This is a genomic window from Haloleucobacter albus, from assembly GCF_052492075.1.
In genome coordinates this window covers 171,695-215,197 of sequence record NZ_JBQWAS010000025.1, presented here as the reverse complement: position 1 = coordinate 215,197, position 43,503 = coordinate 171,695, and the positions used below count along the sequence as shown (strand labels likewise).

Annotated in this window: 38 protein-coding genes and 1 tRNA gene (1 of these 39 running past the window's edge); 26 read left to right on the top strand and 13 right to left on the bottom strand. The window is 62.6% G+C overall.

Going from position 1 to position 43,503, the window contains the following annotated elements; all coding sequences use genetic code 11:
• Positions 1–296: 296 nt before the first annotated feature.
• Entirely contained in the window at positions 297–1,085 is a 789-nt protein-coding gene (locus ACT6QH_RS08315) for a creatininase family protein (RefSeq protein WP_444974341.1), read from the bottom strand.
• 265 nt (positions 1,086–1,350) lie between these two features.
• On the opposite strand from ACT6QH_RS08315, the gene ACT6QH_RS08310 reads away from it, so the two are divergent.
• The gene (locus tag ACT6QH_RS08310) at positions 1,351–1,839 is read left to right on the top strand and encodes an Hsp20 family protein (RefSeq protein WP_444974340.1); all 489 of its coding nucleotides are present in this window, start codon (positions 1,351–1,353) and stop codon (positions 1,837–1,839) included.
• 156 nt (positions 1,840–1,995) lie between these two features.
• On the top strand, positions 1,996–2,940 hold the full coding sequence (locus ACT6QH_RS08305; RefSeq protein ID WP_444974339.1) for an alpha/beta fold hydrolase: 945 nt from the start codon (positions 1,996–1,998) through the stop codon (positions 2,938–2,940).
• Positions 2,941–3,087: 147 nt separating this feature from the next.
• Here ACT6QH_RS08305 and ACT6QH_RS08300 read toward each other — a convergent pair whose 3' ends face one another.
• A complete protein-coding gene (locus ACT6QH_RS08300; protein ID WP_444974338.1) occupies positions 3,088–3,789 on the bottom strand; it encodes a DsbA family protein in 702 nt (233 codons plus the stop codon).
• Between the two features lie 180 nt (positions 3,790–3,969).
• Between ACT6QH_RS08300 and ACT6QH_RS08295 the strand changes: the two genes are divergently transcribed.
• On the top strand, positions 3,970–4,353 hold the full coding sequence (locus tag ACT6QH_RS08295) for a hypothetical protein (RefSeq protein WP_444974337.1): 384 nt from the start codon (positions 3,970–3,972) through the stop codon (positions 4,351–4,353).
• 58 nt (positions 4,354–4,411) lie between these two features.
• Here ACT6QH_RS08295 and dsbD read toward each other — a convergent pair whose 3' ends face one another.
• A complete protein-coding gene (gene dsbD / locus ACT6QH_RS08290) occupies positions 4,412–6,505 on the bottom strand; it encodes a protein-disulfide reductase DsbD (RefSeq protein ID WP_444974336.1) in 2,094 nt (697 codons plus the stop codon).
• Positions 6,506–6,700: 195 nt separating this feature from the next.
• Here dsbD and ACT6QH_RS08285 point away from each other — a divergent pair, with 195 nt between their 5' ends.
• The gene (locus ACT6QH_RS08285) at positions 6,701–7,366 is read left to right on the top strand and encodes a response regulator (protein ID WP_444974335.1); all 666 of its coding nucleotides are present in this window, start codon (positions 6,701–6,703) and stop codon (positions 7,364–7,366) included.
• A 28-nt stretch (positions 7,367–7,394) separates the two neighbouring features.
• Positions 7,395–8,810, top strand: coding sequence for an ATP-binding protein (locus ACT6QH_RS08280; protein ID WP_444974357.1), 1,416 nt, complete (start codon positions 7,395–7,397; stop codon positions 8,808–8,810).
• Positions 8,811–9,360: 550 nt separating this feature from the next.
• Here the strand turns inward: ACT6QH_RS08280 and hisN are convergent.
• Both hisN and ACT6QH_RS08270 read right to left on the bottom strand, forming a co-directional pair.
• Positions 9,361–10,152, bottom strand: a complete 792-nt coding sequence (hisN, locus tag ACT6QH_RS08275; protein ID WP_444974334.1) for a histidinol-phosphatase — start codon at positions 10,150–10,152, stop codon at positions 9,361–9,363.
• Positions 10,153–11,350: 1,198 nt separating this feature from the next.
• Entirely contained in the window at positions 11,351–12,238 is an 888-nt protein-coding gene (locus ACT6QH_RS08270; RefSeq protein WP_444974333.1) for an N-formylglutamate amidohydrolase, read from the bottom strand.
• 184 nt (positions 12,239–12,422) lie between these two features.
• Here ACT6QH_RS08270 and cpdR point away from each other — a divergent pair, with 184 nt between their 5' ends.
• The 3 genes from cpdR to hemH all read left to right on the top strand — a co-directional run bounded on the left by cpdR (position 12,423) and on the right by hemH (position 14,183).
• Positions 12,423–12,785, top strand: coding sequence for a cell cycle two-component system response regulator CpdR (gene cpdR, locus ACT6QH_RS08265; RefSeq protein WP_444974332.1), 363 nt, complete (start codon positions 12,423–12,425; stop codon positions 12,783–12,785).
• Between the two features lie 62 nt (positions 12,786–12,847).
• A tRNA-Val gene (locus ACT6QH_RS08260) sits at positions 12,848–12,922 on the top strand.
• Between the two features lie 175 nt (positions 12,923–13,097).
• Positions 13,098–14,183, top strand: coding sequence for a ferrochelatase (hemH, locus tag ACT6QH_RS08255; protein ID WP_444974331.1), 1,086 nt, complete (start codon positions 13,098–13,100; stop codon positions 14,181–14,183).
• Between the two features lie 31 nt (positions 14,184–14,214).
• On the opposite strand, the gene ACT6QH_RS08250 is transcribed toward hemH, so the two are convergent.
• Complete coding sequence (locus ACT6QH_RS08250; protein ID WP_444974330.1) at positions 14,215–15,156, bottom strand: alpha/beta fold hydrolase; 942 nt, start codon at positions 15,154–15,156, stop codon at positions 14,215–14,217.
• Positions 15,157–15,473: 317 nt separating this feature from the next.
• Here ACT6QH_RS08250 and ACT6QH_RS08245 point away from each other — a divergent pair, with 317 nt between their 5' ends.
• The 4 genes from ACT6QH_RS08245 to ACT6QH_RS08230 are packed head-to-tail and all read left to right on the top strand — an operon-like array spanning position 15,474 to position 19,632.
• Positions 15,474–16,133: an alginate O-acetyltransferase AlgF gene (locus ACT6QH_RS08245; protein ID WP_444974329.1), complete on the top strand. Its 660-nt coding sequence runs from the start codon at positions 15,474–15,476 to the stop codon at positions 16,131–16,133.
• A 10-nt stretch (positions 16,134–16,143) separates the two neighbouring features.
• Positions 16,144–17,535 (top strand): MBOAT family O-acyltransferase, encoded by a 1,392-nt coding sequence (locus ACT6QH_RS08240; protein ID WP_444974328.1) that lies wholly within the window; start codon positions 16,144–16,146, stop codon positions 17,533–17,535.
• A gap of 10 nt (positions 17,536–17,545) precedes the next feature.
• Positions 17,546–18,622 carry an alginate O-acetyltransferase AlgX-related protein gene (locus ACT6QH_RS08235; protein WP_444974327.1) on the top strand — a complete coding sequence of 359 codons (1,077 nt, stop codon included), beginning with the start codon at positions 17,546–17,548 and terminating at the stop codon, positions 18,620–18,622.
• Positions 18,619–19,632 (top strand): alginate O-acetyltransferase AlgX-related protein, encoded by a 1,014-nt coding sequence (locus ACT6QH_RS08230; RefSeq protein WP_444974326.1) that lies wholly within the window; start codon positions 18,619–18,621, stop codon positions 19,630–19,632. The genes ACT6QH_RS08235 and ACT6QH_RS08230 overlap by 4 nt, the downstream gene beginning before the upstream one ends.
• Before the next feature lie 97 nt (positions 19,633–19,729).
• Here ACT6QH_RS08230 and ACT6QH_RS08225 read toward each other — a convergent pair whose 3' ends face one another.
• Positions 19,730–20,470, bottom strand: coding sequence for a thioesterase domain-containing protein (locus ACT6QH_RS08225; protein WP_444974325.1), 741 nt, complete (start codon positions 20,468–20,470; stop codon positions 19,730–19,732).
• A gap of 228 nt (positions 20,471–20,698) precedes the next feature.
• Between ACT6QH_RS08225 and ACT6QH_RS08220 the strand changes: the two genes are divergently transcribed.
• The 3 genes from ACT6QH_RS08220 to ACT6QH_RS08210 all read left to right on the top strand — a co-directional run bounded on the left by ACT6QH_RS08220 (position 20,699) and on the right by ACT6QH_RS08210 (position 25,795).
• Positions 20,699–21,379 carry a TetR/AcrR family transcriptional regulator gene (locus ACT6QH_RS08220; RefSeq protein ID WP_444974324.1) on the top strand — a complete coding sequence of 227 codons (681 nt, stop codon included), beginning with the start codon at positions 20,699–20,701 and terminating at the stop codon, positions 21,377–21,379.
• Between the two features lie 64 nt (positions 21,380–21,443).
• Positions 21,444–22,679: an efflux RND transporter periplasmic adaptor subunit gene (locus ACT6QH_RS08215; RefSeq protein ID WP_444974323.1), complete on the top strand. Its 1,236-nt coding sequence runs from the start codon at positions 21,444–21,446 to the stop codon at positions 22,677–22,679.
• A 71-nt stretch (positions 22,680–22,750) separates the two neighbouring features.
• Entirely contained in the window at positions 22,751–25,795 is a 3,045-nt protein-coding gene (locus ACT6QH_RS08210) for an efflux RND transporter permease subunit (protein ID WP_444974356.1), read from the top strand.
• Positions 25,796–25,903: 108 nt separating this feature from the next.
• Here the strand turns inward: ACT6QH_RS08210 and ACT6QH_RS08205 are convergent, their stop codons facing one another.
• Together ACT6QH_RS08205 and ACT6QH_RS08200 are read right to left on the bottom strand one after the other, a co-directional pair.
• Positions 25,904–26,470: an HdeD family acid-resistance protein gene (locus tag ACT6QH_RS08205; protein ID WP_444974322.1), complete on the bottom strand. Its 567-nt coding sequence runs from the start codon at positions 26,468–26,470 to the stop codon at positions 25,904–25,906.
• Between the two features lie 335 nt (positions 26,471–26,805).
• Positions 26,806–27,867, bottom strand: coding sequence for a L,D-transpeptidase (locus ACT6QH_RS08200; protein ID WP_444974321.1), 1,062 nt, complete (start codon positions 27,865–27,867; stop codon positions 26,806–26,808).
• 213 nt (positions 27,868–28,080) lie between these two features.
• Here ACT6QH_RS08200 and ACT6QH_RS08195 point away from each other — a divergent pair, with 213 nt between their 5' ends.
• Positions 28,081–28,227: a hypothetical protein gene (locus tag ACT6QH_RS08195; protein ID WP_444974320.1), complete on the top strand. Its 147-nt coding sequence runs from the start codon at positions 28,081–28,083 to the stop codon at positions 28,225–28,227.
• A 78-nt stretch (positions 28,228–28,305) separates the two neighbouring features.
• Here ACT6QH_RS08195 and ACT6QH_RS08190 read toward each other — a convergent pair whose 3' ends face one another.
• Entirely contained in the window at positions 28,306–29,214 is a 909-nt protein-coding gene (locus ACT6QH_RS08190) for a hydrogen peroxide-inducible genes activator (protein WP_444974319.1), read from the bottom strand.
• Between the two features lie 126 nt (positions 29,215–29,340).
• On the opposite strand from ACT6QH_RS08190, the gene ACT6QH_RS08185 reads away from it, so the two are divergent.
• The 9 genes from ACT6QH_RS08185 to trmB all read left to right on the top strand — a co-directional run bounded on the left by ACT6QH_RS08185 (position 29,341) and on the right by trmB (position 39,909).
• Entirely contained in the window at positions 29,341–30,795 is a 1,455-nt protein-coding gene (locus ACT6QH_RS08185; protein ID WP_444974318.1) for a catalase, read from the top strand.
• A gap of 312 nt (positions 30,796–31,107) precedes the next feature.
• Entirely contained in the window at positions 31,108–32,583 is a 1,476-nt protein-coding gene (gene miaB, locus ACT6QH_RS08180) for a tRNA (N6-isopentenyl adenosine(37)-C2)-methylthiotransferase MiaB (RefSeq protein ID WP_444974355.1), read from the top strand.
• 132 nt (positions 32,584–32,715) lie between these two features.
• Positions 32,716–33,750, top strand: coding sequence for a PhoH family protein (locus tag ACT6QH_RS08175; RefSeq protein ID WP_444974354.1), 1,035 nt, complete (start codon positions 32,716–32,718; stop codon positions 33,748–33,750).
• Positions 33,751–33,752: 2 nt separating this feature from the next.
• Complete coding sequence (ybeY, locus tag ACT6QH_RS08170) at positions 33,753–34,298, top strand: rRNA maturation RNase YbeY (protein WP_444974317.1); 546 nt, start codon at positions 33,753–33,755, stop codon at positions 34,296–34,298.
• 23 nt (positions 34,299–34,321) lie between these two features.
• Complete coding sequence (locus ACT6QH_RS08165; protein WP_444974316.1) at positions 34,322–35,290, top strand: hemolysin family protein; 969 nt, start codon at positions 34,322–34,324, stop codon at positions 35,288–35,290.
• A 50-nt stretch (positions 35,291–35,340) separates the two neighbouring features.
• Entirely contained in the window at positions 35,341–37,038 is a 1,698-nt protein-coding gene (lnt, locus tag ACT6QH_RS08160; protein ID WP_444974315.1) for an apolipoprotein N-acyltransferase, read from the top strand.
• Positions 37,039–37,136: 98 nt separating this feature from the next.
• Positions 37,137–37,544: a helix-turn-helix domain-containing protein gene (locus tag ACT6QH_RS08155; RefSeq protein WP_444974314.1), complete on the top strand. Its 408-nt coding sequence runs from the start codon at positions 37,137–37,139 to the stop codon at positions 37,542–37,544.
• Between the two features lie 106 nt (positions 37,545–37,650).
• Positions 37,651–38,844 carry a methionine adenosyltransferase gene (metK, locus tag ACT6QH_RS08150; protein WP_444974313.1) on the top strand — a complete coding sequence of 398 codons (1,194 nt, stop codon included), beginning with the start codon at positions 37,651–37,653 and terminating at the stop codon, positions 38,842–38,844.
• Positions 38,845–39,081: 237 nt separating this feature from the next.
• Complete coding sequence (gene trmB, locus ACT6QH_RS08145; protein ID WP_444974312.1) at positions 39,082–39,909, top strand: tRNA (guanine(46)-N(7))-methyltransferase TrmB; 828 nt, start codon at positions 39,082–39,084, stop codon at positions 39,907–39,909.
• A gap of 82 nt (positions 39,910–39,991) precedes the next feature.
• On the opposite strand, the gene ACT6QH_RS08140 is transcribed toward trmB, so the two are convergent.
• The 3 genes from ACT6QH_RS08140 to ACT6QH_RS08130 are packed head-to-tail and all read right to left on the bottom strand — an operon-like array spanning position 39,992 to position 42,807.
• Positions 39,992–40,924, bottom strand: a complete 933-nt coding sequence (locus ACT6QH_RS08140; RefSeq protein ID WP_444974311.1) for an SDR family oxidoreductase — start codon at positions 40,922–40,924, stop codon at positions 39,992–39,994.
• Positions 40,925–40,951: 27 nt separating this feature from the next.
• Positions 40,952–42,121 carry a tRNA epoxyqueuosine(34) reductase QueG gene (gene queG, locus ACT6QH_RS08135; protein ID WP_444974353.1) on the bottom strand — a complete coding sequence of 390 codons (1,170 nt, stop codon included), beginning with the start codon at positions 42,119–42,121 and terminating at the stop codon, positions 40,952–40,954.
• Positions 42,118–42,807, bottom strand: coding sequence for a glutathione S-transferase family protein (locus ACT6QH_RS08130; RefSeq protein WP_444974352.1), 690 nt, complete (start codon positions 42,805–42,807; stop codon positions 42,118–42,120). Before ACT6QH_RS08130 ends, queG begins: the two co-directional genes overlap by 4 nt.
• Positions 42,808–43,248: 441 nt before the next feature.
• Here ACT6QH_RS08130 and ACT6QH_RS08125 point away from each other — a divergent pair, with 441 nt between their 5' ends.
• Positions 43,249–43,503: the 5' end (the start) of an undecaprenyl-diphosphate phosphatase gene (locus ACT6QH_RS08125; protein ID WP_444974310.1), read on the top strand. Its footprint extends 552 nt past the window's final position; 255 of the gene's 807 nt are visible here — the first part of the coding sequence; the start codon lies at positions 43,249–43,251; the stop codon falls past the right edge of the window.

Below are 43,503 nucleotides of genomic sequence, written 5' to 3'. Positions count from 1 at the left end.
CAGTCCGGCTAATTAGCCAGATAACTCATCGCCAGTCAAGACCGGAAAGTGAGAGACAGATCCATCCGCCGTTCAGTGCTGAGCGGCGGTGGCTCGTCGTTGGTGAGCGCTTTATACGGTCGCCAAACCCAAACCGTCAAGCATCAAATGACAGGCATATCTCAAAAAACGCCGCGCATTGTGGACAACTCGATATAAGTCCAAATATTACAATATCTTACAAGAGCCGGCAAAGCACCCATCAGTCGTTTCCAAGGCCACCCCGGCCATCACAGAGAACGAATCTCGCCCCTGAATCACCTGGAAAAACGCTTCAGATCGAACGCTGCGACATCCTCCAGCAATTCGATAAAGCCTTGCACGCCTTGTTCCGCAGCCTTTTCGCCCTTTTCCGCTGTTGCTGGACGCGCATCACCCATGGCCCCGGTTTCCTGGAGATCCTCACTCAACCAGCCGAAACCCACCGGATGGTTGGCCCGCAGCCGTTTGAACTCTGTCTCCATACCCACGCTATAGGGTTCGAAATTGTCAGCAAGGCCCATATCCACCAGCTCCGGGCGGAAAGCGAGCATGAGAGAAGTCTCCACATCGCCACCATGAATGCCATGGGCGCGCTCATGCTCTTCAAACAGACCCACCGGATAACCGAAGCGATGCATGGAACAGGTCACGGCCAGCATGTCATGCTCCAGCCGCAGGGTGCGCGCCACCAGATCAATCACCGGCACATTGCCGCCGTGGGTGTTCATGAGAACAAGACGGCGCACGCCCGCACGCGCCAGACACCGGCCCAGTTCCACCCATGCCGTCACAGCCGTGGCCGGTGTCAGGGTCAACGTCCCTGTGAAACGCTGGTGCTCATCAGATTTACCCACGGCCTGAACCGGCAGGGCCAGCACATCCAGCATGTCTGGCACACGCGGACGAATACGGGCCAGATAACCTTCCGCAATATAGAGATCCGTCCCCAGTGGCAGATGCGGCCCATGCTGTTCCACCGCAGCCACTGGCAACACGGCGACCAGCTTCTCCTTGTCCAGAGCCGCCAGAGCCGGTGAGGAAAGATCCGCCCAGTTGCGAAACATCTGCATCTCCTGTCTGCCCATATGGGGCTGCGCATATGTCTCTTTATATAGAGCAGCACCCGTATCTTGCATCCGGCAGACATCAAGCCGCTGCTTGATATGAGATTTCTGCATTCCCGCCTGGGGCGCGAATTTTAATACGTCCGTTCTTGACGCACCCCATCCTCATTCCCACATCGCAAATGGCGCTGGTCCAGGTGACAGCGCCGAACGTGAACCTGGCTCTCTGGCAGGTTCCGCATGTCGCTTCAAAGGAGGATATGCCATGCGTAGCTTTGATCTTTCCCCCCTCTATCGCAACACGGTCGGCTTTGATCGTCTGTTCTCCCTGCTTGATACGGTAGGCACTGTGGATTCCACCCCGACCTATCCGCCCTACAATATTGAGCGCACCGGCGAGAATGCCTATCGCATCACTCTGGCTGTCGCCGGCTTCACCAATGAGGATCTGTCCATCGAGGTGAAGGAGAACACCCTCACCCTGCATGGCGAGAAGAAAGCCACCGCCGAGAATGAAAGCACGCAGTTGCTATATCGTGGCATTGCGGCGCGCACCTTCGAGCGGCGCTTCCAGCTTGCCGATCATGTGGAAGTGAAGGGCGCCATTCTTGAGAATGGCCTGCTGCATGTGGATCTCGTGCGCAACATTCCCGAGGCCAAGAAGCCCCGCATCATCCCCATCAACACCGCTCCGGCCGAACAGCCGTCCGCCATTGAAGGCGCGAAGGTGGATGAGGCGCAGCAGGCGGCCTGATCGGCGATCAGCCTCTGATATGCTGCCATATCAGCACTATTGCGGGCGGCGCCTTCCGGCGCCGCCCTTTTTGTATCCGCATTGAGTGTCCGAGGGGGATATGCCACCTTCGCCCTTTGCCGCGCGGCGCTTCCGCGCCTCTTCCGCCGGATGCAGATGCCCCTATACGAAACCCCCGCAAACCCCATGCCGGAAGGCGCTGTCACCGGCGAGATCGTCACCGATGACGGCATTCGCCTGCGCTTTGCCCGCTGGATGCCACACAAGGGCTTGCGCGGTACGGTGGCGCTGTTTCAGGGCCGGGCCGATTTCATCGAGAAATATTATGAGACGATCCAGGATCTGCGCGCGCGTGGCTTTGCCGTCGCCACGCTGGACTGGCGCGGACAAGGCGGCTCGCAGCGCCTGCTGCGCAATCCACTGAAAGGCCATATCCGCAATTTCGATGCCTATCAGAAGGATCTTCAGGCCTTTACCCGGCACGTGCTGCTACCGGATTGTCCCGCTCCGCATTATGCGCTGTGCCATTCCATGGGCGGCCTCATTCTGCTGAAGTCCGTGGTGGAGGGCCAGCGCTGGTTTGATCGTATGGTGCTGGAAACCCCCATGCTGGGCCTGAAGGTGGTGCCCATGCAAGGGCTCGTTCGCCCGCTCGCCACCGCGCTGGTCTGGAGCGGCTTCGCACGCGCCCTGCCACCAGGGGCCCAGGCCCGGCCCTCGACGGAAATCCCCTTCGCGCAGAATTTCAACACGTCAGATCCGGTGCGTTATGCAAGACAGGCGGAAATGGTGCGTCTTCATCCGGCGCTGGCTCTGGGCCCACCAACCATCGGCTGGGTTCACGCCGCCTTTTCAGCCATGGAGGAAATGGCGGACCCGGATGTGATCGCCCGTATCCGCCAGCCCCTGCTCATCATTGCCGGCGGGGCGGACAGGCTGGTTTCCAACATGGCTATTGAGCATCTGTCGGCCCGGCTGGTGGCGGGCGGACATGTGGTGGTGCCGGCCGCCCGCCATGAACTGCTCTCGGAGCGGGATATGCTGCGCGCCCAGTTCTGGGCCGCCTTTGATGCGTTCATTCCCGGCACGCCCTGTTTCTGATCCTGAAGGCTGAAGGCCCGGCCGGCCCCGCGCCAGCATGGCAGGGGGGCAGCAGCACATGCGGCAGCCGAGCCGGCCGGTCCGTGTTGCGCCGGCCCTGTCGCCGCCGGCGCAATCCCTCGTCTTGATCCGGGGAGCTATCAGCTTTTATTTCCCATTCTGGGCGCGGGCGTCCGCCACGACTTCAGCATAGCCCTCATAATCCAGAGCCGCCGCCACCTTGTAGGGACCAATCAGATAGACTGGCGTGCTGTTCAGCCCCAGCGCGCGGGCCTGCCCCAGCGTGCGGCGCAGATAGGCCATTACCTCATCGCCATGGGTTTGCAGATCACGATCCAGCCGCGCCATATCCACACCCGAGGCGGCAACGGCCTTCTGCATGGCTTCCGGCGTCACCTTGCTGCCAGGCAGGGCCATCAACGCGTCTTTCGCCACATGATATTTGCCCTGATATTTCGCGCCCAGCACCAGTTGCGCCCCATAAACGGACGCCTCGGAGAGAATGGGCAGATCCTTATAGACAATGCGGATCTTGCCATCCTTCCTGGCCAGCTTCTCGATGATCGGATCGGATTTCTTGCAATAGGGGCAGTTGTAATCAAAGAAGGCAACGATGGTCACATCGCCCTTCGGGTTGCCGCTGGTGGGAGAGAGCGGATCATTGAGGATGATTTGCGGGTCCAGCGCCGGCTTGTCCTGCGCCTGTGCCGCACTGCCCGGCCAGCCGACCACTCCGCCAGCCAGCCCACCCACGCACAGCGCTGTCGCCAGCATCAACCGCGCTCCCTGCCGGCGCAGGACAGACAAGGCGGCGCGGCGTGAAGCACGAAAACGCGGAAGGCTCGACATCACTATTCTCCTCAGCTCTGGCCCCAGATCACGCATCCAGCTTAAGCCAGCCTTAAGCCGGAAAGATCTTGCCGCTGCGCATGCTGCTTGAGACCGGAGACCAGATCTGGTCCAAAAGGTCTCAATTGTCCGCGCCCCTTGCAAGTGACAATGGAACAGCTCAACTGAAGAGGCTCCCTGATGCTGCTGCGCCCGCTGGAAACCGTGGCCATTCTGCTTCTGCCGCTGGTGCCGGTATTTCTGGCACTGGACTATCGGTTCGGCGCGGCGGCGCTCTATATCCTGTCCTATGTGCTGGCAGCGGCGGCCGGGGGCATTGTGCGCATTCTCTTCCGGCGCGCCCGGCTGATCCAGACCGCCGGCCGGCGCAATCTCATCACCATGGCAATTTTGCTGCTGTTCTGCTGTGTGGCTGTGGGGGTGAGCTATCTCGCCACGCGCGGCGCAGGCACCATCGCCCTGGGTAATGGTCATGTATTGATCTGGCCCCTCGCCATGGGGGCCGGCTTTGTCGCCGGGCTGCTGGCCAGCGGGCGTCAAGCGCCCCACCCCACGGAAGACTGACCATTCTTCAAAACAAGGGCCGCAGGCTTTCGCCACACAGCCCTTGTGTTTTCGGCGTCTATAGCTGCGCGGCTTCAATATTGCGGGTGACATCCTGTGCATTGATGGCCCCGATCATCCGGGTGCCTGGCACTTCCCTGCCGGTCGCGTCCACCACAAACATGGTCGGCGGCCCGATAATGCCAAACCGTTCCATCAGCGCACGACTATCCACGCCGTAATCCGTCACATCCGCCGCGATAAAAGTCGTGCGGGCCAGCGCCGGGGCCAGATCCGGCCCCTTCAGCACCTTCTCATTGGATTTGCACACCGTGCACCAATCCGCCGTGAAGGATACCAATGCGGGCCGCCCCTCAGCGCGGGCCTGCTCCAGTGCCATATCCAACGCCGCCATGGAGGTGACCCGTTGGGCGGGAACCTCCTGCCGGACCAGTTGAGCGCCCTGCCCGCCTGAAGACAGGAAGGAGAGCGGGCGCAGCGGATCACCCGCCCCGCCTGCGGACCCCACAAGCAGCAGGGCGCCATACACCGCAAGCACCAGACCGGACGCCTTGCCCAGCCGGGCATGCCAGCCCATGCCGGCCTCCATGCGGTCAAACCCGCCCAGAAACACGGCAAGGCCGATGGCGAACACACCCCAGATGCCCAACGCCTGCGCCTCATCCATGAGCCGCGTGGCGAGATAGACCGCCACCGCCAGAAAGACGACACCAAACAGCATTTTCACCCGCGCCAGCCAGGGGCCAGACTTGGGCAGGACCCGCGCCCCGAAGGCCCCGAAGGCGATCAGTGGCAGGCCCATGCCCAGCCCCAGCATGAACAGGGCGGCGGCGCCTCGCCCGGCCGCCCCGGTCTGCGCCGCTGTCAGCATGGCGGCGGCCAGAGGCGGCGTCACGCACGGCCCCACAATCAGCGCCGAACCAAAACCCAGCATCGCCGCACTGGAGAAAGAGCCGCCCGCCCCCGGCAACCGCCCGGAGAGGCGGGAGGACAGGGCCGCCGGCATCTGCATATCAAACAGGCCGAACATGGACAGCGCCAGCACCACGAAAACCACCGCCATGGCCCCGAGCGCCCATGGGGTTTGCAAAGCGGCCTGAAGATTGGCCCCGGACCAGCCGGCCACCAGCCCCAGCAACCCATAGGCGCAGGCCATGGCAAGTACATAGACAGAAGACAAGGCAACGCCGCGCCCCATGCCACTGCTCCCGGCGCTCTGCGCGCCCTGGGCATCGGCTTGCGCGCCGGCGCGCGCCAGAACCCCACCCAGAATGGGAATCATCGGAAACACGCAGGGTGTGAGTGACAGCAGCAGCCCGAACCCCAGAAAAGCCGCCAGCATCCACAGCGGATCACCCGTCAGCAGAGCAGAAGGCGACCAGGCGCTCTCATCTGCGGAAGGCGTATCCGTGGCAGAGGCGACGCGCACCGGGCTGACAGCCGCGCCGGAAAGCGGCACAGCCGGTGTTTCCGCCGCAGCGCCGGGGACCTCAGCCGTGCCCGCACCGGGTATGGGCGTTGCAACCCTGTTGCCCAGTGATGGGCCCGCTGGCGTCAGCTTCACCGGCTCCGCACCCAGCGCGGCCAGAGACACTTCTCCCACCTGCGGCGGATAACAGATGCCGGCCTGCGAACAGCCCTGCCATGTCACATGCAACGGTGCCTGCAACGCACCATCAGCCGTCAGCTTCTCCAGCTCAGCAGCGGGAAGAATGGCCCGCAACGCATTCTGGAAAATGCGCACCCGGCCAAAATTCACATCATCCTTTTCCTCACCGGGCGGCAAGGTAAATGACAAGGGGTTGCCATTTTCTGAAATCGTGACGCTATCGCGATAAAGATAGCTGTCGGAGCGGATGGTCCAGTCCAGCACCAGCGCGCCATCTTCTGCGCGCCGCGCCGTGACGGAGAAAGGCGTCGCCGCCTGCGCCGTCTTCAGGGCGCCAAGGCTGGCCCAATTGCTGCGCACGGATGCCCCGCCACTGGCCGCGCCCGCATCAGAAACGGAACCTGCCGTCAGTTGCTGCGCAACAGCGCCCGAATATCCTGCTCCCGGCAGAGCCACCAGAAACAGCGCACACAGCGCTATCAGCGCGGGCCATCTCCTCCATATGCCGGCCATTGTGCGGGCCGGGCGGCGTGCTTGCACCATCAAACTGCTCCTGCGCATGCCCTTTGAATTTGCCACATCAGCCGCGCAAACCCCAGAATGCCGCGCATGATGCTGCAAACTGGCATGCTCCGCCTGATCGCCCCTGTGCCGGTTTCGGGGCCGCGCCTTAAGTGAGCCTTAAGGTGGCGCAAAAGAATGGCAGAACAATTGTGCAGCAGCAGGTGGGGAGCAGCCATGCATATCCTGGTGGTGGAGGATGACCCTGTTCTGGCGGATGGGTTGAAGGTCGGGCTGGGGCTGGCAGGGGCCACGGTGGATACAGTCTCCACCTGCGGCGATGCGCGGGCAGCGCTTTCCACCATGTCGTTCGACGCTATGGTGCTGGATGTGATGCTGCCGGATGGCTCCGGCCTTGATCTGCTGGCCACGCTGCGCCGGGCTGGCGAAACCACCCCCACCCTGCTGCTGACAGCTCTTGATGATACGCAGGACCGCATCCGCGGCCTTGATGCCGGAGCGGATGATTATCTCGGCAAACCGTTTGATCTGGATGAGTTGGCCGCACGGGTTCGGGCCATTGTGCGCCGGGCCAGTGGGCGGGCGACCGCACTGATGCGCTGCGGGGAGGTGGTGCTGGACCCGGCCGCCCTCACGGCCACGGTGCGCAATCAACCTGTCGCCCTCTCCCGTCGGGAGTTCGCCGTGCTCTCCGCCCTGATGGAGCGGCCCGGCATGATTCGCTCCCGCGCCGACATTGAAGAGCGGCTTTATGGCTGGCAGGAGGAGGTGGAGAGCAATGCCGTGGAGGTGCACATCCACAATCTGCGCGCCAAGATCGGCCGCGCGACCATAGAGACGGTGCGCGGGCTGGGCTACCGCATGAAGAACGATGCGGCATGAAGGCCGTCATGAAGGCAGTTTCAAGATGATACGATCCCTGCGCGGACGGCTGTTTCTCATTCTGCTGCTGGCCACTGGAGCCCTGTGGCTCTCGGCCACGGCCTGGATATATCTGGGCAGCCGGGCCGAGCTGGAGCATGTGCTGGATACGCGCCTGCGAGAAGCCGCACGCATGGTGCATTCTCTGGTGATGACCAACCCGCAGGCCATGGGTTCTGACGCCCCGGCTGACATGCCCGCCTTCCCTATCGAGCGCGGCGGCTATGAGCGCCAGCTCTCCTGCCAGGTCTGGTCGCTGGCTGGGGATCTCATGTCCCAGTCCAGTGGCGCGCCTTCGGGGCGGATGAGTACCGGGGAGCAGGGCTTTTCCAACCAGATGGTAGATGGCGAGCTGTGGCGCGTCTTCACACTGGAAGACCCGGAAAAGGGCCTGCGCGTGATGGTGGGAGACCGCGTGGGCCTGCGTGACCGGCTGGTGCGCGATCTCATTCTGGGCCTTGTCGCACCCGCCCTGTTCATCGTGCCTCTTCTGGCCCTGTTGATCTGGGTGAGCCTCGGCCGGGGCCTTCGCCCCCTCACCGCACTGACACGCAACATTGCCGCGCGCGGGCCGGATGACATGCGCCGCGTGAATGCCGCCGATGCGCCCTCGGAGGTGCGGCCACTGGCCGAGGCCCTGAACGGCCTGTTCGCCAAGGTCGAGACAGCCCGTCACCATGAGCGGGAGGTGACGGCCTTCGCCGCCCATGAACTGCGCACACCTCTGGCCGGGCTGAAAACACAGGCCCAGATCGCCCTCGCCTCCCCCGAAGCCGCCACGCGCGAGGCTGCTCTCCGGCAAATTCTGGTTTCGGTGGATCGTTCATCACGCCTTGTCCGCCAGCTTCTCACACTGGCCCGGCTGGATGCCGGCGAGGATCTTCGCCAACAGGGAGCCCCTGTGACCGTGGGCGCCGTACTGGAAGAGCTGGTGCGGGAAGAAGATGAACGCAAAGCCATGACGCGGGATGCGCCGGGCGATGCCCCGCCTCTCCCTCTTACCGCCCGCATCACCATGGACCCGGCCCTGTACAGGATGCAGGTGCTGGGAGACGGCGACGCCCTGCGCACCGCCCTGCGCAATCTGCTGGAAAATGCCCTGCAATATGGCCCGCCAGACGGGACAATCACTTGCCGCGCGCTCTCGCCCTCTACCCTGTGTCTGGAAGATGAGGGCCCCGGCATCGCCCCGGAAGAGCTGGAACTGGTGACACGCCGTTTCTACCGGGGGCGCAATCTTCAGGGGGCGGAATCAGCTGCGCCTGCGGGCCGTCATACCGGCACCGGGCTGGGGCTGGCCATTGCGGAAACCGCTCTCGCCCGGCTGAATGCGCGGATGGAACTGGCCAACCGACCAGACCGCAGCGGCCTTCAGATCACGATCCGTTTCGAGACGGACGCCTGATGCGCTCCACCATGGCGCAGGGCGGGGAGGCTGTAGAAGGTCCGCCCGGCCGGCCCTACGGCTCTGACAAGACAGGCCATGCAACGCAGGATCGTTGCCAGAGCCCCACATCTGTCGGCTCCATCCGTGAACCTTCCAGACGCGGATTGATTTCCAGCGCACAGGAATAACTTGTCCGCCCCTTCCGCGCCTCGGACAAACGGACGCGCGTTGTGCGGGTGTTGGCAGGAGCTGGCAAGGATTGGAAGGGGTTGGACGCATGATGCGGGCTTGTTCATCACGGGCCTGACATATGCCACCTGTGTCATGATGCGCCCGGCCCGGCACACCAAATGGGCGATATATTTCTGGCTGAAGCCATGAAATCCTACGCGAGAACAGCCCCCTTCCAGAGCGGTTGTTCCAGAAGTGCCATGACGGCAGCCGGGCTGTGGGCCAGCTCGGCCTCCTCACTGGCATTCAGGTCAAGCCGTTTGAAAACACAGGAAAAGCGCTCCGTGCGGCCGGGTTGTGGGCCCGTGGCAGATGGGCTTCAGCCAGAGCACCCTGTTTAACCCTGAAGCATTTTCAGGGTCTGCTCATGCACGGCGCGGCTTCCCGCAGCAACAATGCGCCCGCCCTTCGCCGGCGATTCACCTTCCCAGGTGGTGACCATGCCGCCCGCGCCTTCAATGATGGGGATGAGCGCGGCAATGTCATGCAATTTCAGCTCGGTTTCGATCACGAGATCAATCTGTCCGGCGGCCAACATGCAATATGCGTAACAATCCCCGCCATAACGGGAGAGGCGGACCTTTTCTTCCACGACGGAGAAAATGGCGCGGTCGGCATCATTCATCAGCCGCGGGCTGGTGGTGAACAACACCGCATCCTCCAGCCGGGCGCAGGCACGCGTCGTCAGCCGGCCCGCGCCTGCCGGGCCGCGATAACATGCCTGCGTGCTGTCACCATAAAAGCTTTCACCGATAAAGGGCTGGTGCATCATGCCATAGAGAGGCGCGCCCTCCTTCAGCAAACCAATCAGCGTGCCCCAGGCCGGCATGCCGGAAATGAAGGATTTGGTGCCATCAATCGGGTCCAGAACCCACACATAATCCGAGTGCCCGGCCTGAGCATCAAATTCCTCGCCAATAATGCCGTGGTCTGGAAAGGCTGCGCCAATCATCTCACGCAAAACCTGCTCGGCCGCGCGATCCGCCTCGGTCACCGGATCGAAACCATAGGCGCCGCCCTTGTCATCCATGCGCATCGCCGTGCGGAAATAGGGCAAAATGACCTGGCCAGACTGCGCCGCCAGCTTGTGCACGAACTCTTCCAGGGCCTTTACATCCACCGCGCTCATCGGGCTGCACTCCTTATTCCGGCTTGCACTGCTCATTGAAGCCATGCCTGTGGCCGTGATGCGCCAGCCAGACCGCACCTCACATGCCCCGGAAGCGACCCGCGATCAAGCGCAACAGACCACGAGGAACGGAGGAAATGGCCCCTCAGCCTGCTCCATCAGGGTGCGGCGGCATACGGATTGGCGCAGATATCGCCCAATTCTACGGCACCGCGCGGAAACATGTGGGCAAAAGACAGGCACATTTCGAAAGCCCCTGTCTTTTCAGGGTGCTGACGCCCCTTTCCATGCGCAAACTATCAGCGCGCAACAACCTTGTGAGCTTCTGGCGAAGAGCGCATATTGATGCAGCGCGGCATTGCTTGCTGCATTGCCGTCGCCCTCCTTGGGCGTTTCCTCCCTAGACTTGGGCCGTTCGCCAATGCGGACGGCCTCTTTCTTTTCAGGCCGACTTTCCGGCTGTTGCGCGCCGCGCAACATTCCGTTTGATGCCCCTGAAAGCTCCGCCTCACCAGACCAGCCGCTCTGAACGTGCCACGCAACATGGGCACGCGACGTGGAGGCACGACGTGGAGGCGCTATGGGCCGCACTCTTGAGGTGAGCGCCCCGCACCCGCAAAATCAAGTTGTGATGAACAAGCCGCGCTGCGCCATCGTTTCAAGGCGAAGATTCGCAGCTCTTCGCCTCCGCAACACGGAATGGAAAGGCCACGAGGGAAAAGAAGAGAATTTCGCACACGGAAAACCCCCTTGAAAAACAAGAGGTTGCAAAAATTATGCAGGGTGCGACAAACCGACACTTGATTTTCGGCAACGCCAAGGGCATTTTTGCATTGCGACATGGCGATTGGCGTCGCTTTGTCGCTGCCCTCCTTGGGCGTTTCCTCCCTAGACTTGGGCCGTTCGCCAACGCGGACGGCCCCTTTCTTTTTTGGGCCACCTTATTGCGGTGTTTGCCCCGGCTTCCAGCCCAACCTTTCGGCTTCCTGAAAACCTGTCTGCACTGCACCCGGCCCTTTCGCCGGAACCCCTCTGCACACCTGCGCTCCATGAGCACAAAAGCAACGCTGCGGGGCCATGCCCTGCTGACATGACAAAATTCGTATATCTGCCATTCAAAAAACGCAAGGCAGTTTTTCAAATTATTGACATTTTCCGCTCCGAACACCGCAATGCATTGCCATATGCGTGTTTTAGCTCATTCCGCAGCGGCGCGCGGAGCCGCAAGGCCGCTGCGCACAAGCGCCAGAACGCGAGACATGGCCTGCGCAATATCCGCCCTTACCCGTGTGAAACGAGAACTGTGCAGATAATGCGCCTCATCCATATAGATGCCCCGGTTCACCTCGATCTGCACAGCATGCAGGCCCGTGGCGGGGCGGCCATAATGTTCGGTGATGAAACCGCCCGCATAGGGCTTGTTGCGCAACACGCAATATCCGGCCGCCACCAGCTCCCGTTCCAGTGCATCACTCACCAAGGCGCTGCAACTCGTGCCGAAACGGTCTCCAATCACGAAATCCGCATTCACGGCTGAGCCACGCAAGGAGGTGGAGGGCATGGAGTGGCAATCCACCAGCACCGCCACGCCCCATTGCCCCTGCACTTGCGACAGCAAAGCCCTCAATGCCTTGTGATAAGGCTTATAATAGGTTTCGATCCGCGCCAGCCCCTCCTCCAGAGACAGCCGCCGGGTATAGATCTCCCGCGCATCGCCCACCACGCGGGCAATGGTGCCCAACCCGCTGACAACCCGAAGTGACCGTGTATTGGCATAAGAGGGCAGCCGCCCTTCAAACATGCGCGGGTCCAGCTCATAGGGCTCGCGGTTCAGGTCCAGAAAGGCGCGGGGAAACAGCGCCCGCATGAAGGGCACCCCCTCCTGCACCACATCGGCGAACAGCTCATCCACGAAACAATCTTCCGAGCGGCGCAGAGACGGGAAGTCCAGCCGGGCCTCTTCCACGAAGCGGCGCGGATAGATGCGGCCGGAATGCGGAGAATTGAAAACGAATGGCCCCATGCCCTCTCGCACGCCCTGAATTTCAAAGGCCGGATCAATTTTGTCAGCAAGAGAGGCTGTCATGGGATACCGCACACACCGGAAGAATTCAAAAAAGCCCTGTACTCTCCATATGATGGCCCCCTTTTGGCGGCCTTGTGAAGGCCCGAAGAGCTTTCACTTCGAATTTACCTGATTCATGCAGACAGATCAGAGGTGGCTCCGGCGTTGCGGCGGGGCACGTTGTGAAACAATCAGGGGAAATGGCGTGTCCAAAATCCTGCTCGCCGAAGATGACAATGACATGCGGCGCTTCCTGGTGCGCGCGTTGCAAAATGCCGGCTACTCGGTGGCATCGTTCGACAATGGCAAATCCGCTTATGAGCGGATGCGTGAAGAACCCTTCGAGTTGCTGCTGACCGATATCGTGATGCCGGAGATGGATGGTATCGAGCTGGCGCGCCGCGCGACCGAGCTTGATCCTGACCTGAAGGTGATGTTCATCACCGGCTTCGCCGCAGTGGCGCTGAACGCCGATAATGAAGCCCCCGCCGAAGCCAAGGTGCTGTCCAAGCCCTTCCATCTTCGGGATCTTGTCGCCGAAGTGGGAAAAATGCTCGCGGCGGCCTGAAATCTGCAAATACCCCTTGCCTCCGGCGAAGAGAGCCTCTATAGAGGCGCTTCCCGGGGTTGGGGCGCGTAGCTCAGCGGGAGAGCACTACGTTGACATCGTAGGGGTCACAGGTTCAATCCCTGTCGCGCCCACCATCCCCCTCTTCTCTGCTGAGAAGATGCAAGGCTGGACCAAGGCTAGCGAAGCTTAATTTCCATCATTCTGTCTCATATTACGGTTCTTGGCGCTCGCGCATCCGTGCGCTCTTTCGCCATAGTGGAGCCGTGCAGAAATCTGCCCCACCGGCAGCGAAAACAGTATGCTCGCACCATGAAAGCGACATCCACGCCGCCCGATTCGTCCGTTTCCTCCACATCGGCCCACGCCACCCCGCCATGGGGCAGCGCCGGTTCGCCTATTGGTGTGCTGCTGGTCAATCTCGGCACACCCGATGGCACCGATTACTGGTCGATGCGCCGCTATCTGAAGGAGTTTCTTTCAGACCGGCGGGTGATCGAGGTAAACCGCCTGCTGTGGTGGGTGGTGCTCAACGCCATCATCCTCACGGTGCGCCCCGGCCCCAAGGGGCGTGATTATGCCAGCATCTGGAACACGGAGCGGGATGAAGGCCCCCTGCTCACCATCACCCGTGCGCAGGCCGAAAAACTCGCTCCCCGCCTGAACGCGCTGGACCCGCGCATCCGCGTAGATTTCGCCATGCGCTATGGCAACCCCTCCATCGCCTCGCGCATCAAGGCGCTGGAGGCACAGGGCTGCGCGCGCATTCTGGTGGTGCCGCTCTATCCGCAATATGCCGCCGCCACCACCGCCACGGTGGGCGACGCCACATTTGATGTGCTGAAAACCATGCGCCGCCAGCCTGCTTTGCGCATTGCTCCGCCCTGGCCTGATGACCCGGCCTATATTGAGGCGCTGGCGCAAAATCTGGAAAGCCAGCTCGCGGCGCTGGATTTCGAGCCGGAGGTGATTCTCGCCTCCTTCCACGGCATCCCGAAATCCTATGTCGAGAAGGGCGAGCCCTATGCCGATCACTGCCGGGAAACCATGCGCCTGCTGCGCGCCCGCATGGGGCTGAATGAAAATCGCCTGCGTCTCACCTTCCAGTCCCGTTTCGGGCGCGAGGAATGGCTCACCCCCTATACGGATGAAACCGTGAAGGCGCTGGCCGCGCAGGGCGTGAAACGGCTGGCCGTGCTCACCCCCGGCTTTGTGGCAGATTGCCTGGAAACACTGGAAGAGATCGGCGTCGAGAACCGGGATTATTTTCTTGAACATGGCGGAGAACAATTTGCCGCCCTGCCCTGCCTGAATGACAGCCCCGCCGGCCTTGATGTGCTGGCCCATATTGTGGAGCAGGAACTGGGGGGCTGGCTCTCACCACTGCAAAAGAGCTGATACCCAGATGAAGCAGCGGCGCTGAACGTGCTCAGCCCGCCGCGACGCGCATGCGCGGCTGCTCCGCCTCTGCGGCAAAACACGTCTTGAGCCACGCCTTGATGACCACAAGAGCTTCCGGCTCATCCAGAAAGGGAGGGTGCCCTCTGTCCGGCACATCCACACGGATCATGTCCGGGCGGCGGGCCTGCATGGCATCGGCGGCGGCGCTGCTCAAGACATCCGAATTGGCGCCGCGGACCAGCGCCAGCGGAATCCCCGCACAGGCATCAAACAAGGGCCAGGCATCTGGAGGAGCAGAGGCCAGGGCAGTATTGAAAGAGGTGCGCAATTCCGGGTCATAGGGCAGCTTCACCCCACGGCTGGTCTGGATATAGCGACGGATGGTCTCCTGCTCCCAGCGCAACTCAGGCACATTGTCGAAGCCCGGCATGGCTGCCGGCATGCGGTCGGCGATTTCCTCCAGCGTATCAACCGCCGGTTCGATGCCAATATAGGTGCCCAGCCGCTCCAGCCCGGCCCGCTCCATCACCGGGCCCACATCGTTCAGGCACAAGCCGACAACCCTCTCATGGGCAATCATGGCCATCATCATGCCCAGAAGCCCGCCGCGGGAAGAGCCGATGACAGCGGTGCGCTCCACACCCAGATGATCCAGCAAGGCCAGCGCGTCACGGGTTTCCTGAAGCACATTGTAGGTTTCAGCGCCCGTCCACTCTGATTCTCCCCGACCACGGCTGTCGAGACGAATCAAGCGGATATCCGGCAGATGGTGCGCCAGATAATCAAAATCGCGCCCATTGCGGGTAAAGCCGGCCAGCGCCAGCAGCGGCCACCCTTCCCCGATATCGGAGAAAGCGAGCCTTGCGTCATCTTCTGCCTGAAAGCTGCCCGTGTTCATGCCCCACCAGAACCACTCAAAGCCCGCCAGTGCAGCTTCCTGCTTCCAGCCCCGGCTTACCAGCGCCGCCATGCGCCCCGCCGGGCTGAAGGCTGACCCCCTCAGCCCTCGCCCGCTTGTTCGAGCTTATTGCCGTATAATTACTATCACAAGTTGAGAACACTCTTGTGACAGCCTGATGATCCATCATGGCGCGATAACCAGCCCGGCCCTCAACCCGCACAGGCCGGCGCCATTCGCATGGAACAGCCTGACTATACAGGCCAAGCCTCCGGGTGTTAGAGCATGTGCCGATGTACGGGCGCTTGCCCCCACCTCGCCCACCTTGTCCCCCCACCTCGCCGGACCCGTGTTTTTCCTACCGGCCGCCTCCCGCAGGTCAGCTCGACATGAGGATCACACGTCTCGTTCTCGCCGCCCTTTTGCTCATGGCCCCGGCCACGACAAGCCTGGCGCAGGAACTCACACGCCTTTACGCGCCCCGTCCGCCGGCCGGCTCCGCCTATGTGCGGATCGTGCCGCCACAACCGGCTGGCGCAGTGCGTTTTGGCGACGCCACCGCACAGGTCACCCCCGGCGAGGTGGCCACCATCTATCGTGTAGTCAAGGGCGGCGCTCCGGTGACCATCGCGCTGGATGGCAAGGCCGTGCAAGGCACACCCACACCGGCGGCGGACAGCTTCTCCACCATCGTGATTGGAGCGAACGGCTCGGCCCGCCTGATTGCCGATGGCACGGATGCCCGAAATGACCTGAAGGCCCAGTTGCGCGTCTATAATCTGGTGCCGGGCTGCAAGGGTGCGGTGGCTGTCGAGAAGGGCCCCACCGTGTTTGACGGGCTGGCCACGGACGAAACCCGTTCCCGCGCCATCAACCCCATCGAGGCACGGCTGGTGGGCCGCTGCGGCAACACAGAAACCCCAGCATTCCAGCTCCCTCCCCTGAAGGCGGGCGACCATTTCAGCCTGTTTCTCCTGGAAGGCCCCTCCGGCCCGGAGCTGAAGGGCCAGCGGGACGAGACCGAACCCTATCACGGCGCCCCCGAGTGAGGGGCGCATCATGGTCTTCGCATCCGACAGCTTTCTGTTTCTCTTCCTGCCGGTCTTCCTGCTGGCCTATGCCCTGACACCGGGTGCGGCGCGCAATCTGGTCATCCTCGCCTTTTCCTGGCTGTTCTATGCCTGGTGGCGGGCGGATTTCCTGCCGCTGATCGTCTCCATCGCCATCTGGTCCTGGGTCACCGGCCTGTGGATCGCGAAGGCGCAGGATGAGGGCCGAAGACGCATGGCCATGCTGGCTGGCATCTCCTGGCCGCTGGCTTCGCTGCTGTGGTTCAAATATGCCAACATGATGGTGGCCACAGGTCAGGCCGTCACCGCCTCGGTCTGGGGCTGGGAGGATGTGCTGTTGCCCATCGGCCTCAGCTTCTTCGTGTTCGGGGCCATCTCCTATTCCATGGATGTGTATCGCCGCACCGTGCCGGCCGAACCCTCCTTCGTGAATTACGCCACCTACCAGTCCATGTTCGGCCATCTCGTGGCGGGCCCGGTGGTGCGCTACAAATGGGTAGCCCGACGCCTGAAGGAGCGCACCTTCCAGCGCGCCGAATTCATGTTCGGCGTGGAACGCTTCATGTTCGGCTTTGCCCAGAAGGTGCTCATCGCCGATACGCTGGCCCCGCTGGTGGATGCCGGCTACAGCCTCGCCGCCCCCACCACGCTGGATGTAGCGCTGGTGGTGACGGCCTTCGGCCTTCAACTCTTCTTCGATTTCGTCGGATACAGCGCCATGGCCATCGGGCTGGGGCTGATGGTGGGGCTGAAATTCCCGGAGAATTTCGACAACCCCTATCTGGCCACTTCAGTCACCGAGTTCTGGCGGCGCTGGCATATCTCCCTTTCAAGCTGGCTGCGGGATTATCTGTTCATTCCGCTGGGCGGCAGCCGGGGCAAGAAGCTTCCGGCCATCTGCCTCAACCTGCTCATCACCATGGGGCTGGGCGGCCTGTGGCATGGGGCCAGCTGGACCTTTCTGGTCTGGGGCCTGTGGCATGGCTGCGTGCTCTCATGGGAGCGGATCTGGAAAAGCCTGGCTCTTCCTGCCCCGCCCCGCGCCATCGCCCATATGCTGATGCTGTTGTGCGTGTTGCTGGGCTGGATGCTGTTCCGCGCCGCAAGCTGGGATGAAATGGGCGTGATGATGCAGGGCCTTTCCGGGGCCAATGGCTTTGGCCTGTCTCCGGCGCTGGCGGTGGTGTTCCGCCCCATTATTGTGCTCGCCTATCTTCTGGGCATCGGGCTGGTCTATCTGCCCTTGCTGCTGCGGATCGACCCGGCCGCACCGGAACCCGGCCATATGCTGCGGGCCTGGAGCGCACCGCTGCTGTTCCTGTTCGCGGTTTTTGTGTTGCAGGGGCGAACCGTGGTGCCCTTCCTCTATTTCCAGTTCTGAGGAGGCGGACATGGCTCATCTCGCCCGCATCCTCGCCACTCTGGCCTTTCTGCTGCTGATGTTCGCAGGGCTTGGCCATGTGGTGGCGCATCTGGCCGGGCCGGCTGGCGCATCCATTGTTGCGGCGGCCAGCTGGCAGAACATTCTCAATGGCCGCCTCTCCGGCGTGGTGGACCGCAGCGTGATCGCTGCCCTGCCCAGCACACCGCAGCTCGATTCCATCGCCTCCGGCCTCTCCTATATGGTGCTGGATGATGCCGGGCCGCAGGTCCGCTCTGGCTGCTCCGGCTGGCTTTTCCTTGCCGAAGAACTGGCCGAGACCCCACATGGCGATAAACATATCGCAACCCATGCCCGTCTGGCCCGCAAGATCCGCGACATACTGGCCACGCACGGCGTCGAACTGCTTGTGTTGCCTATCCGCGACAAGGCGGATCTGGCGCATGAGCAATTGTGTGGCCTGCCCGTATCGGCGCAGGCGGCCGGCCGGCTGGAAATATGGAACCGCCAGAGCCGCGAACTCGGCCTCAACAGCATCGCCATGGGTAAAGGCTGGCCCTCTCCCGGCTTTCTGCGAACGGATACCCACTGGAATGCGGAGGGGGCCCGGCATACGGCACAGCTTGTGGCGCACGCCATTTCAGACAGGCTCGGTCCGGGCGCAACCGGCGTGTCCCTGACCTCCAGCCCGCCGGAACCGCGCCCCGGAGATTTGATGCGCCTCGCCGGACTGTCCAAATCCTGGACATGGTCCGGCCCGGAGCCGGATCATGTCGCCACAATTTCCGCCCACATTGCCCGCACTGGTAGCCTGCTGGACGATGTGCCTGCACCCAGTGTCATTCTGGCGGGTTCATCCTTCTCGCTGCGTTCCGGCTTCATTGATTTTCTACAAAACGCCAGCCGCCGCGAGGTGGCGCAGAAAAGCCGGGATGGCAGCGGCTTCGCCGGCGCGCTGCTGGATGTGCTGATGAACCAGCCGGAGGCGCTGAAGCAGACACGCCTTGTGGTGTGGGAATTTCCCCTGCGCACACTCACCCAAGCCCCCACCGAGGCTGAACGGACATTTCTGGGAGAGGACACATGAAGACGGGTCTTCCACACAAGCCCATCACACGCCGCCACATGCTGGGCGCTCTCGGGGCCGGCGCGCTGGCCATGAGCCTTTCCCTGCCGGGCGCAACCCCCGCCATGGCGCAGGGCGAATCCATCATTCACGGCAAGAATGGCTGGCTCTTCCCCGGCTGGGAAAGCCTGACCACATCCGATCAGGCCGGCATCGAGGCCGCTGCCGCATTGATCGGCGACACCAGCAAGGCGCTGGCGGCGCGCAATATCCGCCTCATCACCATCGTCGCACCACTGAAGGCTCGTTTTCATCGCGACAAGCTGCCAGATGACGCACAAATCTCCGATGCGGTGGAGCCCCAGTACAACACCATCATGGCCGCCCTGAAGCAGCAGGGCGTGGATGTGGTGGATATGCGCCCGCCCCTGAAAAGCGTGCAGATCGGCAAGCAGACCAGCTTCTATCGCGCAGATTATCACTGGACGGCCTGGGCGGCCGAAGCAGCCGCGGATGCGGTGGCCTCCGATATCAGGATATCCGGAGTGACGCTGGCCGGCGAGAACGGCACCGGCGACAAGCTGGGAGACTGGATGACCCAGCGCCATTATGGCGATCTGGCCGAGCGCTTCCTCACCCCTGACGCCCGCAAGAAGGTGGGCCCGGAACTCTTCACCGTGCGTGTCGCGCCCCAGCAGCAGGCCGGCCTTCTGGATACCGCCCCGGCCCCGGTACATGTGGTGGGCAACAGCTTCGTGCAGCCTTATCTGGGTTTCCCCCAGAAGCTTTCAAGCGATATCGACCGCCCGGTTTCCCTCACCTGGAACCCCGGCAATGTGGGCCCCTGGCTGACCTTTCTGCAATATGTGGAATCGCCGGGCTTCAAGCAGAACCCGCCGCAATTCATCGTCTGGCTGTTCAATGAGGGCGCATTCCACAGCCTGCCCGATAATGCCGAACAGTGGGACAGCTCTTCCCTCATGTCGGCGCAGAACTGGCGTCAGCGCATGCAGGCCGCCATCGGCAAATAAGCGGCTCCTGTGCCGGTCACCCGACCAAACAAGAAGGCTCCGTGCAGATCTGCACGGAGCCTTCTTGTTTTCAGCGCCACGTCATCAAAACCACATCTCACATCTGCCGGGCGGCTGCGCCGGAGCCCGCGCTGGCATGGGCATTTTCTTCCGGCCGGGCTGTCGGAACAGGTGCTGGCGAGAGCTTCCGCGGGCGGGCGGCGGCCCGGCGCGGGCGCGTAATACTGCTCACCCGGCGCAGGACTTCAGCATGCAGGCCGGGTGACTTGTCCAGATTGAAATGGCCCAGATCCGTATTCGCCGCCAGATCGCGATTGGAAATGGAGCCCCGAAACCCCTTTTCCGCCGTCAGCTTCTTGCCATAGCCATTGTTGGACTGGAAAAAATTGATGAAGCGCCCGCGCGCCCTGCCCACCGTGCTCACCCCCACCGGGTCGAATGTGACCACCAGACGAGGGGGCGTGCCCAGAGCGGTGAGACGCTCGGCCGCCTGAATGGCCGCATCCGCCCCCAGCGAATGACCGATGAGAATGATGGGCGCGCCCTTGTTGCGCCGGCTTTCCGCAGCCGCCTGATCCGCGACCGACTGCCATGACGTATGATTGTATACGCTCGCCTCGATTCCGCGCGCCTCCAGCTTGTCAGCCAGCTCATCCATGCCGAGTGAGAACACATTGGCCAGCCCGCGGAAGAGATAGACATGGCCGGAGCGCTTGGCCGGTTTGGCGGCGGCAGGCTGCACGGCGACACATAGAAACAGCACTGCGCACAACGCCGTGGCCAGGCCAAGAAGCGTCGCCATCGGGCGGGGAGATGTCAGGGAACGGGCAGAGGACATGGGGTCACCACAATTCAACATGGCTGAGTTCTGACGTCATTTTGCCGGATCGGCAACACAGGCCGTAGCCAGCATGGGCCAAAAGCCCTACAGCGCATCGGTTTTTCGCACAATCGTGACCTCAACGCACCAGCATCACAACCCGTTCACTCTGCGTCACACGGCCTTTCGGCCTTGCCGGATGAATAATGATGTTTTACGAAATTATTCACTCATCAGGAGAGAGCCGTGGCGCCCAGAATGAAGGAAAGCCCGGAAGAGACCCGCGAGCGCATCGCCCGCGCTGCCGAGGATCTGTTCCGCCGCTTTGGTTTTGCGAAAACATCCGTGGCCGACATTGCCCGCGCGGTGGAGATGTCGCCGGCCAATATCTATCGCTTCTTCCCTTCCAAGACCGCCATTGTCGCGACCATCTGCGCACGCAGCCTGCACGAAGTGGAGGCGGAGGTGGTGCGAATGGCGCACAGGCCCGGCAGTCCCCAGGAGCGGATCGCCGCGGTTTATCTCTCCATATTTGAATATCACCGGGCCAATTTTCTTACCGAGCGCGGCGTCTACGACATGGTGCTGGTGGCCATTGAGAACAACTGGGCCGCCATCGAAGCCCACAAGGCCCGTATTCGCGATGTTCTCGCCGCCATTCTGGAAGAAGGGCTTCAGAATGGCACCTTCCTGCCCCATGCGCCGGAAGCCGTCGCGGGCCTGCTGCTCTCCTCCTGTGTGCGCTTCTGCCACCCGGTTCTGGTGGCCGCGCATATTGGTGATGATCTGGAAGGCGATCTGAAAACCCATATCGCCTTCATCCTGCGCGCCATTGAGCGCACGCCCACCCCGCTACAACCAGCCCTGCTGCGCCCGACGCCAGCCGGGGCCGCCCCACACACAGACCCGGCCTCCTGCGATGCGTGACGATACCCCGACACGCCAGACATTTTTCTTCTCCCTTTTCTCTATTCTGAGAATGGCTCTCAACATGCGCTGCCCCGCTTCCAACTCTCCCTCCCAATCTCCGCCAGACCACACAAGCGGAGCCACACGCCTTGTGGCCACACTGGCTCTTGTCACCCTTCTGGGCGGAACTCTTGCCGCCTGCGGGGAGGATAACACCACCGCAGAGCATGACGCCCCGGCACGGCCGGTGCAGGTGGCCACGGTGCATCTGTCGCCTCGCCATGCAGAGAAAAGCTTTGTGGGGGTGATCCGCGCCCGCCGGGAGATTGATCTGGCCTTCCGTGTGGGCGGCAAAATGGTTCAGCGCCATGTGGAAGTGGGCGATCACGTTACCTCCGGCGCGGTGATCGCGCGGATTGACCCGGAAGACCTACGCCTTGAACTGGAAAGCGCGCATGCCGAGCTGGCTGCCGCCGAAGCCAATCTTTCCCAGACCAGCGCTGAAGATCAGCGCTATCGTGCCCTGCGTGCCAAGGGGGTAGCCTCAGCCGCCGAGCTGGACCGGAAATCGCTGGCCATGCAGGAAGCCGTCGGCCGGCTGGAGCGGGCGAAGCGATCGCTGGAACTGGCGGAAAACCGCCTTTCCTATGCCGATCTCGTCTCCGATGCGGATGGCATTGTGGTGGCGGTTGCCGCCGAGCCCGGACAAGTGGTTTCCACTGGGCAAACCATTGTGCGCGTGGCCCGGCTGGATGAGAAGGAGGCACTTGTCGCCCTGCCGGAAACCGCGTTGAACGCCGCCCGCAAGGCCGATGCCATGGTGACACTGTGGGCCGCGCCGGATCAGCGCATCACCGCCCGGCTGCGCGAACTCTCTCCACAGGCAGACCCGGCCTCACGCACCTATCCCGCCCGCTTCACGCTGGACCATGCCGGCGACACCGTGGCGCTGGGGATGACGGCAACCGTCACCCTTGTGCCCCGCGAGGGTGCACCAGTGGCGCGGGTGCCGCTTTCCGCCGTGTTCGACAAGGGCCATGGCGCTCATGTCTTCATCGTGGAGCCCGGCAACCAGAGCCTGACCGCCCGGCCTGTGATCGTCGCCGGTTATACGCAGAACTCCGCCCTGCTCTCCTCCGGCCTTCGGGAGGGAGAGAAGGTGGTGACGCTGGGCGTGCACATGCTCAAGGATGGGCAGCAGGTGCGCACTGTACCCGCCAAGGGCGAAGAAGCATCCATGCAGGCCACGCCATCACCGAGCGCCACCCCGCAGGTCATGACCGACGCCCCCGCCTCAGCTCAGGAGGATGCGCGGTGAATGTATCGCCCCACGCCCCCTCCAGCCTGCCCCCGGAAGAGCAGCAGGACGACCACAAGGCTCCACCCAGCCTGTTCAATCTCTCCCGCTGGGCCATCACCCACCGGGCGCTGACGCTGTTCGCCATGATCCTGCTGGGCCTTGCGGGGCTCTATGCCTATGTCAATCTTGGCCGGGCGGAAGACCCCTCCTTCACCATCAAGGTCATGGTGGTGTCCGTCGCCTGGCCGGGGGCGACCGCCTCACAGATGCAGGATCAGGTCGCCGATCCGATCGAAAAGAAATTGCAGACCCTGCCCCATCTCGACAAGCTGGAAAGTTATTCGCGCCCCGGCGTCAGCTTCATCCAGGTATCGCTGGCCGACACCACGCCGGCCGCACAAGTGCAGGATTTATGGTACCAGGTCCGCAAGAAAATCGGCGACATGCGGGCCGAGCTGCCACAGGGCGTGATCGGCCCCGGTTTCAATGATGAATATGGCGATGTCTATTCCACCCTGCACATTCTCAGCGGCGAGGGGGTGGAGCCGGCCGAACTGAAGCGTCAGGCCGAAATCATCCGCCAGCGCCTGCTGCGTGTGCCGGATGTGGAGAAGGTGGACCTCATCGGCGAGCGGCCGGAGCGGATCTTCATCGAATTTTCCCATGCCCGCCTCGCCACGCTTGGCATCACCCCGGCCCAAATCTTCGACAGCGTGGCCCGCCAGAATGCCGTGGTGGCCGGCGGCGCGGTGGACACCAAGGCCGACCGCATCAATCTGCGCCTCACCGGCGGGTTTGAGGGCGCGAACGCCATCGCCGAAGTGCCGGTCAATGTCGGCGGCGCACTGGTGCGGCTTGGCGATATCGCCACTGTGCGCCACGGCTATGAGGACCCGCCCTCCTATCTCATCCGCCAGCATGGACGGCCTGCCATCGGCATCGGCGTCTCCATGGAGAAGGGAGCCAATATCCTCATTCTCGGCGAGGTGCTGAAGGACGCCATGGCCGAGGCGGTGGCCGAGCTGCCTGTTGGTATCGACATCGTGCAGGTGGCCGATCAGCCCCATGTGGTAGCCGAATCGGTGGGTGAATTCCTGAAGACCTTCGCCGAAGCGCTCATCATCGTTCTGGTGGTCAGCTTTCTGTCGCTGGGTTTTCGCTCCGGTATTGTGGTGGCGCTCTCCGTGCCGCTGGTGCTGGCCATCGTGTTTCTGGTGATGTTCGCCAGCGGCATGGATCTGCACCGCATCACGCTCGGCGCTCTCATCATCGCGCTCGGCCTGCTGGTGGATGACGCCATCATCGCCATCGAAATGATGGTGGTGAAGCTGGAGGAAGGCTGGAACCGCATTGAGGCCGCCAGCTTCGCCTGGACCTCAACCGCCTTTCCCATGCTCACCGGCACGCTGGTAACGGCGGCCGGCTTTCTGCCCGTGGGCTTCGCAAAATCCTCGGCCGGTGAATATGCCGGCGGCATCTTCTGGGTGGTGGGTATCGCGCTGGTGGCGTCGTGGTTCGTGGCGGTGATCTTCACCCCCTATCTCGGCACGGTGCTGCTGCCGGAGATGAAGGGCAAGCATGCTGTCCATGAACTGCGCGACGGGCGGCTCTATCGCCTGCTGCGCCGGGTGCTGGGCTTTTGCCTCGCACATCGCCTCACGGTCATCGGCGCGACTGTGGGGCTGTTCGCCCTCTCCGTGTTCGGCTTCGGTTTCGTGCAGCAGCAATTCTTCCCCACCTCCACCCGTACCGAGCTGTTTCTGGAAATGCGGATGCCGGAGGGCACCTCCATAGCCGCCACACAGGCGGTGGCCCGCAAGGCTGAAGCGCTGCTGGGCGATGATCCCGATATCGCCACCGCCACCACCTATATCGGCCAGGGTGCGCCGCGCTTCTGGCTGGGCCTGAACCCGGTTCTGCCCAACCCCAATTTCGCACAGATCGTCATCGTGGCGAAGGATGTGGCTGGGCGTGAACGTCTGAAGGCCCGGCTGGACACAGCCGTGGCCGATGGCGCCCTGCCCGAGGCGCGGGTGCGGGTAGACCGTTTCATGTTCGGCCCGCCGGTGGGCTTTCCCGTCCAGTTCCGCATTCTGGGGCCAGACCCCATCATGGTGCGCGATATTGCCGAGAAGGTGCGCGCCGTAATGGCGGCAGATCCCGCCGTCATCGACCCGCATCTGAACTGGGGTGAACGGGTCAAGTCCGTCACTCTCGCCGTGGATCAGGACCGGGCACGGGCGCTGGGCTCCACCCCGCGGGATCTGGCCGAAACCCTGCAAACCCTGCTGTCCGGCTACACCGTCACCCAGTATCGCGAAGGCAATCTGCTGATTGATGTCGTGGCCCGTGCGGTGCCTGAAGAGCGGGTTAATCTTGACCACCTGGCCGCTCTCACCGTCACCAACCACAATGGGGTAGCGGTGCCTCTGGGGCAGTTGGCGCGCATCGCCTATACGCAGGAAGAACCCATATTGTGGCGGCGCAACCGCGATCTGGTGCTGACCGTGCGCGGAGATGTGGCAGATGGCGTGCAGCCGCCCGATGTCACCATGCGGCTGGAGCCGAAACTGGCCGGCATCGTTGCGGATCTGCCACCCGGCTACCGTATTGAACGGGGCGGTTCCATCGAGGAGAGCGCCAAGGCCAACAAGGCGCTGGCTGCGGTGTTCCCGATCATGATTATCGTCATGCTGTCGCTACTGATGATCCAGCTTCAGAGCTTCTCGCGTCTGGCGCTGGTCATCGCCACGGCTCCGCTGGGGCTGATCGGCGCGGTGGCGGCCCTGCTGGTGACAAACCAGCCCTTTGGCTTCGTGGCCCTGCTGGGGCTGATCGCGCTGGCTGGCATGATTATGCGCAATACGGTGATTCTGGTGGATCAGATCGACCATGACATCGCTGCCGGGGCCACGCCGCATCATGCGATTGTGGAGGCCACATTGCGCCGCGCCCGGCCCGTGGTGCTCACCGCCATGGCGGCGGTTCTGGGCATGATCCCGCTGGCGCGCAGCGTGTTCTGGGGCCCCATGGCCATCACCATCATGGGCGGACTTCTGGTGGCCACCGCGCTCACCCTGCTGGTGGTGCCTTCACTCTATGCCGCATGGTTTCGGGTGAAGGCGACGGATTAGGAGAGCGCCGCTCCCGCCCCCTCCTGACAAGGCCAAACAAAAACCGGCCGGGAGCAAGCTCCCGGCCGGTTTTTTCATGTCTTTCCGAGGTGCGGCAGAATGGCCCCCTCAGCCCTTCTGCTGGCGCAGGGACAAGCCGAAGAAGAAGGCCCCCACCCCGGTGAAGACCAGATCCACACCCAGGAAGATGCCGAGAATTTCCACCGTATCCGCCGGCCAGCCGGAAATGATGAGCATGCCCAGCACGAGGCTGACAAGGCCGGAAAACACGATCCAGCCCCAGCCCTGGCCCCCGCGGGAACTGAAACCGGCGAACAGGCGGAAAATGCCCTCCACCGCCAGCGCCGCGCCAATGAAAATGGTGATGATGCTGGCCCCGGCCACAGGCCGGTACATGGTGAGACCGCCGGCAACGATATAGAGCACACCGGCCAGCAGCCAATATATGGCAGAGCCCCAGCCACGGGCCCGGAAGGCATGGATGACCTGCACCACCCCGCCGACCAGCAGCAGCGCGCCCACATAAAGCGTGACAGCCAGCGTGGACAGCAGCGGACGGCTGAGCGCGAAGAAGCCCAGCAATACGAAAATGATACCCAGCACGACGAACCAGCCCCAGTTCGCCCGGAGGGATTGCAGCCTGTCAAAGGCAGCCGAGCCTGTCGGCATAATCATGTATCCCGTCTCCATTCCGCGTGAACGCTGCCCCGCAAGCGAAACGCCCCGCACCATGCCGGCCCATGTGCCGACCCATGTGCCGACCCCGGCACAGAAAATGCGCCGTAGCTCACGTTTTCATGAGCCTTGCGGCGGCGCAACCATCATAGAACGCTGCGGTGCGGGCGTCAGGTGACTGGATCAACTCTGTTCGTTTTTAGGAAAGATGTGGCCATACGGAGCAAGACGCAGAGCAAGACACGGCGCGGATGTGAAGCCCTATCCGGCCAACAAAAAAGGCGCGCCTGATGGGCGCGCCCTGTTCTCCTGAGGGTTGCCGACAAGCACACTCCTCAGCGCAGACCGGAAATAGAGCCTGTGGCGCCGGGCGCCTGACCCGGCATATTGGCCGCGGCAGCCTGCGGCTTGGGGGTCTTCGGCATGGGTGCGATCACCACCTTGGCGCCAACCTTCACCCGGCTGAACAGATCCTCAGCATCATTGTTCAACAGGCGGATACAACCAGAGGACACGAACTTGCCAATGGTCTGCGGCTCATTCGTGCCGTGAATACGGTACAGGGTTGAACCCAGATACATCGCCCGCGCGCCCATAGGATTACCCGGCCCGCCCGCCATGAAGCGCGGCAGATAGGGCTGACGCTCAATCATCTCCGGTGGCGGACGCCAATCCGGCCATTCCGCCTTGCGGGAAATCTTTTGCACCCCAGACCAGGTATATCCCTCACGGCCCACACCAATGCCGTAGCGCACGGCCTTGCCGTTACCCAGCACGTAATAAAGATAGGTGTTGGGCGTATCGACAACGATAGTGCCCGGAGCCTGTGTCGTCACATAATCCACGATCTGACGGCGGAAACGATCCGGCACGGGCTCCGAAGGGTCTACATTTTCAATGCGCGGGCCGGCGGGCGCCTGATCCGTACCGGGCACGAGCGCGGCATCCGTTGCGTAGACACCGGCCGGAGGTGCCGTGTTTGACGCCTCATGCCCCTGCGGCTGCGCCGGCTGAGCGCCAGTCAACTCCTCATAGGAGCGGTTATAGGCCGCCCCATAGGCGCGCTGCTGTTCTTCATAGGCGGAAGCCTGATACCCGCCCTGCTGCGGCACCACATTGGCTGGCGGCTGGTAGCCGGCGGGCTGATAAGGCTGCTGCGCCGGCGCACTGGCCTGCGCCCCATAACCGGGGGCCTGCTGATAGCCGCCGGGCGGAGGCAGCTGGGAGCGCTGCATGTCATTTCCGGCTCCCCCCGCGCCTTGGGTATAGGGGTCGGAATAACCGGGCGGCGTGCCGCCATAACCGGAGCCGGAGCCATATGCGTCCTGCCCGAAAGCAGGCGCGGAAAGAAGCGACGCCCCGAAGGCGGCAAGGAGGAAGGGTTGGCGCAACATCATGATGCCGGTGGTAGCTCTGAAACGTGTCGAAATTGGAAACAAGATGCGGAAACTTTGCGCCTGCTCTCCGGCGTCTATCACCTGTGTCCAAACAGCCACATGCCGCCATGTCGCACCCTGACAAAACGGAGAACGCCGCTCACCACGCGCACATTGCGCACCCGCACTATTCATGGTTGTATTTCATGGACAAGCATCCATGAATTGCACATCATGTCCTGGTCCAAATCCATTCTGTTCGTCTGCATGGTAGCCTTGCCGATAGGGCTGGCCCTACTGATGATTCTCAACATTGCCTTTCAGCATGAAACCCTCATCTGGGAAGGCGATGTCAGTACATTGACGCGCTATCTGCGATAGCAGAGCCTGTTCGTGCGCGGATGGTCACCCGAAACCGTTTCAGGAAAGCCGGTCCGCACCCTCCTATATGCGCCCCCCTCATTCCGGGGTTTCAACCTGCACACGGCACTGACGGATCAGATCCGTCAGTGCCTTAATATCCTCCGGGAAAGGCAGGGTTCTACGCCAGAACAGCCCCAGCGTGCGGCTGGGCTGTGGCTCCCGGAAGCGCAGCAGGCGCAGGCGTGCGGCGAGCCCCCGTTCGGTCTCCACGAACAGGCCCGGCAGCAGGGTCACGCCCTGCCCATTGGCCACCAGCTCCGCCAGCGTGCTCAGGCTGGAAGCCCCGAAACGGCGCAACTGCCGCGCATCCACCTTGCGGCACAGTTGCAGCGCCTGATCGCGCAGGCAATGGCCATCTTCCAGCAACAGCAGATCCGCCGCACAGACCGCCTCTGGAGAGACCGGCTCGGAAGGAGCCACAGTCGCATCGGGCGGCAGAGCGAGAAAGAAAGGGTCTTCAAACAGCTCCACACTGTCCAGATCGGGATGTTCGAGCGGCAGGCTCATGATGGCGATATCCAGTTCGCCATCCACCAGCGCGTCCACCAGATGCTCTGTCAGGCTTTCGCGCAGCGACACTTCCACGCCGGGATGCACCTCTTGCAGACGGGGCAGAAAGCGCGGCAGCAGATAGGGCGCGACAGAGGCGATGACCCCCAGACGCAACCGGCCCTCCAGCAGACGACCATGGCCACGCAAGGCCAGTTCCATATCTCCCAGCGCGCTCAGCACGGTGCGGGCCCGTGCCGCCACCTCGTCTCCCAGAGGGGTGAGACGCACCCCATGCCGTCCCCGCTCCACCAGCGAGACGCCATAAGCCTGCTCCATTTCGCGGATCTGCATGGAGAGCGCCGGCTGGGTCACGGCGCATGCTTCCGCCGCCCGGCCGAAATGGAGGTGGCGCGAGAGAGCTTCAAAATAGCGGAGCTGGCGCAGAGAAAGCATGGGATCAGATTATCTTATCTAAAAACGGTCGCAATCTGATTTGATCTTATCACAATTCAAATTCATGGTGCGCGCACTCATCATTCCCCGCATCATGCGGACCCGTGGAAGGAAGGAGCCTCAAGGATGACCAAGCCGACCCTGACCACCACCGCCGGCGCCCCGATTGCGGACAATCAGAATGCACAGACCGCCGGCCCCCGTGGCCCGGTGCTGATGCAGGATTATCAGCTGCTGGAAAAGCTCGCCCACCAGAATCGCGAGCGTATCCCCGAGCGCACCGTGCATGCCAAGGGCTGGGGCGCACATGGCACGCTGACCATCACCGGCGATATTTCCAAATATACCAAGGCCAAGGTTCTCCAGCCCGGCGCGAAGACGGAGATGATCGCCCGTTTCTCCACCGTGGCCGGCGAGATGGGCGCAGCAGATGCCGAGCGCGACGTGCGCGGCTTCGCCCTGAAATTCTATACGCCGGAAGGCAACTGGGATCTGGCGGGCAACAACACGCCCGTCTTCTTCATCCGTGATCCGTACAAGTTCCCGGATTTCATCCACACCCAGAAGCGCCATCCGAAGACCAATCTGCGCTCTCCCACCGCCATGTGGGATTTCTGGTCGCTCTCGCCGGAGAGCCTGCATCAGGTCACCATCCTGTTCTCGGATCGCGGCCTGCCGGTGGGCGTGCGCAACATGAACGGCTATGGCTCGCACACCTACAGCTTCATCAATGAGGCTGGCGAGCGCTTCTGGGTGAAGTTCCACTTCAAGACCCAGCAGGGCCACAAGCACTGGACCAATGCGGAAGCCGCTGATGTGGTGGGCCAGACCCGCGAATCCACGCAGGAAGATCTGTTCGGCGCAATTGAGCGTGGTGATTTTCCGCGTTGGCTGATGCAGGTGCAGATCATGCCCGAGGCCGATGCCGAAAAGACCCCCTACAATCCCTTCGACCTCACCAAGGTGTGGCCGCATGGCGATTATCCGGTGATTGATGTCGGCATTCTGGAACTGAACCGGAACCCGGAGAATTATTTCGCCGAGATCGAGCAGGCCGCCTTCTCGCCCTCCAACAAGGTGCCCGGCATTGATTTCTCGCCGGACAAGATGTTGCAGGCGCGCGTCTTCTCCTATGCGGACGCCCATCGCTACCGCCTCGGCACCCATTATGAGCATCTGCCGGTGAATGCCCCCAAATGCCCGGTGCATCACTACCACAAGGATGGGCCGATGCGTTTCTTCGGCCAGCAGACCGGAAATGTGGACGCCTATTATGAGCCGAACTCCTTCGGCGGAGCGGTGGAAGATCCTTCCTTCCGCGAGCCGTCGCTGAAGATTTCGGGCGATGCTGATCGCTACAATCATCGCGATGGCAATGAGGATTTCAGCCAGCCCCGCGCCTTGTTCGAGCTGTTCGACGCCGGCCAGCGCGAGCGCCTCTTCTCCAACCTCGCCGCGGCCATGAATGGCATCCCGGATGAGATTGCGGAGCGACAGATCGCGCTGTTCACACAAGTTCACCCCGAATATGGGGCGGGCGTGCGCGCGGCACGGGCCAAACTGGCCGCCGGAGCGGCCTGAACACCGCACATGCCGTTTCCGGGAGATGAGAGAAAACGCCCGGAAACGCGCAATTTATGATTGCAAATTCCCAGCAAATTCAAGGGGCGGGCCACGGCGCGCCCCTTTCTCGTGCAGGCAACCCTTGATGGCGCATGCGCAAAGCCATTCCGCAATCGGGTTTTCCAGCCCCATCCGCATGTCCCAGCCTGTTTTCAAAGGGCCCGATTGCCGGTAGGATAAGGGCTTCTGAAACAGCCGGTGTCATATGTCTGACGTCACCTGAGCGTCATGTTCACGTGAGACATCTGCCGCCTGGCAAAAGATGCGATGATGCAAGACCCCCATTCCGCGCCCCGCACAGCAGACCAGAGCACCACCCGGCCCGAAAATGACGGGCCTGATTCCACGCTGCCCGGCACAGAGCCCCTGCGCAAGCTGTATGTGAAATCCTTCGGCTGCCAGATGAATGTCTATGATTCCCAGCGCATGGCCGACACGCTGGCGAAGGAAGGCTTCACCGAAACGCAGGATCCGGCAGATGCGGACCTCGTGATTCTCAACACCTGCCATATTCGCGAAAAGGCGGCCGAAAAGGTCTATTCGGAGCTTGGACGGCTGCGCAAGGCGAAGCAGGCGCAGGGTACGGACACCATGATTGCCGTGGCCGGCTGCGTCGCCCAGGCGGAAGGCGCGGAAATCATGCGCCGCGCGCCGGTGGTGGATCTGGTGGTGGGCCCGCAAAGCTATCACCGCCTGCCGGAACTGCTGCGCCAGGCCAGCAGCGGCGCCCGCGTGGTGGATACGGAATTCCCCATCGAGGACAAGTTCGACCATCTGCCCGCCCCCAGCCGCAAGGCCACCCGGAACCGCGGGCCAGCCGCCTTCGTGACCGTGCAGGAAGGCTGCGACAAATTCTGCACTTTCTGCGTGGTGCCCTATACGCGCGGGGCCGAGGTCTCCCGCGATGTGGGCAAGATTCTCTCCGAAGCCCGTCTGCTGCTGGATCAGGGCGTGCGCGAAATCACCCTCATTGGCCAAAATGTGAACGCCTTCCACGGGGAAGGCCCCGATGGCAAGGTATGGAGCCTGGCCCGCCTGCTGGAGCATCTGGCCCAGATGGAGGGCGTGGAACGACTGCGCTACACCACCTCCCATCCGCGCGACATGGATGAGGATCTCTATCGCGTCCACCGCGATCTGCCCCAGCTCATGCCCTATCTGCATCTGCCGGTGCAGTCCGGTTCCGATCGCATTCTCAAGGCGATGAATCGCAAGCACGGGCGTGACGAATATTTCGCCATCATTGAGAAGATGCGCGAGGCCCGGCCCGATATCGCCCTCTCCTCGGATTTCATCGTCGGCTTCCCCGGCGAAACCGACGCCGATTTCGAGGATACGATGGATCTGGTGAGGAAGGTGGGCTTCGCCAGCGCCTATTCCTTCAAATACAGCCCCCGTCCCGGCACTCCGGCCAGCGAACATGATGTGCAGGTGCCGGAAGAGCTGAAGGCCGAGCGCCTCGCCGTGCTGCAAAAGGCGCTGGAAGCCTCCAAGGCGGCCTTCGACGCCAGCTGCCGCGGCCGCACCTTCGATATTCTGCTGGAAAAGCCCGGACGCCTGCCGGGCCAGCTCATCGGTCGCTCGCCCTATCTGCAAAGTGTAGTGGTGAACGACCCGCCCGCAGGCATTGGTGACATCATCACCGTCACCATCACCGATGTGGGGCCCAACAGTCTGGCCGGGGCGGTGGTTACGCCGCCGGCTGCACCTATCCGTCTGCACTCGTCCGCGGCTATGGAGGCCTGAAGCTTGCGCACACCCGGCAGCGAATACGACCGCCCTCCGCCTGCACGATCCAGCGCATCCGGCGCCACAACGGCGGCCCCGGCCCACGCCGACCCAGCCCACGCCGACCCTTGGGCCGGCGCGGCGCGTGGCATGGTGCAGATCGAGCACGCCTTCGACGACAATGAGCGCGCCTCCCGCCTGTTCGGCCTGTATGGCCGCAATCTGGCACGGATCGAGAAGAAACTCGCTATCCGGGCGGATTCGCGCGGCAACCATGTCACGCTGGAAGGGCGGCGCGCCGCCTGCGAGCAGGGGCTGGATGTGCTCAACCGGCTTTATGCCATGGTGGAAAATGGCCGTGAGCTGGTTCAGGGCGATGTCGATGGCGTGATCCGCGAAGTGCTCTCACAGGGCTCGCTGTTCGATTATGACCCCGCCGCACAGCGCCAGAACTTCGATGAAATCCAGCTGCGCCGGCGCACCGTGCGCGCCCGTACAGCCGCACAGGATGCCTATATCCGCGCCCTGAAGCGCCACACGCTGGTTTTTGGCATGGGGCCGGCCGGCACTGGCAAGACATGGCTGGCCGTGGCCTATGCCGTGCATCTGCTGGAACGGCGCATGGTGGATCGCATCATCCTCACCCGCCCGGCCGTGGAAGCTGGCGAGCGTCTCGGCTTCCTGCCCGGAGATATGAAGGACAAGGTCGATCCTTATCTGCGCCCCATCTATGATGCCCTTTATGACCTGATGGACCGTGCCTTTGTGGAGCGCGCCATGCAGAGCGGGGAAATCGAGATTGCGCCGCTGGCCTTCATGCGCGGGCGCACCCTCTCCAACGCCGCCGTGATTCTGGATGAGGCGCAAAACGCCACCTCCATGCAGATGAAAATGTTCCTTACCCGTCTGGGTGAGAACTCCCACATGATCGTCACCGGCGACCCCAGCCAGACCGACTTGCCCGGCGCGCAGAAATCCGGGCTGGCGGAAGCCGTCTCCCTGCTGGATGGGCAGGAGGGCATCGCTATCAGTCGCTTCCGGGCGGAAGATGTGGTGCGCCATGAGCTGGTGGCCCGCATCGTCGCCGCCTATGACCGGCTGGATGCCGCCCGCATCGCCGAACAGGCCGAGGCGGATGCCCGGCGCAAGGCCCGCTATGCCGCCGCCACAGGGCAGGAGCCCTGACCATGACCGCCGTTTCAGAAACCGACGACACCGAGAACCCCGCTCTCGCGCCACATATCGCGATCGACATTCTCACCGAGGCGGGAGACTGGGCCCGCCTGCCTGAGGCGCAAGCCATTGCCGAACGTGCCACCCGCGCCGCGCTGGCTGCGGCGGATGCGGATATTCCCGCGCGGGCGGAAGTCGCCATCACCTTCACGGACAACGCCCATATCCGCGAGTTGAATCGCGCCTGGCGCGAGATGGACAAGCCCACCAATGTGCTGTCCTTCCCCGCAGCGGATCTGCCAGAGGCAGCTCTGGCGGAAGGCATCGCCCAGCCGCTGGGCGACATCATCATTGCTCTTGAAACCCTTGAGGCGGAAGCCGCCGAAGAGGACAAGAAGAGCGCACATCATCTGGCCCATCTGGTGGTGCATGGCACGCTTCACCTTCTGGGTTACGATCATATCGAAGACGACGAAGCAGAAGAAATGGAGGGGCTGGAGCGTCAGATCCTGGCCGGTCTGGGGATTGATGATCCCTATCGCCTGCCATTGGATGACTGAGCCGCGCGGCCAAGAAGGAGACCATGTCCCACATCGAACCGGCGGGTGATGCCGAGCCTCAAAGTTTTCTCGACCGATTGCGGGGCCTCCTCGGCACCTTCCGCTCTTCCGGCTCGCTGCGCAGCGATCTCGTGGACGTGCTGGATGCCTCGGGAACGCCGGAGGAGGGAAATGAATTCACGCCTTCCGAGCGCAAGATGTTGCGCAACATCCTTCATCTGAAGGATGTTGGCATTGGCGATATCATGGTGCCGCGCGCCGAAATCGTGGCCGTGCAGAAGGACACCTCTCTGGGCGAACTGCTTCAGGTGTTCGTTTCCGCCGCCCATTCACGCCTTGTGGTCTATGATGATACGCTGGATGACCCGGTGGGCATGGTCCATATCCGCGATCTCATCGCCTTTCTGGCCGGGGTTGTCTTCTCGGAGGAAAATACGGCCGGAACAGGCAGCCGGCTGGACCTTGGCGCTGTGGACCTGAACCGCACGCTGGAGGAAGCCCGCCTGGTGCGTCGGCTGCTTTATGTGCCGCCCTCCATGCCGGCCGTGGATCTGCTGGTATCCATGCAGGCCGCGCGCACCCATCTCGCTCTCGTCATTGATGAATATGGCGGCACGGATGGCCTCGTCTCCATCGAGGATGTGGTGGAAGAGATTGTCGGCGAGATCGAGGATGAGCATGACGACATCGCCGAGAGCCTGGTAAGCCGCGAGGCGGATGGCTCTTATGTCGCCGACGCCCGCACCCCGCTGGAAACGGTGATGGAGATTGTCGGCTCCGATTTTGTCCCGCCGGATGCGGTGGAAGAGGTGGACAGTCTGGGCGGGCTGGCCGTGATGGAAGCCGCGCGCGTGCCGCAGAAGGGCGAGGTCATCGCCCTTCCCGGCCATTATCAACTTGAAGTGCTGGAGGCAGATCCGCGACGGGTGAAAAAGCTGCGCATCATTCCTCCCACGCTTCCGGGTGTGGGCGAAGCTTCCGAAACCGGCTGAGCGTGGTGGCCTCCTCTGCCCGAACCGAGGCCCGGCAAGGGGCTGGAGCGATGGCGTCCGGCCTTCTGCGCCGGGCGCTCCATGCTGTAGCCCGGCTTGGGCGGGTGCCCGCCAGGGTGGTAGGCATCCCCGCCCGGCTTGCCGCCGCCACAAGAGCCATTGGCGCACGGGGCGGACGTGGGCGGGCCCTGGTGGCCACACTGGCCGGAGCCATCGGTGCCGTAGCCATGCCGCCCTTCGCTTTCTGGCCGGCGCTGATTCTCTCCTTTGGCCTGTTCGTGCTGCTGCTGGATGGCGCATGCAGAAGCACGCCCCTGAAAGCCCGACTGCGCCCGGCTGCCGGTACGGGCTGGTTTTTCGGGTTCGGCTATTTTCTCGCCTCGCTCTGGTGGATTGGAGCCGCCTTTCTGGTGGATGCCGCCGCTTTTGGCTGGCTGCTGCCCTTTGCGGTGGTGGCCATGCCTGCGGGGCTGGCGCTGTTCTCCGCTTTTGGCGCGGCCGTGGCCGCATTGTTCTGGCAGCCGGGCGGGCAACGCCTGTTTGCCTTCGCCGCGGCCCTCACTCTGGCCGAATGGCTGCGCGGCAATGTGCTGACCGGCTTTCCCTGGAACAGCTTCGGCTACGCTTTCTCCCAGTCTCCAGCCCTGATGCAGAGCGCCGCGCTGGTGGGGCTTTGGGGCCTGACCTTTTTCGCCCTTCTCAGCCTTTCTGCGCCTGTCCTGCTGCTGGAGCCGGGCCGGGGCGGATGGCGGCGCTGGGTGGGGCCGGGGCTGGCCATGGGCCTGATCGTTCTGGCCGCAGGCTGGGGGCTGGCGCGTCTGCGCGATACGCCGCTCACCATGGTGCCGGGCGTACATCTGCGCATCATGCAGCCATCCTTGCCGCAAGATCAGAAATTCAAATATGTCCGCAGCCGCGAGATCCTTCGGGATTATCTGGCGCTCAGCGCCCTGCCCACGGCCCGCGCCCCGCAAGGGCTGAAGGATGTGACCGTTCTGATCTGGCCGGAATCAGCTTTTCCCTTTGTTTATGAGCGCGAAGCCTGGGCCGGAGAAATGATCGCCGCCGCCCTGCCGGATAATGTCTCTCTGGTTACCGGTGCCGTGCGTTACGGCCCGCCCCCGCCGGGGCAGTTCTCCCATTTTTTCAACGCCATTCGCGTCATCGACCATAATGGCCGGGTCCGCATGAATGCGGACAAGGTGCACCTGGTGCCCTTTGGCGAATATCTGCCCTTCCAGAATGCGCTGGAAGCCATGGGGCTGCGCCAGCTCACCCAGGTGCGGGGCGGCTTTGCGGCGGGAACGGCGCTGGGCCCTCTGCATGTACCGGGCCTGCCGCTGGCTGCGCCCCTGGTGTGCTATGAGGTTATTTTTCCCGATGCCGTAATGCCGACAGGCCCCCAGCGCCCGGAACTGATGCTGAACCTGACCAATGATGCCTGGTTCGGCGATACCCCCGGCCCCTATCAGCATTTTGCACAGGCGCGCATGCGTGCCGTGGAAGAGGGCATGCCACTGGTGCGCGCCGCCAATTCGGGCATTTCGGCCATTATCGGCCCCATGGGGCAAATTGTCGTATACGCCCCCCTTGATGTACGTACGGTTGTGGACGGCCCCCTGCCTGCGCCCTTGAAAAGCCGCCCCTTTGCGGCCGGGCACGCAAATGTGATCGCCTTCAGCCTTCTTATTTCAGGCTTTCTTCTGGCGATTTGGCCTTTTCGCAGACGTAATACACGCAAAAGTTGATCGACGCATTTTGATTGTACGCTTATGTTCCCGCGCAATCAGGGCAACCTTCGCACCGCGAAGTAATGATGACTCTTTCCGACACAGCCAGAGAGACCATGGCCAAGAAGGTGCCAAACCCCATAGACAAACATGTTGGCTCACGCGTCCGTATGCGACGCATGATGGTCAGCATGAGCCAGGAAAAACTGGGCGAGAGCCTCGGCATCACATTCCAGCAGATCCAGAAATACGAGAAGGGGACAAACCGCATCGGCGCCAGCCGTTTGCAGCAAATCTCCATCGTTCTGGGCGTGCCTGTCGCATTCTTCTTCGAAGGCGCACCTACGGTCGGCCCCGAAACCGAAGGTGTGGAAGAAGCTGCATCACCTGCTTATGTATCCGACTTTCTCGCCACGTCCGAAGGCCTGACACTGACACGCAACTTCATGCGTATCTCCAACCCGAAGGTTCGCCGTCGGATCGTGGATCTGGTCATGGCCATAGCCGAAGAAAACGAGGAATGATCGTTCGATTTGACGAACGATTCCTTCTCCGCGATCTTGACCTCGCCTCGTTTGCGTTGTGAATGGGGTGCGCCGCGATGCGGCTTGGTGCAAGAAGGGTCCAGACATGGTGCGTCCATCCTATCTTTTTACGAGTGAATCCGTCTCCGAAGGGCATCCGGACAAGGTCTGCGACCGGGTCTCCGACGAAATCGTGGATGTCTTCTTCCGTACGGCTGAAGCCGAAGGATGGGATCCAAGCCAGATCCGCGTGGCTTGCGAAACCCTCGCAACCACCAATCGCCTGGTGATTGCCGGCGAAACGCGTGGCCCTTCGAGCATCACCCATGAATTGCTGGCCCATGTGGCCCGCCTGGCAATCCGTGATATCGGATATGAGCAGGAAGGCTTCCATTGGGAATATGCCGATATCGAGGTGCTGCTCCATTCGCAGTCCGCTGATATCGCGCAGGGCGTGGATATTGCCGGCAACAAGGATGAAGGCGCCGGCGATCAGGGCATCATGTTCGGCTATGCCGTGCGTGAAACCCCGGAGCTGATGCCTGCGCCGATCTATTATGCGCATAAAATCCTGAAAAACCTCGCGGACGCACGCCATTCGGGTGCTGCCCCGGCCCTTGGCCCGGACGCGAAGAGTCAGGTGACCGTGCGTTATGAAGACGGCAAGCCGGTTGGCGTCTCCCAGATCGTGTTGTCCACCCAGCATCTCGACGAGCGTCTCAGCTCCGCCGATGTGCAGGCCCTTGTGGAGCCCTATATCCGCGAGACCCTTCCCCAAGGCTGGATCTCGCCCGAAACCGTGTGGCATGTGAACCCCACCGGAAAGTTCGTCATTGGTGGTCCCGACGGGGATTGCGGCCTCACCGGACGCAAGATCATTGTGGATACCTATGGTGGCGCGGCCCCGCATGGCGGTGGCGCTTTCTCCGGCAAGGATCCGACCAAGGTGGACCGTTCCGCCGCCTATGCCGCACGCTATCTGGCGAAGAATGTGGTCGCCGCCGGCCTTGCCGACCGCGCCACCATTCAGCTCGCCTATGCCATTGGCGTGTCCGATCCGCTGGCGGTCTATGTGGACCTGCACGGCACCGGAAATGTGGAAGAAGCCAAGCTGGAAAAGGTGCTGCGCGAGGTGATGAACCTGCGTCCGCGTGGCATCCGTGAGCATCTGGGCCTCACCAAGCCCATCTATGCCCGCACCGCAGCCTATGGTCATTTCGGCCGCACGCCGGATGAAGATGGCGGCTTCTCCTGGGAGAAGACCGATCTTGTGGATGCGCTGAAGACGGCTCTGGCCTGATTCCGGGTCCCCTTCAAGGCCATTTCGTCGGCTGTTTATTTCAGGCCGCGCGGAGTGTTCCGAAATACAGCCCTCCCGACCGGTTTTCCGGCCGGGAGGGCTTTTGTGTGTTGCGGTGCAATTGCTGATTCTGCTGCCGCAAGCCATTTCATCGTCACCGGAGATCCGGCGACACGATGCGAGCCGATTAAATTGGCACGCTACGGTTGTATTTTTGATTCGCGTTCAGGCCGTCTGATGAGTGTTGATTCTGATATGCGTTCTGCCCCGGCTTCTGAAGGGCCAGACACCACCCGCAAGATGGACCGGAAAGCCCCGGCATCTGGCAAGGCGCACGCACAGCAGACCAGCGCGCCTCCTGATTTGCACGTCGATACGCTGCATTCCGATGCTCTGGCCCCCGGCTCCTTTTATGGCCGGCGCATTGGCAAGCCCCTGCGTGCCGGGCAACAGGGCGCCATAGACGACATTCTCCCGCGCTTTCACATCACGCCGGAACAGGCCCGCACACCGCAGGCGCTGTTCGCCGCACCACCGCGTGGCCTGTGGATGGAAATTGGCTTTGGAGGCGGTGAACATCTGCTCGCCCATGCCACGCGGGAGCCAGATATGGGCTTCATTGGCGTTGAGCCCTTCCTCAATGGCATGGCCAGCATGGCCCGTGCGCTGGCAGAAAGCGGGCAGGATAATATCCGCCTCTATGACCATGACGCCGCCCTGTTGCTGGAAGAGTTGCCGGATGGCTGCCTCAATGGCGCGGATCTGCTCTACCCGGACCCATGGCCCAAGAAGCGCCACTGGAAGCGTCGTTTCGTGCGCCCGGATAATCTGGATCGGCTCGCCCGCGTCATTCGCCCCGGCGGTGTGTTCCGCTTCGCATCCGATGTGCCGCATTATGTTGGCTGGACGCTGGCCCATATCCGCAATCATGGCGGCTTTGAATGGCTGGCGGATTCCGCAGCAGACTGGACTACGCCCTACCCGCACTGGCCCGGCACCCGCTATGAGGCCAAGGCCCTGCGTGAAGGGCGCATTCCCTCTTATCTCACTTTCCGCCGGAAATGAGAGCCTGCTGCGTTGCTGAAGGTTTCATGTGAAACATTTGGGGCGGTTTCCCAACCTCCCCAAATAATCTGCCAGAGAGACCTCAGGCTCCCTCCCCCGCCTCGGCCAGTGCTTTCAACCCCTGCTGATAGGTGGGATAAGCCAGCTCCACCCCAAGCTCCTTTGTGAGCCGGGTATTGGAGACCCGCTTGCTGGAAGCCCAGAAGCTCAGCGCCATGGGGTTCATGGCCTTTGCCGCCTCATCAAATGGCACTGCGAGCGGCTGAGCCACACCCAGAAGTTCAGCGCCAAACCTGATCGGCTCACCGGATGCGGCCGGCAGATCATCCGTCACATTCAGCAGGCCGCTGAAGCGCTGTGCCACCACCGCCACGATGGCCCGCGCCACATCTTCCACATGGATGCGGTTGAACACCTGGCCCGGCTTGTCGATGATGCGCGCCGTGCCAGCCCGCAACTGCGCCAGCACATTGCGACCCGGCCCATAAATACCGGCGAGGCGCAGCACCGCCACCGGAATCTTCTGTGTCTCACCAAAGGCCAGCCAGGCCGCCTCGGCATCCAGCCGGCGTTGCAGACGCGGGCTTTCGCCATGGGTCGGGCCGGTCTCATCCACCCAGCCACCCTGATGATCGCCATAGACCCCCAGCGTGGTGAGATAAACCACCTGCTTCACCTGCGCCCGTGCCAGCACCTCGCCAGCCACGCGCAACACCGGGTCGCCCCGCTCATCCGGCGGGGCCGAAACCAGCAGAATATCCGTATGAGAGAGCGCCTGCACCAATTCCGGCGCAAGGGTTTCGCTATCGAAGAGCAGGGGTTGCACGCCATCCGGCATGTCCGCCAGCTTTTCCGCGCTGCGGGCCGTGCCCACAACAGGCGCGAACAGGCCGGGGCGGCTCACCACCAGATGCCGGGCACAATAGCCAAGGCCGATGGCTGTCAGGGAAAGGGGAGCTGAAGTCATCATGCCTTCAGGATGACGGCGCTTGGCGTGCAGGACAAGACGACACAATGCCGTATCCCGCCACCATCCCCATATTCAGAGCTTTACGTTCTGCCCCTCTTTCGCGGCGACCTGCCATTCGGCCTGCACATCCGCGTCGCTTTCTGCGGCCAGAGCCTGCGCCCGGCAGCGGGCAAACTCCTCACCCGACACAAGACGCGACAGCGCCCACACAGCTGCCCCCCGCACAAGTGCAGAAGGATCAGCCAGATGTGGTTCCACCGCGTCACGCATCTGCCCATCCCCACTATTGCCCATGGCGATCAGCACATTGCGCAAGAACCGATCCCGCCCGATGCGCTTGACCGGGCTTTTGGAGAAGCGGGCGCGAAAGGCGGCATCATCCAGCAGCGCCAGTTCGCGCAGATCCGGGGCATCATTTTCAGGGCGGGCGGCCAGCTTCATTTCCTGCCCGGCCTGCGCAAACTTGTTCCACGGGCAGGCCGCAAGGCAATCATCACACCCATAGATGCGATTGCCCAGAAGCGGACGCATCTCACGCGGAATGGCCCCCTTCAGTTCAATGGTGAGGTAGGAGACACAGCGCCGCGCATCAATGCGGTAAGGCGCGGGAAAGGCCGCCGTGGGACAAGCCTCAATGCAGGCCCGGCAAGAGCCGCAACGGTCCTTCTCCGGTGCGCCATGGGGCAGCTCCAGCGTCGTGGCCACCGCCCCCAGAAACAGCCAGGAGCCATAATCACGCGAGACCAGATTGGTGTGCTTGCCCTGCCAACCCAGCCCCCCGGCCTCAGCCAACGGCTTTTCCATCAGGGGTGCGGTGTCCACAAACACCTTCACATCACCCCCACCCGCCGCAGCCAGCAGGCCGCGGGCGATGCGCTTCAGGCGTGGCTTGATGATCTCGTGATAATCATCGCCACGAGCATAGACCGAGATCGCCCCCTTGCCGCGCTGCTCCAGAATGGCGCGCGGGTCGCTCTGCGGCCCGTAATTCAAACCCAGCATCACCACGGAACGCATGGCGGACCACAAGGTCAACGGGTCGGCGCGGCGCTCCTTGGTGTCTTCCATCCAGCCCATTTCGCCATGCGCGCCGGTGGCCACCCAGGTGCGCAGCCGCGCGCCGGGCACCACCACGGTGCGCGGATCGGCGATCACCGTGGCGTCAAACCCTTCAGCGCGGGCCAGTGCGCCAATATGGGCGGCCAGCTCAGGGCCAGAAAGGGATGGTGCAGGCTTTTTCAGAAATCCAGATCCGCATAAGTCCGGGAGGGTGGCATGCCGGGAATGTTTTCCGCCAAAAGCGCGCGGAAAGAGGGGCGGGATTTGATACGCGCATACCAGTCGCGGGCATATTCATCCTCATCCCACGGCACGTCACCCAGATAATCCACCACCGAAATATGGGCGGCGGCGGCCAGGTCGGCCTGGCTCATGCGCTCACCTGCCAGCCATTTGCGGGCCCGCGCCAGCCAGCCAATATATTTGAGATGATAGCGCATATTGTTGCGCGCCATGCGCAGGGCTGTGGCATCCGGCGCACCACCGCCCTGAGCGCGGTTCATATAGCGCTTGTAGATGCGTTCGCGCACTAGCGGCTCAGTCACCTCGACGAACATCTTGTCATGGAACCAGCTGGTAAGACGGCGCACTTCCACCCGCTCCCCCGGATTTTCCGGCAACAGGCGGTGCGGCGCCAGCGCCAGGCCACGGGTTTCATCCAGATATTCGGCGATGATGCTTGCCCCCGGTACGGAAGGGGTCTGCTCTTCCACAATCACCGGAGTTTCGCCAGCCGGGTTCAGTGCGAGAAATTCAGGCCGGCGTTCCCACACCCGCTCCTCCACCAGTTCCGGCTCCAGCCCATATTCGGCCAGAAGCAGACGGATGAAACGCGAATGGGGGCAGAAGGGATGGTGATACAGATACATGGAGGCAGATTTCATGCACATTCGGCAGCTGCTGCGGACAGATTGACCAAAACAGATTGATCTGGGCAGATCCACGCGCAAGGCAGCCTGAAGGAAGGGAGCGGACAAGCCGTTGCCCCATGAATAATGGTGGATTCTTTCCTTTTAGTTCCCGAGCCCCACATAGGCCCCAGAGCAGCCCGCCTGTCCACATCTGCGGCGGCATCATTTCCTCTCCCCCTCTGAAGGTGGGAGATGGCATGAAAATGACGGCGCATCACATTTTATCGTCCGTCGCCGCACCGGGGCATCCACGGTGGCGCACAGCCGCCAAAAGAGGCATAAAGCCCTGCCCGCCCGCTTTGTGCGGGCAAATCGCATTTGTCCCATGAGGGGGCAGCATCCGGGCGACACCTCACATGGCCCGCCCTGCTTGCCCCGCTGTTCCGGAATCTCGCGTCCATGACCATCGGCGACATGCTCGGAGCCCTTTTCCTTGGCTTGCTGGAAGGGCTGACCGAGTTCATCCCCGTTTCCTCCACCGCCCATATTCTGCTGGCAGGCCGTTTTCTCGGCATCCACAATACCGGCTACACTTTCGAGATCCTGATCCAGCTGGGTGCGGTGCTGGCGATCATCACGGTCTATTTTGAACGCTTTTTGCGCGTGGCACGGCAATTGCCCACCAATCCGGGCGCACAGCGTTTTCTGCTCTCC

What these genes read in the sequence shown, in the direction of transcription:
- ACT6QH_RS08155 (WP_444974314.1), top strand. Translation starts at nt 37,137, where the DNA reads ATGGCCAAGAAGGTGCCAAACCCCATAGACAAACATGTTGGCTCACGC.
- ACT6QH_RS08285 (WP_444974335.1), top strand. Translation starts at nt 6,701, where the DNA reads ATGCATATCCTGGTGGTGGAGGATGACCCTGTTCTGGCGGATGGGTTG.
- hemH (WP_444974331.1), top strand. Translation starts at nt 13,098, where the DNA reads ATGAAAGCGACATCCACGCCGCCCGATTCGTCCGTTTCCTCCACATCG.
- miaB (WP_444974355.1), top strand. Translation starts at nt 31,108, where the DNA reads ATGCAAGACCCCCATTCCGCGCCCCGCACAGCAGACCAGAGCACCACC.
- metK (WP_444974313.1), top strand. Translation starts at nt 37,651, where the DNA reads ATGGTGCGTCCATCCTATCTTTTTACGAGTGAATCCGTCTCCGAAGGG.
- ACT6QH_RS08300 (WP_444974338.1), bottom strand. Translation starts at nt 3,789, where the DNA reads ATGTCGAGCCTTCCGCGTTTTCGTGCTTCACGCCGCGCCGCCTTGTCT.
- ACT6QH_RS08305 (WP_444974339.1), top strand. Translation starts at nt 1,996, where the DNA reads ATGCCCCTATACGAAACCCCCGCAAACCCCATGCCGGAAGGCGCTGTC.
- ACT6QH_RS08190 (WP_444974319.1), bottom strand. Translation starts at nt 29,214, where the DNA reads ATGCTTTCTCTGCGCCAGCTCCGCTATTTTGAAGCTCTCTCGCGCCAC.
- ACT6QH_RS08185 (WP_444974318.1), top strand. Translation starts at nt 29,341, where the DNA reads ATGACCAAGCCGACCCTGACCACCACCGCCGGCGCCCCGATTGCGGAC.
- ACT6QH_RS08250 (WP_444974330.1), bottom strand. Translation starts at nt 15,156, where the DNA reads ATGGCGGCGCTGGTAAGCCGGGGCTGGAAGCAGGAAGCTGCACTGGCG.
- ACT6QH_RS08230 (WP_444974326.1), top strand. Translation starts at nt 18,619, where the DNA reads ATGAAGACGGGTCTTCCACACAAGCCCATCACACGCCGCCACATGCTG.
- ACT6QH_RS08310 (WP_444974340.1), top strand. Translation starts at nt 1,351, where the DNA reads ATGCGTAGCTTTGATCTTTCCCCCCTCTATCGCAACACGGTCGGCTTT.
- ACT6QH_RS08270 (WP_444974333.1), bottom strand. Translation starts at nt 12,238, where the DNA reads ATGACAGCCTCTCTTGCTGACAAAATTGATCCGGCCTTTGAAATTCAG.
- trmB (WP_444974312.1), top strand. Translation starts at nt 39,082, where the DNA reads ATGAGTGTTGATTCTGATATGCGTTCTGCCCCGGCTTCTGAAGGGCCA.
- ACT6QH_RS08235 (WP_444974327.1), top strand. Translation starts at nt 17,546, where the DNA reads ATGGCTCATCTCGCCCGCATCCTCGCCACTCTGGCCTTTCTGCTGCTG.
- ACT6QH_RS08295 (WP_444974337.1), top strand. Translation starts at nt 3,970, where the DNA reads ATGCTGCTGCGCCCGCTGGAAACCGTGGCCATTCTGCTTCTGCCGCTG.
- hisN (WP_444974334.1), bottom strand. Translation starts at nt 10,152, where the DNA reads ATGAGCGCGGTGGATGTAAAGGCCCTGGAAGAGTTCGTGCACAAGCTG.
- ybeY (WP_444974317.1), top strand. Translation starts at nt 33,753, where the DNA reads ATGACCGCCGTTTCAGAAACCGACGACACCGAGAACCCCGCTCTCGCG.
- ACT6QH_RS08195 (WP_444974320.1), top strand. Translation starts at nt 28,081, where the DNA reads ATGTCCTGGTCCAAATCCATTCTGTTCGTCTGCATGGTAGCCTTGCCG.
- ACT6QH_RS08200 (WP_444974321.1), bottom strand. Translation starts at nt 27,867, where the DNA reads ATGATGTTGCGCCAACCCTTCCTCCTTGCCGCCTTCGGGGCGTCGCTT.
- dsbD (WP_444974336.1), bottom strand. Translation starts at nt 6,505, where the DNA reads ATGGTGCAAGCACGCCGCCCGGCCCGCACAATGGCCGGCATATGGAGG.
- ACT6QH_RS08130 (WP_444974352.1), bottom strand. Translation starts at nt 42,807, where the DNA reads ATGTATCTGTATCACCATCCCTTCTGCCCCCATTCGCGTTTCATCCGT.
- ACT6QH_RS08205 (WP_444974322.1), bottom strand. Translation starts at nt 26,470, where the DNA reads ATGATTATGCCGACAGGCTCGGCTGCCTTTGACAGGCTGCAATCCCTC.
- ACT6QH_RS08215 (WP_444974323.1), top strand. Translation starts at nt 21,444, where the DNA reads ATGCGCTGCCCCGCTTCCAACTCTCCCTCCCAATCTCCGCCAGACCAC.
- ACT6QH_RS08245 (WP_444974329.1), top strand. Translation starts at nt 15,474, where the DNA reads ATGAGGATCACACGTCTCGTTCTCGCCGCCCTTTTGCTCATGGCCCCG.
- ACT6QH_RS08315 (WP_444974341.1), bottom strand. Translation starts at nt 1,085, where the DNA reads ATGTTTCGCAACTGGGCGGATCTTTCCTCACCGGCTCTGGCGGCTCTG.
- ACT6QH_RS08225 (WP_444974325.1), bottom strand. Translation starts at nt 20,470, where the DNA reads ATGTCCTCTGCCCGTTCCCTGACATCTCCCCGCCCGATGGCGACGCTT.
- ACT6QH_RS08240 (WP_444974328.1), top strand. Translation starts at nt 16,144, where the DNA reads ATGGTCTTCGCATCCGACAGCTTTCTGTTTCTCTTCCTGCCGGTCTTC.
- lnt (WP_444974315.1), top strand. Translation starts at nt 35,341, where the DNA reads ATGGCGTCCGGCCTTCTGCGCCGGGCGCTCCATGCTGTAGCCCGGCTT.
- ACT6QH_RS08165 (WP_444974316.1), top strand. Translation starts at nt 34,322, where the DNA reads ATGTCCCACATCGAACCGGCGGGTGATGCCGAGCCTCAAAGTTTTCTC.
- ACT6QH_RS08175 (WP_444974354.1), top strand. Translation starts at nt 32,716, where the DNA reads ATGGTGCAGATCGAGCACGCCTTCGACGACAATGAGCGCGCCTCCCGC.